Consider the following 42,976-nt stretch of genomic DNA (forward strand, 5'->3'; position numbering starts at 1 on the left):
ACGTAATCCGCTAAAAAAGCTTTTCATCAGTTCGCGACACTCCTCTTCCAACACGCCAGCCGTAACCGTGGCCTTAGCATGCAGCACGTTTGGGGCAAAGCGTTCGTAGCCCCGTTTCTCATCTCGCGTGCCATAAACAATGCGCCCCAGCTGTGCCCAACCACATGCGCCGGCGCACATGGGGCAAGGTTCAACCGTTACATAGAGCGTACATTCGGGCAAATACTTTCCGCCAAGCATGTTTGCCGCCGCCGTTATGGCCTGCATTTCGGCATGCGCCGTAACGTCGCAAAGCGTTTCGGTAAGGTTATGGGCACGCGCCACCACCCTACCTTTGCAAGCAATCACAGCCCCAATGGGCACTTCGCCCTGTGCCAAGGCCTGCCTTGCCTCGTCTAAGGCCTTGCGCATCATCTGTTCGTCTACCTGCATTTGTTCGTCTAATTGCTTTTGTTCGTCTTTCTGCGCCATTTTATCGAGTTTTAGTGTTTCGTATTATATAAAGCCGGCTTCGCTTTTAATATGCCTATATATTGAGCGGAGTATATTGTCTTTGTGCTGTAAAACCAAGATAAACTCTCCCCGCTCATGTACGAAGTACTGAACAAAGATACGATATAATCTGGATTTATGCCCCATTTGCCTTTGGCAAAACGTGGTTATGCCTTGAAAAAGGAATGAGTAGTAAGGGAGGAAGTAGTAAGTAGGAAGTAGTAAGTAGGAAGTAGTAAGTAGTAAGTAGTAAGTAGTAAGTAGTAAGTAGTAAGTAGTAAGTAGTAAGTAGTAAGTAGTAAGTAGTAGAGGTGTAAGGAGTAGAGGTGTAAGGAGTAAGGAGTAAAGTAGTAAGTAGTAAGGAGTAGAGTAGTAAGGAATAGAGTAGTAAGGAATAGAGTAGTAAGGAATAGAGTGGTAAGGAGTCAGGGAGCGGAGGAGTAAAGGGGTAATGGATTTTGCCAAATATCAGTCTGCACGATGACACCCGCTCTTGTTTACTCGTTAACTCGTCAACTTCCCAACTTATAAGTACACAACCCAACGCTCTCGTCAACTCGTCAACTTATCAACTCGTTAACTTGAATTCTTGTCACCTACCCAACACCGATAAACACACAACCCAACGCTCTCGTCAACTCGTTAACTTGTCAACTCGTTAACTTGAATTCTAGTCACCTACCCAACCGATAAACACACAACCCAACGCTCTCGTCAACGAGTTAACTTGTCAACCCGTTAACTAAGCCTCTCGCCAACCGGCAGCTTTGTCAGCTTTTCAGTACAGATTTTAACACTAGGAGTGCCCTTTTTGTCCACCAACCTCCCACTCATCCGCAAAAAATCGATTCTCGCGACGGTTAGTTTTGATGCCAAAAGGGGCCAACATGCGAATGCGAGAAAATGAATATTTATTATACGTAACCGCTATTTGCACCATATTTTGGGTCATTTGCAGCAAAATATAGTGCAATTTGCTGCTAATTGCACTGCGTTTTGGTGCTAATTGCACTACGTTTTGCCGCTAAACGCAAGGCGTTTTGGTGCTAAATGCAAGGTAAAATGCTGCTAAATGCAATGCAAAATGGTATTAAACGCGAGACGAAAGGCATAAAAATCCACCGCAAATGTATAAATAAAACCTTTTAGCGCCATGAAAAACATGGCCAAAAAGGGCAAAACAACCATTAAAAAGTGGGGTTTTAGGGGCTAAAAGCGAGTTGTTGGGCGTACAAAATAATGAGTTGGCAACCAAACTAGAAAGGCTAAATGGTGCAAAATGCAGGTTTTGCTCCTGAAAATAGACAACACCAAAGGCACGAAAGGTTATAAATAGTGCATATTTACCTACTTTATAGCCTAAATTTTCGCTAGAACAGAGTGAAAATCGGAACGATATTGTAAAAATAAAAATAGAAAATTAAGCTTTTGGGTTAGCGGGTTGATGAGTTTATAAGCTGATGAATAGATGCGTCGATGAGTTGGTAAGTTTGCGAGGTTGTTAGTTGGTTAGTTGGTAAGTTGCTGAGTTAGTAGGCTGCTAAGTTGTTAACCTTGTGAGTAGGTAAGCTTGCAAGTAGGTGAGTTGATGGGGCACGAGGTTGTTAGTTTCCGAGTTTTGAGTTGATGATCTGGCGGGTTGGTGAGGTTGCGAGTTGATGTATTTGGTAGAGGTTGGGCTTTCGTGAGTTTATAAGCTAGTGAGTTGATTTGTCCTGCACTTCGTATATCAGAAAGGAGTGTTTATCTAATGTCGGCATCACAAAGCCAACAAACTCCGCTCAATTCATAGGAATATTAAAAGTCAAGAGGCTCCAATATAAAAATATTCCCTTCCCTTTTAATTTTAAACTTCGCCTTATGGTAGCTAACTTTAAAAATATTATTTTTAGTAGAAATTATAATTCCCTTTGGTTCTTCGGGATCATACCACCATCCTGCTGTATATGCCCATTTCTTATGGTTTAAGAAGACCATCCTATCTGCCAAATCGGTATATTCTGCTAATTCAAATCCTAAGTCCTGATTTATTTCATCAAGACTACACCCCACAGAATAAAAGCACAAAGTGTCCCATTCAAAATCAAAGCATTTTGAAAAATCAATAACCACATTCTTTTCTGCTTTATGTGCATTCCAATAAGAAATAACAACATCGTCAACTTTATTATGATGACTGCATGAGGCACATAGGATTAAGAGGAATAAATAAAGATACTTTTTCATTTCATTGTTTCCCTAACTATTCGTAAGTTTTCTGATTTTTGCTTAGCTTTTCTATTGTAAATTCTAGCCGTCTTTGGAGTAGCCCCCCCCTGTGGTAGATCCCATAGAATATCTTATACATTGAAGTCTTTATTTCTAATATTTCTATAAACTGAGCGGTACTTATTATCTTTGTGTTTCGAGAAAATACAAGATAAGCACTCCTCTCGTGTACGGAGTATGGTACAAATTTACAATAAAATCTGAAATCCAGCCCCATTTGCTTGTGGCAAAACGCGGCTACGTCTTGAAAGTAACCTATCGGAATTACTTCTGTGCATCCTCTATAAGCTGCAAACCAATCCTTTTGAAGAAGATAAGAAAAGGGTGAAAAGTCAAGATGACTTCATGCCTGTATAGGCCTTGCCATATACAAAAGTAATACAACAATTTGACATGATAGCACATAGGCGCATTCTATAAAAGTGGAAATGCAACATTCCTCCCCTTTATAGAACGCGCCTATACTTTGAATGTAGTACGCATTAGCTGTGCGCACAGGGCTTAACACCTATTTCTTTGAATCTTCTTTCTGATAATACAAGTCGCCCGACAGTATCTGTTTTACTCGCGTAACCAACTCTTCGCCCTGCAAAGTCAACGAGATGGCCTTGCCTTCTGGGTCGATAAGCACATTGGTGGGCGTTTCTCCAACATTGAAAAGGCGAACGGAAGGCGATGCACCACCCTTGAAGTCGCAGGCCTGCAACCAGTCTGCGGCATCTATGCCAAGCGTTTTCATGGCTTTTTTCCAGTCTTTGGGGTTCTTGTCGAGCGAGAAACCAATCATCTCGAACTTGTCTTTCGAGCCACGAGTTTCGTCATACAGCTTTTTAAGCAGGGGCAAATCGCGTTGGCAAGTGGGGCAACCCGATGCCCAGAACGTAAGCAATACAAACTTGCCCAAGCTGTTGCTGAGCTGACGAACGGTGCCGTTGGCCAGCGGAAGGGCAATGTCGGGCACATCGCTACCTTGCATGAGGTTGCGCGAACGCACATTGTTTTCGAGCGAACGAGCGTATGGGTGCGTAAGCACCTGCGGAGCAACAGCAGCCGATAGCTGACGGCCGTATTCTTTATTAAAGATAGGCAGCATGTCGCGTTCTACAAGCAAGGGCATCAGGGGCGATGTGTTGTGGTCGAGCAAGAATTGGAAACGTTCGGCCGTCCATCCAATATCGGCGGCACGGCGAATGCCCTCAGCATCTATCTTACCATCAGCCGTGTTGAGATATGCCTCGCCCTTGGTGCTGCGAAGTTGCGCAAGGTCTTGCGCTATTTGCTGGTCGCGTTGGCGTTCCAGGGCTAGATACTCTTCGTAAAGCGGTTTGTCGGGTATCTCTTTCACCTCGCTAGCCACAGCTTTTGCAGCATCCGCCTTAGCTTTTTGGTTTTCAGCAGGTTTAGCACTGGTAGTCTTCATCTTCCTAACGGCCTCAATAAGCTGTTCGCCGCGTAAGTCGAAGGCCACGATGTTGCCTTCGGGACTGATGAGCACCGTGCGTGGAACGGCCTCAACATTATATAGTTTGGCCGCAGGCGAACCCCATCCCTTCAACGCAGAAATGTGTTGCCAGTTGGCATGCGTTAGGCTGTTGCGCTCTATGCAGTCGGTCCATTCCTTCTTCTTGCTGTCTATCGAATAGCTCAACACCATGAAAGGCACCTTGCCTTGTGTTTCTTGCAAAGCCTGTTTGATAACGGGAAACTCGCGGCGGCAGGGCGCACACCACGATGCCCAGAAGTCAATCAGCACGTATTTTCCCTTCAAGTCTGACAGGGCGAGTGGTTTTCCATCAGGCGTTAAACCGTCTATGTCGGGCGCAGGTTTGCCCACTTCCAAGCTGGCTGCCCGCACCAAGTTGGTTAGTTCGCGATACATGGGATGCTTACGCACGGCGGCGGGCACGGCGTTGAGGTAGGTTTCTTCCAACACCTGGGGTGTAAAGAACCTGAACAGGTCGTATTTAATGATGTAAAGCGTTACGGGCGAGTCGAGGTGACGGGCCACAAAACGCATAGCGGTTGTGCGGTGCGACAAGCTATTTACATAGTATGTGGCACGCTGATAGGGATAAAACGCCTTCTCATCGTTACGCTGTTCGGGGGGCAGACTGGCCAAAACCTTGTCCATACGCTGCTTAGCTATGTCTACGGCACCACTTCCCGATTGCTGGTAAGCAAAGAGAACGTCGTTGCCAGGCGTGCCCTTTACGCTCGCTCCTACTGGAAAACGACCATCGAAAGGCAACACCGTGATTTCTCCCGGTTCGAGAAACAGCTGCACGGTGCCATTGTCAAAGCCCGAAATGCGATAAGGAGCAAGTACGCCAGGAGCTTCACCTTTGAAGGTAAACCGCCCGTTTTCAACGGTGGCAGAGTCTACAACTACGTCTTGCCCTTGAACTTCGTGGGTTAGATACACCTTCTTTATACGTTCGGGCGTGTAGCGCAACGAGTCTACCGTCATCGTTCCTTTTATTACATAGCTGCTGTTTTGCTGTGCAACGGCAGTTCCTGCACAGGACAGCAACAAGCATATAAGTTCTTTTTTCATGTTGTATGGGATGTTGTTATTTCTATTTTAAAAGTTTTGCAATATGTTTCTTTCTATACATTCGAATTGAGCAAGCGGCTGTTTTGACAGCTTACGAGCCTGCAAATGCCAAACACTCTCCCTACTTTGCAGCCTTATTGGAAAACAAGTTGGTGACAAACTTGCGCAAGTCGTCGCCATGTAGCCCCGTTGCAAGGATGTTGTTGTTGGCATCTAGCACAAAGATAGCCGGAATGGCAGTTACGCTGTAGCTTTTGGCCACTTCGTCTTTCCAACCTTTAAGCGAAGAAACCTGCGTCCATGTAAGCTGGTCTTGTTTAACGGCAGCCAACCAACGGTCGCGCTTTTCGTCTAACGAAACATTCACAATTTCAAGTCCTGCGGCATGAAAGTCGGCGTATAGCTGGCGCAATACGGGGTTGTTAAGCCTGCACTGACCGCACCACGATGCCCAAAAGTCTACGATTTTCACCTTCCCGGGCATCTTGCTAAGGGTGAACTTACGGCCATCGGAGGTAGGCAAAGTAAAGTCGGGGGCTTTACTTCCCTTGCTCACTTGCTGCAAACGTTCTATGCGTTGTTTCAAGATAAGTCCGCTACGGCTCTGCTGTGCCTTGCTGCCAAGCTGCGCATAAAGCTGTTGGCAGGCCTCCAAGGGGGCGTCTTTGCTTTCTGCCTCTTGTAGAAGCAAACTGGCAGAAAGGATGTTATCGTTGGCAGAAATAAAGTTAAGGCGTTCGGTTTCCAAGGCTTTTTGCAACTGTGCGATGGTGTCGTTTACCCTACTGGCACTACCATAGCGCAAAGCTTTGCGAAGACTATCGGCCCGTTGTTGCAGCTTGGCCACGCTTTGCATCAGGCTTAGGCACTTCTGTTGGTATGCCCTATCGGTGTCTTGCAAGCCTTTTCCGCGCACAAACCAGCCCTCGTCGTTGCGCAAAAGGGCGCGATAATCTGTGCCAGGCTCGATAAAGAAGGAGAAACCGCCTTGATAACCAGCTACCAACAGGCGGGCTGGCAGCGGTTCGGTAAGTTCGATATTGGGCATGGAGAAACGTCCGTTGGCAAAGGCCACGGTGTGGATGAGATCCCAACGGCTCTCCGAACTGCGTACAACAAGTTGCAGTTGCCCCTCTGAAATGCCTTCTATCTCGCCTTCGATACTGCTTGATTGCTGTGCTAAGAGCGTGGTGGCAAAGAGCGAGAAGAGGAATGTGAAGAAGTATTTATACATGAATGGATGTTTTTTTAGTGTGAAATTGGAAGTTAGTTGACGAGATTGTTAGTCAACTTGTCAACTAACAATTTCATCAACTTAACACCTTATTTGTTACTTGGCAACGCATACGAATACTCGCGAACAAACTGAACATCGAGGATGTTGCCCAGTTTATGCCCCTCGCTATCCTTGTCGTAGAACAAGGGTGTGTAGGTTTCGTCCACGTCTGATGCCGTATTGAGCTTAATTTCGGCAATGGCACCGTTGGCTCCATTATTCAATCCGATGCTCAGATAACGTCCTAAGTCGGTAGAATAAATAAAGGTATCTTCCGAACGGAACTTCATACACGCAATGGTATAGCCCGCAGGAGCACTGTACAACACGGCCTTATCGCCGTTGTTCACGTTATATCGCACCACATCAGCACCATCTGCATAGAAGAGATAATTGGTGCTGAACCACGTATTATAAAGGATAGTGGCAACAGACGAGGGCGTAAAGCCTTCCAGTTTCTGTCCCTTGATGGTGTAAGCAGGTTCGTCGCCACTGCCGCCAGAGCCCTTGTCGCCATCAGTTGCCGTTGAGGTGAGTTGGTAGAGGTAATAGTTGGGGGCGGCTTTATCGCGGAAAATGAAGTAAGGCGTGGCCTTATCGTAGTTCTCGCGATACTGAATAAAGCCGTATATTGCCTTTTTACCAACGGGCGAGAGTCCTTCTTTCAGTCCCGAAAAGTCAACATGTGCGTCCAGAACAGGATTGTTCAGCTGTGCCTGATATGCCTGTTGCTCTGCCCAAATGCCGTAACCATCGTCTTTGCTTACATACAAGAAACGGTTGTTGCGTCCGTCCCACAACACGAAATGGCTTGCCGTGATGGCGGCAGCGGTAACGTTATAATTAGCCACAGAGCCTCCGGTGGCGGGCGTTTTAAATGAAGGAATGGTCCGAGCCGTTAAAAAACGACCGTCCTTACCCAACATATAGTAGAAGTCCGACTGGTTAGAGGGGTCGCCCGTCATGCCAATCTTTTCTGCCAAGAAAGCACCTTGGGCACTCACCGGCACAACAAAATCTTTGTATGCCGTGTATCGTGGTGTCAATCCGAAGGGGTCGTAGGCCTTCACCTCGCCCTTATTTAGGAACACGATAAAGTTCTGTTTCTTCAAGAAATCCCTGCCTTCGGCTACCAATCCATATTGGTACATCAGCTTATAGGCATCGGTAAAGGGGTTTTTCTCTTCTTTAAAGATAAGCTTATAGGCATCGCTGCGCACGTTGGTAACAGCACCAACCGTCTCTACATTGCCCAACTGAACGCTGCCCGCCTTGCCATGAAGGAAGAAAAGGCTGTTTTTATAGATGGGACGAGTGGCTACCGCAAAGTTCTGATAGCGCGAAAGGCCCGTGCTACGGTCGTGTACTTTAAGGTGTACAGTGAAACGAGTGGCCTTGCCCACAGGCAGTTCAACATCTAGATAGCCCTTAGTTGTAAATGTATCCGTTACGGTTTCCTTGCCCTTCTGATAAGAACGAATCCATTGGAAGTCTAGATGGTCGGTATTTTTTAACAGCGTTTGTCCCACCTGCACTTCAATACGCTTGTGCGTTTCGTCCGCAGTAAGCGGCTGGGTAAACTCTATGGTCTGCCCCGTAAGCGTTTCTACCGAGGCAGGTGAAAATATAAGCGTGTCGATGGCGTTCATTCCATCGAAGCTGTACGTATAGTTTCCCTTGTCTTCGTAGCAGGAAGAGAACATGCCGGCAACAAGCAGAGAAAGACAAGCGGCCTTGCTCCCAACGCTTTTCCAAGGCGAGCGGAGAGCCGTTCTCAGATGCTTACTCACCGCTAGTATGATTATATTATTCGTCATTTCCAGTTAATTTATACGTTATTTTATGGATTTGCGTTTGGCGCACCCATCGTTTTGTGCGCCAAACGCACCTTCTTAATGCCCATGCTTGCCTTACGGCACAGTGGGGAACGTAAAGGAGTAAGTGCCTTGTGCGGCCTTTTCGCGGAACAACTTGTTGCAAGCCTTGATGGCCGCTTCGCCTCCAAGCGAGGCATCCCAGTGCACATCGCCCCACTCGTTCATCACGGGGAAGAGCTGATTAAGCACGAAATCCGCGCCCTTATGCGCAAGCCATACGTTTATCATAAAGCGATATTTCGCCGCAGAATAGGGTCCGTAGTACTTTTCAATCATGGCTTTACCTCCTTGTTGGTCTTTCCAAGGCTGCGGTTCAACCAGTTCGTAGGCCACATTAGGCAACATGGGGATGTAGAAACTGCCCTTGTAGCTGTTGCCTGGCCGCCATCCGTCCAGATAAAAGGTGTTGTATCGTTGCATCATCAGGTTCACCGCACGCAGGTTCACCGCCTTCATCGCCGCCTCGTTGCCTCCAAGTTGGGCATATTCGTTGGCCGTAGTGATGTCCATGCTGTTGCAAAGCCCTACGAAAGAACCGCTTTGGTAACTGCCCAGATAGGTGTCTTGTAGCGACGTCCAATACCAAGGCTTGGCGTAAGTGTTGTCGTTAGTGAAGGGGATGTCTACCTCAATAGCTGTTTGTGGAGCCGCTTGCTGCTGACGGCGAAGGCTGTCTACGGCAGCGAGATTCCACTGAACGAACTTAGAATAGTCGTTCTCGGCGTAGAAATTGTTACGCTTCGTCACCTTAACCAGCAACTTTTGCTTGGCTGCCGACCATGTTCCGAAGTACGAACCACCCATGCCGTCCCATTGCGATGGCTTGGTATAGGCCTCCTTCACATGCAAGGTGAAAGATTGAAAGTCCTTTATCCCCTCGCCTATCTGCGAGGCTGGGTCGCTGGCATCGATGTAAACTTCCGCCTTAAAGGTGCTGTCTACCAATGAGGGACGTTGCGCCAACACCATCACCGACTTCTCGTTTTCGCCTGGTTTGAACACCACTTCGGGACAAACCACGGTGGCTTCGGCCACGCCCTGCACGGCTCTGGACTTGAGAACCACCTTTCTGGGTTGGTCGGAATTGCGCCCCATCAACTTAAGCTTTAAGGAAACGCCAATTTCTTTGGGAGCGGTGAGAATGGAGTCGGCAAAGTTTACTGTGGCGTTAAGTGCATCTTTGTTGCCGTAATTGAAGTAAACGCCGTCGCCATCATCGGCATAAAGTGGCACCATTTCTTCCTTGCAAGCGGAAGAGAGCATGCAGCCAAGGGCCACGGCAACGACATATCCAAACTTATTCTTCATCTTCATCGTGGTTTAAGGGTTGGTTTGTGGGGTTTGTTTGCCGGCTTGTGCATCGTGAGATGCGGTCCAGCCATATTCTTTCTCTGCATCGGGAAGTGGGAACACAAAGCGTTCTTTCGACAAAACGATGCTGTTATCGTAGGTCAGCTCCGTTATTCCGTGGCGTTTCAAGAAGTACCAATACTGCCCTTCGGCATAAAATTCCTTGCGGAACTCGCGGTCTAAGGCCTTCATGCGACTAGCCTCGTCGGTGAAGTTAACGTTAAGCGAGCGCGAATAGCCACGCTTGTTACGCACGGCATTGAGAAATCGGGCAGCCTGAGTTAGGTCTGGCGTCATTTCGCAGAGGATGTAATACATCTCTGGCAGGCGTATCAGTGGCACTGCCTCCTTGGGGTTGGTGTTGTACTTACGCGACAAAGCGGTCTTTGCTGCTGCGTGTTCGTAGAACGCTGAACTCTTCGAGCGCATGTCTTCGCGGCGGTCGCCCGACACTTCAAAGTAGCTGTTGAACCGTTCTGAACGGATAAAGTACTGGGTTGTGTACTTTTCTCCGTCGGCCCAATGCGACGAAAAGGTTTCGGTAAGGTGGTAGATGTTAAGCGCAGCGATGCACTCGGAGAAGAGGATTGGGTCGTCTTGGTTGCTCGAAACCAACGTCAGGCCGCAATTGTCCACCACATCTTGTGCGCAAGCCACGGCATTTGCGGCATCGCCGGCATAACAATAGATACGCGCCATAAGGGCGTTAACGGCATGGTAGTTAAAGCGGAACCGGCGTTCGCTGTTGTCCAAGCGCATTTTCTTCTCATGTGCCAGCAGTTCTTTGGCCTCTCCGAGGTCTTTCAAGGCCAATTTCACAATCTCTTTCGCAGGCAAAAGCGGCTGCTTAGAATTATCGGCCACCATGCGATAAGGAATACATGGCACATCTGCTGCGGCCGCATCCTTACCATATTTCCACGGTCCCCAAGCCCTAAGCAGGTCGAAATGGCAATACGCCCTTACGGCAAGAGCTTCGGCGCGGAAAGTGTTTCGGGTCTTCACGTTGCGTATAACCGACTCTCCATTGCGGTCGAGCCACTTAATATAGTTATTGCAATTGGCAATTACATTATAGAGTTTCAACCACGATTGGGCAATCTTCTGCTTGGTTCGGAAACCATCCGAGGTTGCCGTGGCGTAGTTATAGATGGCTGCACGGTCGTTGGCTCCGTCGGGGATGTAGTCGTATTGCTGGGCCAACTGGTCGAGCAGGCCGAACGACATGTTGCCGCCGTAAGCCCCTTGGTCGGTCATCAGCAGGTAGATACCCGTGAGCGAACTTTCAAAACCCGACTCGGTAGAGAACATCTCATCGGCTTTGAGGTCGGTCTTGGGGCTTACATCAAACCATCCCGAACAGGCCGTTACCAGCGAACAAGCCAGAAGGAGGGTGCCCATGCGGCACACCTTATATAATATGGAGGGGAAAATTAAATGCTTCATAGGGCTATTTACTTAAAGATGATGGAGCAAGTTAATGTATAAGAACGTGAGAAGGGATAGCCAAGACCGCGCTCCATCTTCACCGTTGACAGGCGCAAGAGGTCGTTGGTGGTGAAGTTGAGCGACAGCACGTCGATGTTTAGTCGGCTCAAAAGCTTATAGTCGGTTTGCTTAAAGCGGTAGCCAACGTTCACGCTTGCCAACCTCAGTTCGTTATCTTTCATGATAAATCGGTCGGAAGCAGGCGTTTGCGAACCATTAAGGTCTATGCGCTTGTACTTTGTTACATCGCCGGGTTTGCGCCAACGGTCTTGCGCGGCACGGCGGTCTAGATTATAAGCGATGTTGCTATTCTCTATCTTGTCTACCAAAGTCTGGTTGTAAACAATGCCGCCCCATTTGTAGATGAAACCAAGCGTACACGAGAGGTCGCGCCAATTAACCGACGAACTGATGGTGCCGTTCATCTTCGGTGTGGTGTCGCCAACGGGAACCTTGTCTGCGGAGTTCCACTTAAAGGTCTTTTCCCCATTACGCGTAAGGAACACTTCGTTACCGGTCATTGGGTCGATACCCAACGAACGCACCGCGTAATAAGTGGTGGTAGACTTGCCTTCTTGGTAAACTGGCAGCGGAGCCGACTTGGATTTAAGTTGCTCTTCGTTCATTTTACGAAGGTAGTCGGATATCTTACGTATCTTGTTTCGGTTGTGGTTCATACCCAAAGCCACCGTCCAATAAAATTGCTTACGGATATTCTGCAAAGCGATAACGTTGAGCGTAGCATCGAAACCGCGGTTTTGAAGTTCGCCAGCGTTGATGTATTGCGACTCGAAACCTGTTGAGGGGGCAAGGTCGTAGTTGGTTAACAACTGCCTACTGATGTTGTTGTAATAGTTGAACGAGAGGTTGGCACGGTTCTTCCACACGCCCACATCAAGCCCAAAGCTCATGTTATCTGTCTTAGTCCACTTGATGTTGGGGTTGTTCAGGCGCGACAACACAGCTCCCAACGTGGAGAACGAGGCATAAGGGCGCATCGTTTGGCTGAACGTGTAATACTCGATGGCATCGGCAGGACTAGAATTTTGCGCACCCGTTACACCATAGGTGGCTCTAAACACGAGGTTAGACACGCGACCAGCCAACCACTTTTCGCGATAAGCGTTCCACCTTAAACCAACGCTCCAAAAAGGAGTGAGGTTGTGGTCGGCATATCTTGATGTTATTTCGCTGCTCACGTTAACATCCACCGAGTAACGGTTGTCGTAGCTATAAGAAAGTTGCGTGATAAGTCCCATCGACCTTGCGATAGACTCTGAGCCGCTGGGATGGGTTCTCATCTTGTTTCCGAAGATGAAATCGTCCATGTGCGAATCGGGATAACCCACGGCCGAAAGGTTTACATAGTTGCTGCGGTCTTCGCTAAGTGTCCAGTTGCCAAACACGCTGAGCAGGTGCTTTTTAAAGGCCATGTTCCAGTTCAAGCCCAGGTTACTCGACCACGAGGTCATCTCGCCCGTGTTCTTGGTGTAGCTACCACGCAAGGTCTTGTCCAATTCGGTAATGAAAACCGTGTGCGTAGCAGGCAAGAAATTCTCCGTTCGCGCCATTCCGCGCATGTAAGAAACGTTCTCGGTGAGCCTCAAATTCTTCAACAAGCGATACTCCAAGTTAAGGCTAGCCGTGATGTTGGTGTTGCTTGTCAGGTCTTTTATGCCCACATTGGCATTATAAAGGGGGTTGGCAATGGGCACACTACCCGAACCCGTGTGGTTGTCTAGCTGTTGCAAATACTCTCCAAAGTCGTTTGTCGGACGATAATAGGGGTTTACTCGCGTATATTCGGAGAACGAGCCGTAGGGCGAATTGTGTCCGTCTGTTTCCGAGAGGTTAAGACTTGCACCTACCGAAACGTTTTCTTTGCGATAGGTCATGCTGAAATTAAGGCTCTTATTGTTTTGTTCCGAACCCTTCATCACGCCAGGGTTAAACGCGGCGTTAAGGTCTAGGCTATAACGGAAAACCTCTGTACCGCCGGCTGCCGATATCGAATGGCGGTGCGTAATGGCTGTACGCAGCGGCTTGCTCAGCCAATAAGTGTCTACACCAGCCAGCACGTTGCGCAACAATTGGTTGTAGCGGTTCATGCTCTTGTCGTTAGAGGGTTCGTAAACGCCAGCATCCCATTCCATCTGCAACTTCTCGCGCGCGTTCATTAGCTTATAGTCGGTAAGGTCGGGTGCCTGTATGGTCAGACCTCCATTGTAGCTAACCGACAGCACACCGTCGGGCGCAACCTTGGTCTCGATAACCACTACGCCGTTAGATGCGCGCGAACCATAGATGGCTGTTGCGGCTGCATCTTTTAATATAGTGACGTTTTCGATACGTTCGGGGTCGAGTTGCAATATGCGACTCATCGACACGATGAACCCGTCAAGCACAAAGAGCGGTGTGTTTGGGCGGCTCGAAACGTTGTCGAGCAACAAGTCCATGCTGTTAAGCGATGCCGTTGTGCCCAGGTTTTGGTCGCCGCGGATAAGGAATTCGGGCTGTGCATTGGGGTCCGAACCACGCGTGTTGCTTTCCAACACTTTGAAACTGGGGTCGTAAAACTGCAAGCTTTTAAGGATGTTGTTGGGATTTAGCTTGCGCAACTCTTCGCCTTTCACCGACACATAGTTGCCTGTAAAGCTAGATTTGCTTCTCTTGCTAAGACCCGTAACCACCACTTCTTCCACCATGTGGCCATCGGCTTTCAGCGCAATCTTCATGTTTGGGTTTGGTTTGGTAATCTGCAACGAAACGCTTTCGTAGCCCATATACGACACTTTGATGGAGCTCTTGCGCGGAACTTGCAGCGAAAATTTGCCGTTCACATCGGTGATGCTACCCTTTACGCCGCCCGTCTTAGTGCCATCGGTAAGCATAACGGTGGCACCAACCAGCGTTTCGTTGGTCTTGGCATCCGTAACCACACCCTCGATGCGTAGCATTTCTTTGTCTTCTACATCCCTGTTGTAAGACGAAATGATGATATGGCGGCCTGTTTCGTAGCGCACCAACACGTTTTGGTCGCCAATTAAGCGTCCCAAAACCTTGTCTAACGGTACGTCTTTTACGTTTAATGTAGTTGGACGGGCAATGCCCACAAGTGCCACTTCTTGAAATTCGATGGTGGCATTGGCTTGTTTCGCCACTTTTTCGAGCACCGTTCCCAATGGTTCGTTGCTCACGCGCAGCGTCACAGGCGTATTCTTCCAGTCGTCGAGTGCCCCACTTTGGGCTTTCGCACTGGTAACACACAGCAACATGGCACATAGCATACATAGCCACCCAAGTGCTGTTTGGTGGTTGTTTTCAGTTGTTCTCATCGATAAGCAGGATTAGTTTATGATGCGTTTCGAAATTGGTTGGCGTGTAGATTGTTGTTTTGATGGGGCCATAAAAGGCAAAGGGCCAGGCGCTATCCACATTCAGCCCTTTGCATAGTTCTCCCCGTTTAGAGGTGCAGATGTGCGGCATTACAGCCTATTCCATCAGCTTTTCAAGAATGGCTAGATAACCCTTGTCCACGTTATGCTTAGCCTTATATTCGGCAAACAGCGGTTTGGCACGTTCCAATTCTTTCCCATTGCGTATAAAGCTAACGAGCAGTTGGTAAAGCACGGCGTCGCGTTGTGCGCCCTGATAGAAGGCAGCCAGCTCCTTATACATGGTTTCTAGCTGTCGGGGCATGGTGTATGTTGCTTTTTTGGCAACAGCCTTTTTCTCGTTTTCGTAGAAACAATAGCGCATAAGGAAACTCACGTAGTCGGGGTTACGCAATGCTCCTTCGCCCGAACGTGTCTTAACACCGTCCATCAGTTTCCAATAATCACCAATGCCTTGTTCGGCGATGGGTGTCTTTCGGGTGTCGGCATACATCTGCGGATATTCCATAAACGAGATGTAGGCGGCCGCCTCGGTATTGGCTAGGATGTATTCGGCTGCCACATCGCTTAACTGCGACTTTTGCTTAGCCACCATCTCTTGTACCTTCGATAGCAGTGTTCGCGAGTCTTCAATTCGCTGCTGCGGCTTAATGTCTACCACGACACAAGCCAGCAGCTGACTTTTATAACGCATCTGCCGCCGCATGTCGTCGATGTTACTTATCAGGCGGTTGGCCGATACGGCCTTTTCACTTCCACTGAACACCACCTCCGAAGGGCGTTTTCCATCGTAGCGCACCACGGCATGTATGCTGTCGCCTGGCATCAGCAACACATTCACCTGTCCGTTAATAAGCATGCACACGGGGTTCTTTGTTTCGAACGAGTACAAATGTTCATCGCCGGGGTTGGTATGAAACTCGGCATTGAAGAAAGGCGACTGCAAACAATCGAAATATACCATTTCTTGTTTGTAGCCATAAACCTCAGCACTTAGTGTTGTCTTCTTCTGAGCATAACCATTAAAGGCCAATACGCATAGTGCTCCCAAAAGAAATTTTCTTGTCTTTGCTGTCATTGGGTATGTTTAAAAGCGGTTAGAAATATAAATTGTCAAAGGCATCGGGTGCGGATGATATATTCCTTCACTCATATCTATCCGCAAATAAAATTCATCATCTATCTTTACTTGGCTGTAAAATTAGTAAGTGTAAACCATCCAATATCTTAATTTTTGGTTAAAAAACATAAATAGCACATGCGTTCATGCTACATAACATAAAAAACGAGCATTTTAGGTCTGCATATTAACTGCAATTATATCGAATATTAAGTTTCTAGATACCGACGTCGTTTCGACTTTTGATGTTTGTATAACATGGGGAGGGGGTTTACCATCTGTGTGATGCCAAACCAAGATAAACGTTCTGCGCATGTACGAAGTGCAGGACTTATCAACTCAACAACTCCCAACTCACAACCTCACGGCCTACCCCTCTCGTAACTCGCCAATTTGTAAACTCGTCAACTAAATCACTCGTCAACCAAATTACCCGTTAACTTGTCAACTCGTTAAGCTGATGATTTGTCAACTTTTCAGTTCGACTTTTAACATTATGAGTGCCCTTTTTGCCAACCAACTGCCAACCTTGTCGCAAAAAATCGATTCTCGCGGAGGTTTGTTTCGGTGTAAAAAGTGGTCAGTTGTACATGCAGTCAAAATGAATTTTTATTTAAACAGACCGCCACTAACACCCGTTTTTGGGCGATTTGCAGCTAAATGCAGTGCGTTTTGGTGCTAAATGCGGTGCGTTTTGGTGCTAAATGCAGTGCGTTTTGGTGCTAAATGCAGTGTGTTTTGGTGCTAAATGCAGTGTGTTTTGGTGCTAAACACAAGGCAAAATGCGGCAAAATGCAAGTCGAAAAGCATAAATATACACCACAAATGTATAAACAAAACCTTTTAGAGACATCAAAAACATGACTAAAAAGGGCAAAATAGTCGTTAAAAAGTGGAATTTTAGGGGCTAAAAGCGGAAAATTGGAGTTGAAAAAATACGAGTTGGCAACCAAACTAGAAAGGCAAAATGGTGCAAAATGTAGGTTCTAGGCTTAAAAATAGACAAACACCAAGGCATGAAAGGGTAGAAATAGCGGTAATTTACCTACTTTTTAACCGATATTTTCGCTAGAACGGAGTAAAAAATAGAACGAAATTGTAAAAATAAAAATAACAATTTAAGCTTTTGAGCTAGCGGGTTGAAGAGTTGGTGAATTGATGTTTTTGAGTTGGTGAGCTTGTGAGTTGGTGAGTTGATGAGTTGGTAAGTTAATACGTTGATGTTTTTGAGTTAGTGAGGTTCTATGTTGATGGGCTGGTAAGTTGCAGAGTTGATATATTCGGTAGTAGTTGAACTCTCGTGAATTTATAAGCCAGTGAGTTGGTTAGTGCCGCACTTCGTATATGCCGAGGAGTGTTTGTCCTATGTTGGCATCACAAAGACAACACGCTGTTATCACTTGATAGAAACACCAAAAGTTAAGGCGGTTTCATCATAAAAGCCACCTGCTGCAACAACCATAGCCATTTACAGACCGCACATTTAGCACGTTGTAGCCAAAAAACACGTGCCCACACTTTGCAAACTGCCATAAAAAGGCTACTTTTGCAAGAAAGAAAAGATATATAGGCATGGCAAAGCACAACGACTTGGGCAAATGGGGCGAAGATTTAGCTGCCCAATACCTGCAAAAACAGGGATTTGTTATTCGCGAACGCGATTGGCATTGCGGCAAACGAGACATCGACCTGGTGGCGATTACAGCCGACTTGACCACCGTTGTGTTTGTTGAGGTGAAGACACGAACGACAGACGAGGTGTCGGAACCTGCCGATGCGGTGAACAGGCAGAAGATAAGAAACCTTGGAATTGCCGCCAACAACTACATCAAACAGTTTAATGTGGTGGAACAGGTGCGTTTCGACGTGGTGACAATCGTTGGCAACAGCAACGAAAACGCCAAGCTGGAACACATCGAAGACGCCTTTAACCCACTGCTGGCTTAGGCATGAAGATTAGGCAGATACACTTGGAAGAAACCACTTCGACCAACACTTATATAAAAGGACTGGCGTTGGAGGCAGACGAAATGGTGGTGGTGAGCACCCTTTGGCAAACGGCGGGGCGCGGACAAGGCGTTAACCGCTGGGAAAGCGAACGGGGAAAGAACCTGCTTTTCAGCCTAATGGCGCGCCCTTCGTTCGTTGCCGTGCAACAACAGTTTGCCTTGTCGATGGCAGGAGCATTGGCCATCAAGGATGTTTTGGACCGCTTTACGCCCGACATCCGCATAAAATGGCCGAACGACATCTATTGGCGCGACCGCAAAATCAGCGGAACGCTTATCGAAACGAGCCTTGCGCATGGCGAAATCAGTCGTTTTGTGTACGGCATCGGGCTGAACGTTAATCAGGTTCGGTTTGTTAGCGATGCGCCAAACCCTGTTTCGCTTGCGCAGATTACGGGCAAGCAGGTGGCACTGATGCCGCTGCTCGACAGCATTGTTGAGGCTTTTCTCGCACAATGGGACTTGTTGAAAGCAGGCCAAACCCACCTCATCGCCGCTCGTTACAACGCCTCACTTTATCGCGCAACGGGCTTTCACCGTTACAACGACAAACAAGGGGCATTTGATGCAGAACTTGTTGGGGTGGAAACCGATGGCCTAATAACCCTACGAGATAGGCAAGGACAACTGCGAACTTACTCGCAACCCTACGCCACCAACGGCGAAATGGCCGACAAGCTGCGGTTCGAGATTTAGCGACAGCGCGCTAGCCGTATAAGTTAGAACAAACCAATAACATTATATACAATGTACAAAAGAATATTATTAAAGTTGAGCGGCGAGAGCTTGATGGGCACTCAAAGCCACGGAATAGACCCACAACGTCTGCAAGAATATGCCCAACAGATTAAGGCTGTGCATGAGATGGGCGTGCAAATAGGTATCGTTATCGGTGGCGGAAACTTCTTTCGCGGACTTAGTGGGGCGCAAAAAGGTTTCGACCGCGTTAAGGGCGACCAGATGGGCATGTGCGCAACGGTGATGAATTCGTTGGCATTAAGTTCGGCCTTAGAGGCCATCGGCGTGAAAACGAAGGTGCTTACGGCCATTCGCATGGAGCCTATCGGCGAGTTTTACAGTAAGTGGAAGGCCATCGAGAGCATGGAGTCGGGCTACGTCTGCATTTTCTCTGCCGGTACGGGTTCGCCATATTTCACCACAGACACGGGCAGTTCGTTGCGCGGAATAGAAATAGAGGCGGACGTAATGCTAAAAGGTACGCGCGTGGACGGCATCTATACGGCCGACCCAGAGAAAGACCCAACGGCCACAAAGTTTGCAGAAATAACCTACGACGAAATTTATACGCGGGGCTTGAAGGTGATGGACCTCACCGCAACCACGATGTGTAAGGAGAATAACTTACCCATCTACGTGTTTAACATGGATGTTATGGGTAATCTCGAACGCGTTATGCGCGGTGAGAATATCGGGACGTTGGTGCATAATTAAAAGGATAAGCATTCTAGCTTTCAGACCGGTCGGACCTGGTCTGACTGGTCCGACTGGTCCGACTGGTCCGACTGGTCCAACTAGCCCAACTAACCTGCCCCACACCAAGCCCAAGTGGCAAAGCATTTGGCTTAACTCCATAACTCCTTAACTCCTCAAAAATAACTCCTCAAAAATAACTCCTCAAAAAAACATGGAAATAGTTTTTGCCCTTATCGTCATTGTGGCTGTAGTCTTCGTTTTCGTACTCTTTAAGAATACGAAGGCGGGGTACGAACGGCAGATTGATGAACTGAAAAAGCAACTGGAAACAGAACGCGAGTATGCTAAACGCATGCTCGACCAAGCCGACGACAACCTGCAACGGGCTAACCAAAACCTTGATAGGGAACGCCAACACGCCGAAGACTTACGTAGGGAAAGCGACCAACGATGGGAACAAAAGCTGGAAAGTCTGAAAAAAGACATGCAAAACACTGCCGCTAAAGAACTGGCGGCTAAACAAGAGGAATTGCAAAGGGCGAACCGCACACAGATGGACGACCTTTTGAGGCCTATTAAGGAGCAGTTTACAGACTTTAAACGGGCTGTGGACGAGAGCAAAACGCAAAATGAGGTGAACAAAACCGAACTGCAAAAGGCTTTTGAAAACACAATGAAACTGTTTCAGCAGCAACAACAGCAAACGGTTGACAGCCTGAAACAACAAACAGAACGCATTGGCGAAAATGCGGCTAACCTTTCGCGAGCCTTGAAAGGCGAGAGTAAAACGCAAGGCGACTGGGGTGAGATGGTTCTTGAAACGCTTTTGGAGAATAGCGGCCTGCAACGCGATGAGGAGTTCTTTGTGCAAGAAACGGTGAAGAGCGAAGATGGCGCAACGTTTCGCCCCGATGTGGTTGTGAGGTTTCCCGAAGGGCGGTCGGTAGTGATTGACTCTAAGGTGTCGTTAACGGCATACGCCGACGCCGTAGCTACTGATGACGAACACGAACGCGACCGCTTGCTGGCCGAACACGCCAAAAGTGTGCGCAGACATGTGGACGAGCTGTCGGCTAAAAGCTATGATAAGCTAGTGGAAGATGCTATCGGGTTTGTGCTGATGTTTGTTCCCAATGAGAACAGCTACATCGCAGCCATGAAACAACAGCCAGATTTGAGCCGCTATGCATACCAAAAACGCATCATCATCATTTCGCCCAGCAACTTGCTCATGGCCTTACAACTGGCTTATAACCTGTGGCAATACGACAGACAGAGCAAAAACGTGGAGAAGATAGTGAAAACTGCCGCCGACTTATACGACAAGGTGGCGGGCTTTACGGAGACCTTCACCGACCTTGAAGGCCAATTGCAACGTCTTGCCCGTAACTTCGAGCAGGCTCGCGGTCAGCTTTTCGATGGCAAGGGTAATGTGCTTCGGCGTATCGATGGCCTCCGCGCATTGGGCGTAACACCTAAAAAGAGGATTAAAGGATTGGAAGAGGAGGGATTATGAGGAGTTATTTTTGAGGAGTTAAGGAGTTATGGAGTTAAGGAGTTAAGCCAATAGCTTTGCCGCTTGTGTTTGTAGGTGGTGTCAGGCTAATAGGACAAGTCAGAGTTGTCCGACCTATCAGACTTGTCAGACCAGTCCGACCAGTCCGACCATTCCAAAAGCTAGAACGAACTATAAATCTAGAAACTGCTCAGCTGCTTTAAAGGGCGTTAGCCATCTTTTCACCCTTTCACCTTTTCACCTTTATTCTTCCCCTCCAACTTCTTTTTCCGCACCAGCATACTAATAAACGATTGTTCCGCCATATACGAAGAACGCGCAAAGGGAGAGCTTTCGGCGTTCTCGTAACCTATGCGCACAGCAGTTCGCTTATACGACAAGAACTTGTCGGGATGAACATATTCCACCACATCCAATTGCTTTTCGCTCGGTTGCAGATACTGCCCAATGGTTATCATTCGGCACCCAACGTCGTAAGCCTCTTGCAGCAAAGCGTTCACCTCTTCCTGCGTTTCGCCCAAACCCAACATGATTCCTGTCTTAGTGATAAAGCCCTGCTCGGCAATCTCACGCAAAGTACCCATGCTGTTGCGGTAGGTAGCGCGGTGGCGAACGCTTGGCGTGAGTCTTTCCACCGTTTCCAAGTTATGCCCAACGATGTCGGGCGCAGCCGCTAACACCGTTTGCAGCTCCTGCCCGCGATAGTCGGGGATAAGCACTTCGATAATAATCTCCGGACAAAGTTCGCGTATCCGGCGGATGGTTTCAGCCCAATGAGCCGCCCCCTTGTCGGGTAAGTCGTCGCGATCTACCGATGTTATCACACAATGCCTTAGCTCCATCGCCCGCACACTACGCGCAATTTTCAACGGTTCGTGAGGGTCGGGCGGCAAAGGATTCCCTGTTTGCGTGGCGCAAAATCGGCACGCACGTGTACAACGGTCACCCAATATCATGAAGGTAGCCGTTCCGCTTTTCCAGCAATGTCCCTTATTCGGGCATTTTCCACTACTGCATATCGTGTGCAAACCATTCTCTTCGAGCGTTTTCTCTACAAATCCGTATTTCTCTCCACCCTCAATCTTGGTGTAAAGCCATTTAGGTTTTCTCAGATAAGGTTTGCGTATAGATTGTTCTTCCATTGTATAGCACATTTAGGCTGTTGTTAATGATGTTGCACGCTGTACTCCGCATAGCGTGGACGTAACAATTTGCACGACAAAGATAAGGTTTTTAACCTAAATAGAAGAAGATACAAGGCACTTTTTTGCGCCCCATCCTTGGGACAGGCCCATACATTTTTTGTACGTGCACGAAAGAGCAGACCGAGAAGTAAGCAAAAATAACATTCATACGCATTGCGAATGAACATTTATTTTTATCTTTGCAATACATTAATCACAAACAGATAAACGATGAAAAAAACAATTGTTATATTCGGTTCGTCAATGGGCACCTGCCAAGGCATAGCCGAAAAAATAGCCGAGAAATTGGACGTGGAAGCCATTAACGTGGGCGACCTGACTGCCGACGTGCTTAACGAAAACGAGAACCTGCTGCTGGGAACATCCACGTGGGGCTCGGGTGAGATGCAAGACGACTGGTACGAGGGAGTGAAACTGCTCGACGAAGTAGGCCTAAAAGGCAAAACGGTGGCCATATTCGGCTGCGGCGACTCCAATTCCAACGCCGACACGTTCTGCGGAGGAATGGCCGAGCTGTGTGAAGCCGCCACCAATGCGGGGGCTAACGTGCTCGAAGGCGTGCCTACCGAAGGCTACACATTCGAAGACAGCCCTGCGGTTAAAGACGGAAAGTTTGTTGGACTTGCGCTCGACAATGAGAACGAGGCCGACAAGACCGACGAACGCATCGATGCTTGGCTGGCACAGATTAAGCCCGCGTTGTAATGTGGGCAAGCCAACGTGGCGCAAGCCGTAGGTAAAACCGTAAACGGAACTAGCGGAAGACCATCTTACGCTAGGTTTCCGTTTACACACTTGGTGCAAAAGAACAACGCATCTGCCCCTACAATCTGCGTACGTCTCACTATCGCAACAGAAGGCCTCTCACAAAAAGGGCAGCGAAGTAAAGACAGGAAATGGCCGCCCCTAAAAAGAAAAGAACAAATGCAACGCGGCTTATTCGCCGTCGGCAAACAACGTACCACCACATCAAACCATTATCTCAACAATGAAGGTAAAGCTAGACACAAAGAAGTTCTATCCTGGGTACCCCGTCTTCATCGTCTCGTATTATGGCAAAGACGGGCAGCCCAAGCTCTCCACACTGTCTTCATCGTTCAGCATCGGCAATGTTTTCGCGATGGGGATGCATGCCAACTCGTACCTTTCCTCTTGCATCAAGCATAAGAAAGGGCTGTGCATCAACTTCTTAACCCGCAACTACCTACGAGCCATTGAACGCGCAGGACTGGTGTCTAATTTCGATTGCGAAACGAAAACAGCCGACACAGAGCTGACATTCTCTAACAACGAAACCACCAACTCACCCTACATCAACGAGGCATCCGTAGTCCTGGCCTGCGAGACGAAAGACGAAATAACCCTTCGCGACGAAGGACTTAAAGTGGTTTTGGCAGACATCCAGGAGCGATTGTGCGAGGAAAAGCTGATTGTGGACGGCCATTTTAAGTATGAAGAGCTAGACCTGCCGTTGTTGGAGGCCGATTCAAGCGGCATTTTCTACCGTTTCATGAATAAGGAATTGCAAAAAGGGGGTAGTTTCTTCAAATAGTTCCTGGTACAAAAGGGGCCAACCCAAGCCTGCTGCTCGGATATTTGGCAGGCATCGCAACATGACGTTCCGCAAGCCAAAAACGAGAAATTAAGCAGCCGAACCCCTACTTGTTTGCCCCTCGTGGCAACTTTGTATTGGCATTTACTACCACGACACCATTAGAAACGGCATTTGTCTCCCTCCAAAAAGGTTCTACACGTTTGCAACGTATCCAGTAAACTATTCGCATTTCATCAGATTACAGGAGGTATTCCGTACCCTCGTCGCCTTCAAGCATCCCTGATGGAACGCATGGAAAAGACCACTGCTGCCATAAGAAACAAAAGGAAACTATATGGGAAAGAATAAGCTTTTAACCATTGCCCAATCAATAACACTTGCATTGGCGATGGCTAGCTGCACCAATAAGCATCCTTATCAGGTAAGGCAAGACTGTTATGCTGCCATCGAAACCTATGTTGGAAGCCATAAAGAATACAACAGCTTCTTATTGCTGTCTACCCGAAAGCTTTTCAACGAGGATGGAACTCATCCCGGGTTTCTTATCGGACCACTATATAAAGGACTTGATAAAGAGCTGAAAAACTTTGCACCTATCGAGTTTTTAGAGGTTGATGGGAAAAAAGTTTATCTCTTTTCTGAGGTCTCGTACCTTACTAACAACGACAATAACCCCATAAACAACTATTGTAAACCCGATAGCACATTGCTGTTAAGCTACGACAACCATCAGATATACTGCCACTATCGCTTGGTGAACTATCTGAAAAGGGCAAAACTTTTGTTCTTTGAACAAGATAAGTTATGCATATCCAACTCGCCCGACACCCTGTATTTACCCACGATAAAGATAGATTCCTTACGCAAGTTCTAGCGAACTAACAGCATAATTCTTGTTGGCTGCATGGGGTTAATGCATTATTTTAAGCCACACCGCTTTTAAGCGATAACAACAAAACAACTAGCATACAAAGGTTTCATAGCCTTGCAACTTTTTCAATTTACCGTTATGGCACATTTCAACATCATTGATAGAATATACTTTGCGGGCGAACGCAGCCAAGATAGAGGCGACAGAAAGGTTAGCGGACCAGGTGGAATAATGGCTGGTTTACTATTCCCTTTACTCATATTGTTAGACAAATTGAATAAACTACACCTGCTGCCTTTTGGTAAGCAACTCTCAGTACTTTATGTATGTGGCTCCTTTTGTGCCCTTTTCTTCGGCATTTGGAGGTATTATGTAAAGTCGGGTCGGCACGAACGCGTGATGAATTATTATCGCGGAAGGGCAACAGACACCCCTGCATATAACTATGCGTACATCATCGGGTGGATAATAGTGTGTGTTGTTGTTACAATGATAATAGCTCAATGCAATATTTCTCTTCCTCCAAGACGGGTTTTATAGCGCATCTTCAATTGTTGCCGATGTCTTTTAGAGTAACACAGCAAACTGCATGATGAAGCTTGAATTGGAAAAAACACTTAAACAAAACCCATGATGAAAGAACAAATAATAGAACTGTTAAAGCAAGGACGTAAGTTAGAGGCCGTAGCCACAGCACATCGCTTGGGCGGAGGCACGTTGCTGCAGGCCAAACGATATGTAGATGCCGTGGAAAGGGAAACACTGAACGGCAATTCGCCAGACGATAACGACCGGGTGGTGCGCAGCTGGTCGGTGAAATACAATGGTGGCAAGCCCGTTACCATTACCCTACGCGACCAGTATGGCGAACGACAGCTTGTCGAGGGCACACTAGAATGGAACGCGATACTAGCTGAAATTACACAGACGAGGAATGAACGCGATACAACGACAGAAGGAAAGGATAAGCGATGGAGCTTCTCGTGGTGGTCAAAACGCAATCAAGAGCGTTTTGCCGACACCAATACGCACTCTCCTTCCAAATGGAAGTTCTATTTGCCCTTTGGTTTGGCTCTCGTGTTGTTTTTTGGTTTTATCACCTTTTTGACGGATTGTACCTATGGCTACGTGGGGTTGTTGCGCCAAGCGGTTATGACTTTTATCATGTTTCTTATTACTTATGCAGGCTATTTGTTGGCCATCGAGAAAAAGGAAAAATGGTATTCGCGTCTTTGGGGTGTAGTGATATGCTGTGCTAGCTGCGTGTTTGGGGTGGCTATTGGCATTGCCTTGGTGAAAGACCTTTGCACCGACAGCCTGAAAGTATATCAAGGAGAGGTGGAAGTGAATCGCCATTCAGGACGTAGAGGCACTCATTATACCGTGGAATGGGCGGGCGACGATTCTCCTTGGTGGGCAGATCATAGTATAAACCGCAGCATTTACCAAGACATGCAGGGGTATAAAAAGGCTCGTGTGGAGTATTGGCAAAATTCGGGCGTGGTAAAGAGTATACAACCGCTGTAAGTTATAGTCAAACAAAATAGGAGTTGGAACGTACGTTCCACCTGTCGACAAAGCAAACGGCTGATAACTCCCCAACTCATCAACTCGCCAACTAACTCTCAACTCGCAAACTTATCAACTCCCAAATTCACCAGCTCATCAATTCACTAACTCACCAACTCTCAATTCCTAGACTCACCAGCTCATCTACTCGCCCTCTCAACTCCTAACTGCCAAACTCCCCAACTCGACCCACCAACTCTCCAACTCATCAACTCCCCAACCAACTCATCAACTCTCCAACCAGCTCTCAACTCACAAACTCCCAAATTCACCAACTCATCAATTCACTAACTCACCAACTCTCAATTCCCAAACTCACCAGCTCACCCTCTCAACTCTCAACTCCCAAACTCCCAAACTTCCCAACTCATCAACCCACCAACTTGTCAACTCGCTAATTCATCAGCTCCCCAACTCTCCAACTCATAATCTTAAAAACTTACGATATGTTTTACAAAATGCGATTTGTTTTCCACTCATTCTAGCGAAGTTGAAACGCTAAAAGCGTGCAATTAGCTGCTTTTTTCAGTCTTTTATATCTCTCTTTTTGTCTTCTTTTGAGAAAGCCGACTGCGTTTTGCACCATTTTACCTTTCTAGTTTAGTTGCCAGCTCATTATTTTTTACGCCCAATTGCACGCTTTTAACCCCTAAAATCCTACTTTTTAACCACTATTTTGCTCTTTTCGGCCATGTTTTTAATGTCTCCAAAAGGTTTTATTTATACCATTGCAGCGGATATTTATGCTTTTCGTATCGCATTTTGCGGCATTTTGAACTGCATTTAGCACCATTTTGCCTTGCGTTTTGCACCAAAATGCACTGCATTTAGCACCAAAACGCAGTGCGTTTAGCGGCATATTGCACTGCGTTTAGCATCAAAACGCACTACATTTTGCTGCAAATTGCCAAAAACCAGTGCAAATGGCGGTGTTTTTAAATAAAAATTCATTTTGCCGCATTTGCATACTACCCCTTTTTTGCATCAAAACCAACCCGCGCGAGAATCGTTTTTTTGCGGCAAGGTGAGCTGTTGGTGGATTATAAGCCACTCATAATGTTAAAAATTATGCTTAAAAGTGGACAAAAACGGGGTGGATCGTTTATAAGTTGAGGGGTTGCCGAGTTCGTAAGTTGATGAATTCGCAAGTTTATGCCTTTACAAGGTGGTAGATTTCACGAGCTGGTGCGTTTACACGTTGACGAGTTAATATGCTGGAAAGTCTTATGGTTTTACGGGTTTATTAGCAGGCAAGGTAATCGGTTTACACGTTAACAAGGTGGTAGATTCTACTAGTTGGCGAGTTCGCAAGCAGACAAGTTATAGTCAAACAGAATTGGATTTGCAAAGCCATAGGTGCATCGTAAACAAACAAAAGTCCTCCTTATCCTCTGTGCAAGGGTTTATTGATGCCGTGCTACGCAACGTCTTGCATCCTTCTAACAACAATTTTCCAAAAGCAATTCTGTTTGACTATAACAAGTTTATGTGTTAACATGCTGGTTAGTGTTGTTGCACTAAGCCTATATCCTGCACATTACATCTTATTGTTTTTGGGGAGAGGTAAAATCTCTTAGTTCGATTGTTTAGTCGTTATAAGGTCTTTCTATGGCCTTGTTGTGCGAGTTCTAGGCGTGGCAAATGCGCATCAGTGCGGCTCCACGTTGTTTCTCTTTTTGGTATGGACACAAAAAATCCACCTCATTTGCCACTAAGCGGTAAGTTGATAGCGGCAGTGAGGTGGATTAAACGTATGTAATTACTTCAAGAGTAGTTCCACAGGGCAGTGGTCGCTGCCCAATATGTCGGTGTGGATTTTGGCGTCTAGCACTTCGGCTTGTAGGCGATTAGACACAAGGAAATAGTCGATGCGCCACCCCGTGTTGCGTTCGCGTGCCTTAAACCTGTACGACCACCAACTATATGTAACCTCTTCGGGGTATTTCCAACGGAAAGTATCTGTGAAACCTGCATCTAGAAGTTGGGTCATCTTTTGGCGTTCCTCGTCGGTAAAACCAGCGTTGCGCCTGTTGGTCTTGGGATTTTTCAAGTCTATTTCTTGGTGTGCCACATTCATATCGCCGCAAACAATCACTGGTTTACACTTATCCAAGTTGTGCAAATAGGCCTGAAAATCGTCTTCCCACTGCATGCGGTAGTCTAGTCGGCGCAGCTCCTCTTGCGAATTGGGCGTGTAAACCGTTACCAAAAAGAATGTGGGCATCTCTAAGGTGATAACCCTTCCCTCGTGGTCGTGTTGGTCTATGCCAATGCCGTAGCTAACGTTCAAGGGCTTATGGCGTGTGTAAATGGCCGTGCCCGAATAGCCTTTCTTGTCGGCATAGTTCCAAAACGAGTCGTAACCATCGAACTGTAAGTCTAGCTGACCTGCCTGCATCTTTGTTTCTTGCAGGCAAAAGAAATCGGCATCAAGCGCTTTAAAGGTGTTCTCAAAGTCTTTGCCAACCACGGCGCGCAGCCCATTGACGTTCCAAGAAATAAACTTCATGTGCCTAATTAATCTTTTTCCCTTGCAGAACGACAGGATTCTTAATTTCGTAAGGGGTGTTCTCGTACGTTATTTGCTTTACAAGCAAACGTATAACTTGCTTTTCTTTGTAGTATTCCAGCAATTGTTGCACTTGCTGATGCTGCATAGAACCAAATTGGATGACATTGGTAAATGCCAGTTTGCCAGGCTTTCCGGCAATCGTTATGTCGAAATCTTTGGCTGCAATGGGGCTTGCCAAGTAATAACCCTTGTTGTAATAGTCTTCCAGCGTGTAATTGGGCAGCTTTAATTTCATCTTTACCTCAACGGGGTCTGCCGCGCCTAGCTGTTTTACGAAGGTTTCAGAGGCACTGACCGTGCCTGTCAAAACTCTAACGGGGAATTTGTCAATAACAAGTATCGTGTCGTTTGTGACGGCCCAAGCGATTTTCACCGAGTCGATGTCAGTGGGCTTTGGACCCTTGACAAACTTCAACTGGCCAGAGTAATTACCAACAATGGAACTCATGATAACCGTTTGCTCTGCCTTTGTTATTTTCTTAAACCTAGGTTCTTCACCTCCGTTTCCGCCGCTAAGACATGAACTGAGCGACAGCATGGCCACGCCGAATAAGGCGACGGCAACCAAATTCAATGTTTTTTTCATCGTGTTCTGTATTATTGTATTTATAAGTTAAAGCAGGATTAATGTAGAACTTGCATCTAAAAGATATAAAAAATGTTATTTTGGGCGTATGAGGTTCATAAACTCTTCGCGCGTTTTGGCTTGGTTGAAGGCACCGCTGAAATCGCTGGTGGTGGTGATGGAGTTTTGTTTTTCCACGCCGCGCATCTGCATGCACAGGTGTTTGGCCTCTACAACCACCATTACGCCTAGAGGTTTAAGCGTGTCTTGTATGCAGTCTTTTATTTGTTGGGTCATTCGTTCCTGCACTTGCAGGCGATGGCTAAATATATCTACCACTCGTGCTATCTTGCTTAGGCCCGTGATGTAGCCGTTGGGAATGTAGGCCACGTGTACCTTTCCGAAGAAGGGCAGCATGTGATGTTCGCACATCGAGAAGAAGTCGATGTCTTTAACGATAACCATTTGGTTGTATTTCTCTTCGAAGAGTGCATCTGTAAGCACTTTGCGAGCATCTTGCGTGTAGCCGCGCGTCAGTACCTGCATGGCCTTTGCCACGCGCATGGGCGTTTTTTCTAATCCTTCGCGGCTAGGGTCTTCACCCAAAAGGGCTAGCACTTCTTTGTAATGTACGGCTAGCTGGTCTAGCCCTTCTCGGTATTCTGGTTCCAAGTTCATGTTTCAGATAAGTGGCTTCTTTATATATGTCGTTGCATGTTGGGCAGTCTTAGTTCTGCACCGTTATCTTTCCTTTTACGATGACAGCCTGCTTGTAGCCCATGGCTTGTATGGCATTGAGCATGCGTGTGGCCTCTTCTATGCTGCGATAGTTGCCCACGCGGCAAATCCATCGTGGCGAATAGAAGTGCACGTAGATGGGTTGGTCGGGGAAGGCGGCCTTTATCCGGTTGCCTATTTGCTGCGCGCGGTTCTTGTCGTCGCGCGAGTTTCCGCCGGCGTATGCCTGCACCCGATAGCCGTCTACCTTGTATCCGCCCACCATCACCTTTTTGCGCGTGTCTATTACGGGGATGTTCAGGCCGTCGCCATCGTCGCCGAGGGCGTTATTCTTTTGTGTGGTCTCTTTTTTATTGGGTTCGTTCTTGCGCGTTTGTTCCGTTTCGCGTTTCTCGTTAGGCTGTCGCGCAGGGCTCTCCACCTCGGTTACTGAGGTACTTTTCCCACTGTTGGCCGTGCTGCCGTTGGCGGTTTGGGGTGTGCGTTCGTTGGGATTGGGGTTTGCCCACTTCCCCGCGCCGCCCTTTCCGTTAACCAATTGTTCTATGGCGGCACTCTGAGAGATGGTTACAACGCCTTGCGTCTTTGGGTCGCGTCGGCGCAAATGGTCGGTAAAGGTTTGCGCCTCCATTGCAATGACGGTGCAAATCCAAGTGAAAATAACGGTTACCAGACGTTTCATTGTTGTGGGGTGTTGAGGGTTACGCTAGGGCGAAGTGGCCTGTTGCCGACCAATCCGCACGTTTGCCGCATTTGGAAAGTGGATGAATAAATTGGCGAGGCGACACGCCCGGCACACTTTCGTAAGCCGAAAGTGCCGCTCCGCTGCATTAGCTATTGCTTGTTGTTATTTCTTCCAGGCATCGATGATGCCCTTGAAGTCGGCGCATTTCAATGCTGCACCGCCGATAAGGCCGCCATCAATGTTGGGTTTGGCAAACAGTTCGGGTGCATTGCTGGGCTTTGCGCTGCCGCCATAGAGGATGGAAGTGTTCTCGGCAATCTCGTTGCCATACTTTTCGGCGATTGCCGAACGAATGAAAGCGTGTATCTCTTCGGCTTGTTCGGCCGTTGCAGTCTTGCCTGTACCGATTGCCCAGATGGGTTCGTAGGCAACGATAACGTTGGCAAACTCTTCGGCAGAGAGGTTAAACACCGAACCTTCAAGTTCTGCTTTCACCACGTCGTTTTGCTTATTGGCCTCGCGTTCGGCCAAAGTCTCGCCGATGCAGAATATCACTTTCAACCCGTTTTTAAGTGCCAAGAGCACTTTTTCTTTCAATATTTCGGGTGTTTCGTTGTAGTATTCGCGACGTTCAGAGTGTCCCAGGATAACATATTGTGCGCCCGTGCTCTTCACCATCTCGGCCGAAACCTCGCCAGTGTATGCTCCCTTCTCCTTATCAGCGCAGTTTTCGGCGCCCAAGCCAACGAGTTGGCTGTTTAAAACGCCAGCTACGCTAGCCAAATGAATGAAAGGTGTGCAGATGATAACGTCGCAGTTGGGTTTGTCGGCGGCCAAAGCATCGTTCACTTCCTTTGCCAAGGCCAGTCCTTCTTGCAGGTTCAGGTTCATTTTCCAGTTACCTGCTACGATCTTTTTTCTCATTTTCCTTTTTTTCTTTAAGAGTGTATATAGTTTATTGCGTTTTCTTTGTTTCTTTATCCATTTGGTCCATGCCCACAATCGGTCGGCCAAGGTGAGCAAGAACAGCGGAAACACGAACCAAAGCACTATTTTGGTGATGCGTGTCGTTACGCTGGTGGGGTCTATTTTGCCGATGCTAAGCTTGTTTAGTGGGGCATTCAGCGTTTCTTGTTTGGGCAAGGCGTTGTGGCTCCATTTGTTAATCACCACACCATCTTTAATGAGTATCAGCCCAGGGTTGCTCCTTATCATCGTTTTCAGCGTAGTGCCGTCGGTGATGTAGAAAGGATATTCGGCCCCTGTGAGGTCTTGCCAACGGCTGATGGCGGCTTTTCCGCTGGCGGTTAGGCACATCATGGGCACGTTATGCCGTTTGGCGTACTCGTATATTCGGTCTATCGCACCGAAGTTGGTGTCGTCGGCTTGCTCTAAGTAAGGCGAAATCAGCAAGAAAGTGTAGCCCTTACGGTTTAAAACGTCTTCTGTGATGTCGTTGCCAGTGGCCTCGTCGGTGATGGAGAAGTCGTGAATGGGCGGTACGTAGCCTTCTTCGGTTTGCACGGTCTTGCTGTCTACGAAGGTCCAGGTGGAGTCTGGGTAGTTGTCTAGCGTAAATTCGCGCGTCTCTCCGTTCTTGCTTAGCACGAAGGTTGTTTCAAATTTGGGTTGTTTTGCATCCGCAGGAATTTCCATTCCCTTACGGATGTCGGCTCCGATGTGGTATGGACGGAAGTCGAATGGGGGGAGCGTGTACAGGCTCCACGCGCTCGACACGATGATAAAGAACAGCGTATAGTTGGTAACAATCCATTGATTGGTCTTTGAAATGAACCTCACCATGCGCAGCGGCCATCTTGCCACCACTGTGGCGGCCAGCAACAGCACGATGTTTTTTGCCAAAGTCTGCCCATTGCTCAGATGAAGGGCATCGCCGAAACAACCACAGTCCTTTACAGGACTAGCAAAGTATATCCACACCGTGATGAGGGTCATCATGCCAATGAAACCCAACAACAGCTTTGAAACCAAACGCCGCTGTATGGCGAAGAGCAGATACACGCCCAAAGCGAACTCTGTGGCGGACAAGGCAACGGACGTGAAGAGCGTGAACCAATTGGAAACGAAGCCTGAAAGACCGGCGGCCGCCAGGTAATCGTTTATCTTATATTGAGTGCCAAGCGGGTCGATGGCCTTTACATAGCCCGACAACACGAAGGTTGTGGCTATCAAAAGCCTGCACACGTTGGTGAGTATGTATATAAGTCGTTTCACATTCAAAATGCTCTATTGGCCAGTTGGTGCGGCATGTACGATTGTTTATCGCTTTTAGCAAAGCCGCAAGCATGGTCTTTATCGTACTTCCTTCTCTTTTAGTTTTATGGCTCCAAACACTGCATAGTTGATGATGTCCATATAGTTGGCATCGATGCCTTCGCTAACAAGGGTGTCGCCCTCTAAGTCTTCCATTTCCTTTATGCGTTGCAGTTTAGTTAATATCAAGTCGGTATAGCTGCTAACGCGCATCGTTCGCCACGCCTCGTCGTAGTCGTGGTTCTTTTTCAGCATCAGTTGCAAGGCGTCGTTGGCGTATTGGTGATACAGGGCAAGCGCCTCTTCGGGCGTGAGGTCAACCTCGTCGGCAAAGCCTTTTTCTAGTTGAATTAGGCCGATAATACCATAATTCACCAATGCGATAAACTCAGGTCTGATGCCTTCGTTCACCATTGCCGTTCGTTTTATTTCGAGCGAGCGTATGCGTTTGGCCTTGATAAAGAGCTGGTCGGTAAGCGATGTGGCCCTAAGAATGCGCCACGATGCGCCATAGTCGTGCAGTTTTCTTTCAAAAAGGTCTGCACACTCTTTCAGCGTTTCCTCAAACTGTTTCTCTGTCGTTGCTTGTTCTGCCATCGTTCTTGTTCTTTTGAGCCTCGGTGAGGTGGGGTAGGGCGCATCGGTAGTGCAATGAAAGCTTGCTTTTACATTGCCGAGTGCAGCCTAATTTCTGCAAAATTACACATTATTCAGCAAACGGCAAAAGAAAAGGCACGAGTTGTCGTGCCGTGCGCGCCAATCATTGCGCCTGCTTTTTCTGAATGGCCTTCACCATTTGACAAAGGGCCTCGTATCGAATTTTCAGCGAATCGCGCCTAACCAAAAGCTCCGCCTTACGCTGTGAGGTAAGCTTTCCTTGTTTCAGAGCCTGCTCTTTGGCTTGTAAAGCCGAGTCGGTGCGTGCAATGTCGGCTTGTGCCAACTTCAACGATGCCGTTTGCCAAAGCCCCAAAGCCGTTTTTCGCGCATTGATGGCACGCGGAAAGCGGTCGCGCAACACGCTAATTGAGTCGAGTACGTCTTGATAACGCTCTGCCTTATACAAGCTGTCTATCTTGGCGAGCAGCGGTGCTGCCTTCTCGTCTTCGCTCTTTTCGCAGCTAACGGTTAAGGCAAACAGAGCCAAAAGCAAAAGTATCTTATTCATATTTCTTAATTATATGTACTGTATGGGGTACCATCTGCAACACCCGATGTGGCACAGAGGCGATAACCGCCCAGTTTTGTGCATCATTAAAAGCGCACTGCCAGCCATGTACCTACGTCTCATCTGGTGTTTGCACGCACCATCATGGACAAAAGTAACAATAAAAAACGAAACCGCCGAACTATCTGCATGTATTTTAAGGCTTATTCGATAAAATGCACTTCATTTTGTGTTCAGGCGCATCCGTTGTCGCTTTTCAATAGGCGCTTATGCCCAACATCTGCCTGCCTGCACGTCTAAAAACGCATTTGCAACGGGCTACTATCAACTTTTATGCGTAACTTTGTACCCACAAAAAGACTTGTATTTAGCATGAAGATATTATCCGATGCCCAACTGGCTGAACTCCTAGACCAAGACATTTTCCATAAAATAGGCGATGCGGCAGATGCCCTCGGCGTGCCTTGTTATGTGGTAGGAGGGTATGTCCGCGACCTTTTCTTGGAACGAGCGTCTAACGACATCGACGTAGTTGTGGTGGGAAGTGGCATACAAGTGGCCGACGCACTGCGTAAAAGCCTTGGAAAGAAGGCGCACATATCGGTATTTCGCAATTTCGGAACGGCCCAAGTGAAGTTCCGCGGTTACGAAATTGAGTTCGTTGGAGCGCGAAAAGAAAGTTACAGCCACGACTCGCGCAAGCCTATCGTGGAGAACGGAACGCTGGAAGACGACCAAAACCGCCGCGACTTTACCATCAACGCTATGGCCGTTTGCCTTAACGCCGAGAACTTCGGGCAGCTTATAGACCCTTTCGACGGCCTTTACGACCTCGAAGACGGCATCATTCGTACGCCGCTCGACCCCGACATCACTTTCTCTGACGACCCCCTGCGCATGTTGCGGTGCGTGCGGTTTGCCACCCAACTGCGCTTTTTCATCGAAGACGAAACATTCGATGCGCTTACACGTAATGCCGAACGCATTAAGATTGTTAGCGGAGAGCGCATTGCCGACGAACTGAATAAGATAATGATGACACAGCAGCCTAGTCGCGGATTTGTGGAATTGCACCGCTGTGGCCTGCTGCAACTCATTCTTCCCGAACTAACTAGGCTCGATAATGTGGAAACGCGCAATGGCCGTGCGCACAAAAACAACTTCTATCATACGTTGGAGGTGCTTGACAACATTTGCCAACACACCGACAACTTGTGGCTGAGATGGGCTGCCTTGTTGCACGATGTGGGCAAAGCGAAGACGAAACGTTGGGACCCGGCGGCTGGATGGACTTTCCATAACCACAATTTTGTTGGCGCAAAGATGGTGCCCGACTTGTTCAGGCGCATGAAACTGCCCCTCGACTCGAAGATGAAGTACGTGCAAAAGCTTGTAGACTTGCACATGCGCCCCATCGTTATTGCCGAAGACTGCGTTACCGACAGTGCCGTTAGGCGACTGATGAACGATGCGGGCGACGACACAGAAGACTTGATGACGCTTTGTGAGGCCGACATAACAAGCAAAAATCACATTAAGAAACAACGTTTCCTAGATAATTTCCGCATTGTGCGCGAAAAGTTGGCCGACTTGAAGGAACGTGATTACAAACGTTTGTTACAGCCAGTGATTGATGGAAACGAGATAATGGAGTTGTTTCATCTTGGTCCTAGCCGTGAGGTGGGCACGCTGAAACAAACGCTTAAAGATGCAGTGCTAGACAATCGTGTGCCTAACGAGCGCGAACCGCTGATGCAATTGCTGATGCAGAAAGCTAAGCAAATGGGATTGGACACGGCACGGTAAGGGCTGATGTTGCGCCAACGGCCTGCTTAACCGATAAAATTAAGGATGAATTGTGCGGTGTTTAGATAGCTTTATGCAACCGCCAATTCATCTTTTTCTGTATTATATCTGGCTCTTGTGTGTAAATGCTGATGGCGGCATTTGTTGTTGAACCCAATAGGTTGTTATACCGTTTATCAATTATTTTTGATTGTTTCCACCACTCGCTGTTCATTTTTCGTTTGCTTGCCGACAGCTTGCCTGTCTTGTTCTCTCTACGTAGCCCGCTGCGCCTTCAAGAATAAGGCAGACAATATGCTCAACATTCAAACGAAAATTGCATTCCTCTAACAATCGATTTGGGTTGAATTAAAGTGAAATTTATGCTGAAAAGTGTGCTATTCGCATCAAAACGGCCTCTATTTGCTGCAAACGGTACTGCTGTTCACATCAAAACACGCTGCAATTAGTTGCTACATGCAGTGCTGTAAACTGCAAAGCGCAATGCGATATGCCGAAACCGTCTTGACTTTTAACCCCAATCGGCCGTTAAGCCGCTTGCCAATTATTTTAGGTTGTTTCCTTTGTCTGCTGTTCATCTTTCGTTTGTTTGTCGACATATTGCCAGTTTCATTCTCTTTATGTAGCTCGCTACGCCTTCAAGAACAAAACAGGCAATAGGCTCAACAATCAAACAAAAATTGCACAAGCCCTAGCAACCGATTTGGGCTTAATGTTTCTAAAAATCAAGAGGAGCTTGTTATCTTTGTTGGGCCAACATAAATACACTCTCCTCTCCGTCTGCGAAATGGGGGACAAACCAACTCTTTGGTTTACAAACTCGCGAAAAAGCGACAATACCCGAACACGGAAACTCATCAATTTGCAAACTCATCAACTCACGAACTTGCAAATTCAAAGACCCATCAGCTCAAAAACTCACACTCTTAAATTGTTGCTTTTATTTTACAATACTGTTCTGGTTCTCGCTTCGTTCTAGCGAAAAAATGGGGTGAAAAGTGGTTAAATGGCCACTATTTCTAGTCTTCCACGTCTATTGTTTTGCCTATTTTCGAGAATACAGCCTGCTTTTTGCACCATTTTGCCTTTCTAGTTTGGTTGTCGGCTCATTATTTTTTGCGCTCAATAACCCACTTTTAGCCCCTAAAACCCTACTTTTTAATGGCCATTTTACCCATTTTAGCCCTGTTTTTAATGGTGGAAATGGGTTTTGCCTATACAACTGCAATGTATATTTATGCTTTTCGCCTCGTATTTAGCACCATTTTACCCTGCATTTAGCACCATTTTGCCCTGCATTTAGCACCATTTTACCTTGCGTTTAGCACCAAAACGCAAGGTGTTTTGCATCAAAACGCACTGCGTTTTGCGGCAAATTGCACTGTATTGTGCTGCAAATAGCCCGAAAATGGGTGCGAATTGCAGTTTTATGCAATGCGTATTCACTTTGCTTGCATTTGCAACAAGCCCCCTTTTGCATCGAAACAAACCTTCGCGAGAATCGATTTTTTGCGGCAAGGTGGATGCTCGGTGGGCAGAAAGGGCACTTATAATGTTAAATTTCTTGCTGAAAACTATACAAAAAAAGAATGTGTCGAATACACGTGTATGGGCTACGGAACGGCAAGCAGGTACGTTTGCGGACGGCCAGCGCATGTTGTTGCAGTGTATGCAGCCCACAGCCGACGGCGAGAGCAGCATGGAAATACAGAGAACATCTGCCATTTGCAGCTTGTCTTCAGCCTGTGGGAGATACATGGAATAACTTCTGTCTGGTCGCCTTTTAGCACATAACAGCGTTCTGCCTCAGGCGGATGAGGCTGTATCTCTGGCGTTGTCGTATCTTTGTATGCCGTTTCGTACCTGTGAGGCGTGCTTATCCGAAATAGGTTCATTAGTGCCTGTGCAGATTATTTTGATTGTTGAGCATATTGCCTATCTTATTCTTGGAGGTGTGTAGTGGGCTGCGTTGAGAGAAATAAGACAGGGATGATGCCCACAGGCAAACGAAAGCTGGGCCGTAAGCGATGGAAACAACCTAAAAAATGATAAGCGGTATAATGACCGATTTGGAGGGTAAGCAAAGGCATGGAGCTTTACGCCGCACTGAGGTTGTATTGGAACTTGAATAGACAAAAAACCGTTGGCAGCGTTATGCTGCCAACGGCTTGTAATGTGGTTTGGTTTTTTTTGCGTGTGAGCACTTATACTCTGTTTCCTAGCCCAGGTTGTAGGTGTGCACACTCGACCCCATAGCGGCTGGCAGGTAGTTTATTCCCCACCAACACATTTGTAGGAGCAAGAATGAAACGATGAGCATGTAGAGCGCGGGGCGTAAATGGTGGGGGCGCGAACGGCGGAAATGCACGTAGACTAGATAGGAGAACCAGGTTACGGCAGCCCATGTTTCCTTCGGGTCCCATGCCCAGTAGTGGCCCCAGGCCTCCTTTGCCCAAAGCGCGCCCATGAGCATGCCAAGCGTCATAAACGACAGGCCGACGTAAACCAGGTTGTCGGTGATGTCCATTTCATCGTCGGTGGCCGGTTTCTTCTTAATGAAAAGCAGGTAGATGGCCATCACCGTGGCTGCGCCAAGCAGGGCATAGGCGAACATGTAAACGATGACGTGGGGTGCAAACCAAGGACTTTGAAGGGCGGGCATCAACGTCTTGTTGTGTATTTCGGGTTTCATCACGTTGATGATGATGAACACCGTGGCCAAGATGGTGCTGAAAGAGAGTATCCACTTGTAACGCCAACGCAGGTAGACAACCATTCCGGCGAAGGGAAGGAAGAACGAATACCACAGACGTGTCTCGCCCATCGTGCGCAAGGGTGGGCGTTCGAGCGACACCCACATGGCTACGATGTAGCCGAAAAACACCAACAGGCCCGCAATGGTGGCGCCGAGGGTGAGTGTTTTCTTATCTTTCCAGGCGGCGTATGCGCCAACAGCCCACAGCAAAACGGCTACAAGGGCGAAATATGGGAAGTTATTCCAGGTCATTCTTTGGTCTCCTTTCTGCGTTGTAACGACAAAAACATAAATACGGCACCGAGCATCATCATGCCCAAGCCTACGTACACGAAGGGTAGCCAGGGGTCCCTAACCAGTTCTAACACGCTGGTTTCGCTCCATCTGCCCATCGAGGTGTCGTAGGACAGCTGATAGATTTTCCATCCTTCCACGCTTAACGGGCGGTTTACTTCGATGTCTGCGAATGCGTGCAGTCCTGCTTGGGTCATCAGTTCTACGCTCGAGAGGTAGCGTTGCGGTTCGCGTTCGGGCATGGCGATGGATATTTTGCCGTCTAAGCTAAGCACTTGGTAGGGAAAATGGTAGCTTCCGCAGGTTACCCAGCCCGTTCTCCTCACCTTTCCGTCGGGCGAAGTGGCGGTTATGTTTATCGCGGTCATCGCTCCCGACGAGTACCAGGGCAGGTAATTGGTGGTGTCTCGGGTCATCAAAGGGGCAGCCTCGTCGAGGTATTTGTTTAGTTTGATGGTCCAACCTTGTAGGTCTGCTGTTTTAAAGGTGCTGTCTACAATAAGGGTTGTGGGGTTTTCCTTGGGTATGGGGTCGCCCGTTTTTCCGTTTACAAGCATCAGCTTGGGGGGATACTCGTAGATTTTGAATGCCTTAAGCTGTATGGCGAGAGGCAATTCTACGATTTTTCCTTGGTCGTTGGTGGCTCGCCACTCGGGAGACGACTTGTGTATGGTCATCTTGAGGCGTTGCATGTCGGCGTTGCCCAGTGTTGCGCAAAGCATAACGATGAGTAAGCCTGCGTGGTTGAGCATGAAAGGCACGTCGTGCCACTTGAAATGTAAGGCCTTTTTGATGGTGGCCTGCGCCACAATGGCCGAGACCCAGATGTAGATGAGTACGAAGGGCCAGAACGAAAGCATGCGAGAAAGCCCCAGCGGGTCGGATGCCGGGCGTCCGTCGGGCACCTGTTTGGTCAGTCCCATGATGGCCGTAAGGGCCACGGCGTAGGCTAGGGCAGGGATGGCCGAGGCATACGAGGAGAGGAACTTGAAGGAATACACCTTGTTGCGGAAAGCATATACAAGGCTCATGGCGAGGATATAGCCTGCCAGGATGATGAAGTTGACGGGAAATGAAAGGTTGTTCCAGGCTATCGGCCCTGTGCTGAATTGCAACAGTAGGCCAACTAGCACAAGTCCGGCTCCAACTGCGAAGCCTTCAACCATCTTCCATGGTCGTGTCCACATAATTGTTTGTTGTTTTTTGTTTGTTTGTTATCGTTTTATCAATCGTTACGAATGGGCGTGTAGGCAGGTGCTTGCTGCCGCTGGTGTATGCGCGAATTGTGAGGTGTTGGAAAGAGCGGGATTGCCACTGGCTTTTTAGGATGCGCTTTGGGGGAGCCTACTCGCGCGCGCATACCTATTATATATAGGAGTGGCTAGAATGGAAAGTCCCTTGAAGTGCTTGTTTCTCCACAAATGGATTTGCCGCAAGCGGCGCAGCCCTGTTATAGACACCATAAAGGAGTTGAGGCCTTTTTATGGGCCTTAACCCCTTTATGATGGATGCTATAACATGTTTGTTGTTTGCAAATCCTTAGTCGGCAGTGCTGTTACAAGTCGAGCGCACGCCCTGCGGCCTTGGCTTTCTTAATCCATTGCGGCACAACGGTGTTTAAGAATTTCTCCTTGTCGGCCTCTTTCTGTTTCATGTCCAGTCCGATGTAAGCTTGTGCTTTGGCCTTCGTAGAGATGTCGGGCATGGGCACATCGGCCGTATATCCATGACGGGCAAGCACCTTTGCCACTTTCAGGCGTGCTTGGTTAGCGAAGTCGAGACTGTGCGAGAGGATGCGCATGATTTCTTGTGGAGCGTGGAAAGCGGCTCCGTGCGAGGCAACAGCAAAGTCCCAGCGCCATTGGCTCTTGCGCAGGAGGTCGAGAACGGGTTTCATTTCGGCCTCGGTTGCACCCTTGTCCCATGCGAACTTGGCTTCTATGTGTGCCGTGGCCAATTCGTTTTCTACGCGGTTACGTATTTCGTTGCACTTGCGTTGGCGTTCGTACACGTTCTGCCTAAGCGTTTCTGCACTCTGGCGGTGACAGGTTTGGCATGTGCGTTCGATGTTGGCCAGGGGGCTCATGATGTGGTGGTCGGTGTATTTCACGCCGCCTTTGCTCATGTATGGCATGTGGCAATCTGCACACGACACACCACGTTGGCCGTGAATGCCCATCTGATGGATTTCGTATCCGGGGTGTTGCGCTTTGAGTATGGGTGCGCGGCTCAGTGCGTGCGTGTAGTCTTTATAGTTCATTGCGTCGTAATACTTCTCCATCGCCTCTACCGTCATGCCGCTATCTTGTGGGAAGGTGAGGTATTTCCCGTCGCCCTTGAAATAGTATTCTGTGTGGCATTGGGCACAAACCAGCGAGCGCATTTCTTGATGGGTGGCCTTGTTAACGTCTTTGCCAACGCGTTGCCAGGCCTCGTACAGTGCGGGCCGTGCGGGTTTGAGGTCCATCGTTTTGGAGTCGTGGCAATCAGAACAACCCACGTTGTTCATTACCTGGTCTCCCCATTTCGACCACGGGGCCTTGTAGAAGTTGGCAACGCCATGTTCTTTCATGAGCCTAGGCACATCAGGACCTTTGCAAGTCCAGCATGTTCCTGGTTGTGGCTCTTTGCCTTCGGTTACTCCAGGTGCACCAGTGCGCAGTGTTCTGCGCACATCTTCAACAGCATGTTGGTGTCCGCGCGGCGTGGCGTAGTCCCACGAGAAGGCATAACCAGCCCAAAGTATCACCATGTTGGGACGTTGGGCAAGCACGTCTACGGCTTGTGAACTGTTAAATTCGCTTTTGAAAGTTGTGTCGGCCGTTTGTTTCCACGTTTCGTATTCGCGTGGGAAGTCGCTTGCGAACTTCGAGTTTTCAGATACGATACCCTCCATTGGGGTTTTTCTGTTGTTGAAGATGCTAACCACTTCGGCCCTGCGCTCTAAGAGCGACGATACGAGAAGGCCTAGGATGAAAACGACAACCATTGAACCTCCGAACAACAGCCATCCTTGCCAACGTTTTAATTGCTTTGCCATATCTATATCTTATTTGTTTTTAGTTTCGGTTTTCATAATGTTTTTGCTCACGCGTTTAGGCGTGGTGCACGAACGTTGTTTGGTTTACTTGCCTTTTCTTCCGAGCATGCCTTGCAACCAGTCTGGCACAGGCGACTTGGGTAATGGCACTTCTGCATTGGGCGTAGAGGATAGGGAGTTCATTCCGCCGTGTGGTACGTCGCGGTGACAGTCCCAACAAGCCATGCCTTCTCCGCGCTTGGCCATCATGTAATTGATACGCCCCGTGCGTACGAACTCTTGGTTGAGCTGGGCGTGGCAACGTATGCAGTTGTCCATTATCACTCCTGCGCTGGCATCTTCGGCGGTTATTGCCTGCCGCTCTTGAAAGGTTACGAACTTGCGAACATGGTTCATGCCGTCTTTCGCCTTGAAGTAGTACTTGGCGAAGACGTTGTTGTGAGGCACGTGGCAGTCGTTGCATGTGGCGTCGCGGCCATGCGAGGAGTGCATCCACGTGGCGTAATAGGGTGTCATGATGTGACAGTTTACGCATGCCGAGGGGTCGTCAGTGAGGTATGTGTGCATTCTAAGGAGGTACATGAAAAGCCCTCCCAGACCTACAATCAATCCTCCCGTCACCAAAAGGAATACCTTTTGGCGGTAGCTGAATGCCGATAAGATAGATTTTAGCTTGTCTTTTATCATGTTCGCTATATTTTCTTTGTGCAAATATAGCAAATAAAGCGCAATGCGGTTTGTGCAAGCGGCGTGATTTTTGAGGTGGAACGCTAACATTAACAGGTGTTAAGAACGTTGATTTAAACGTATTTTAACGTGCAAATCCTTATTAATAAGGATGTTTAAAAGGTGTGTTCGCGCACAAAGAAAAGGCTCTCTTTTACATATTTAAACACTTACAAGTGCCTGTTTCATTGTGAAATAGGGCGAAAGGATGGGGTGTGGCGGTGTTCTTCTTGCGGATTTTTGTTGTTCGTTTTACAAACAAGAGCTCTCTACATAAAGGCATTTCTTGGCGTCTTTGTTTTCTGTTTGAGAGCATGTTGTTGGAATGTTCTTGACTTTTAAGATTGAAGGGGGCTTGACTTTCAATTCTCCTA

At 47.9% G+C, this 42,976-nt stretch carries 32 protein-coding genes; 10 read left to right on the top strand and 22 right to left on the bottom strand.

The window, feature by feature from the left end; translation table 11 throughout:
* The 9 genes from HMPREF0670_RS12275 to HMPREF0670_RS12320 all read right to left on the bottom strand — a co-directional run.
* A partial coding sequence (locus HMPREF0670_RS12275) for a nucleoside deaminase (RefSeq protein ID WP_083786859.1) occupies nt 1–471 on the bottom strand: 471 nt, incomplete at its 3' end.
* Between the two features lie 1,818 nt (nt 472–2,289).
* Complete coding sequence (locus HMPREF0670_RS12280) at nt 2,290–2,718, bottom strand: hypothetical protein (protein ID WP_044078264.1); 429 nt, start codon at nt 2,716–2,718, stop codon at nt 2,290–2,292.
* A gap of 550 nt (nt 2,719–3,268) precedes the next feature.
* The gene (locus tag HMPREF0670_RS12290) at nt 3,269–5,314 is read right to left on the bottom strand and encodes a TlpA disulfide reductase family protein (RefSeq protein WP_044078266.1); all 2,046 of its coding nucleotides are present in this window, start codon (nt 5,312–5,314) and stop codon (nt 3,269–3,271) included.
* A gap of 121 nt (nt 5,315–5,435) precedes the next feature.
* On the bottom strand, nt 5,436–6,548 hold the full coding sequence (locus tag HMPREF0670_RS12295) for a TlpA disulfide reductase family protein (RefSeq protein WP_009231475.1): 1,113 nt from the start codon (nt 6,546–6,548) through the stop codon (nt 5,436–5,438).
* Between the two features lie 89 nt (nt 6,549–6,637).
* Nucleotides 6,638–8,407 carry a PKD-like family lipoprotein gene (locus HMPREF0670_RS12300; RefSeq protein WP_009231476.1) on the bottom strand — a complete coding sequence of 590 codons (1,770 nt, stop codon included), beginning with the start codon at nt 8,405–8,407 and terminating at the stop codon, nt 6,638–6,640.
* Nucleotides 8,408–8,500: 93 nt separating this feature from the next.
* Nucleotides 8,501–9,775 (bottom strand): DUF4843 domain-containing protein, encoded by a 1,275-nt coding sequence (locus HMPREF0670_RS12305; protein WP_232213921.1) that lies wholly within the window; start codon nt 9,773–9,775, stop codon nt 8,501–8,503.
* 12 nt (nt 9,776–9,787) lie between these two features.
* Nucleotides 9,788–11,263: a RagB/SusD family nutrient uptake outer membrane protein gene (locus HMPREF0670_RS12310; protein WP_009231478.1), complete on the bottom strand. Its 1,476-nt coding sequence runs from the start codon at nt 11,261–11,263 to the stop codon at nt 9,788–9,790.
* 8 nt (nt 11,264–11,271) lie between these two features.
* Nucleotides 11,272–14,640: a SusC/RagA family TonB-linked outer membrane protein gene (locus HMPREF0670_RS12315; RefSeq protein ID WP_009231479.1), complete on the bottom strand. Its 3,369-nt coding sequence runs from the start codon at nt 14,638–14,640 to the stop codon at nt 11,272–11,274.
* 157 nt (nt 14,641–14,797) lie between these two features.
* Nucleotides 14,798–15,778 carry a hypothetical protein gene (locus HMPREF0670_RS12320; RefSeq protein WP_009231481.1) on the bottom strand — a complete coding sequence of 327 codons (981 nt, stop codon included), beginning with the start codon at nt 15,776–15,778 and terminating at the stop codon, nt 14,798–14,800.
* Nucleotides 15,779–17,392: 1,614 nt separating this feature from the next.
* Here HMPREF0670_RS12320 and HMPREF0670_RS12325 point away from each other — a divergent pair.
* The 4 genes from HMPREF0670_RS12325 to rmuC all read left to right on the top strand — a co-directional run bounded on the left by HMPREF0670_RS12325 (nt 17,393) and on the right by rmuC (nt 20,779).
* On the top strand, nt 17,393–17,767 hold the full coding sequence (locus HMPREF0670_RS12325; protein WP_009231482.1) for a YraN family protein: 375 nt from the start codon (nt 17,393–17,395) through the stop codon (nt 17,765–17,767).
* A 2-nt stretch (nt 17,768–17,769) separates the two neighbouring features.
* On the top strand, nt 17,770–18,525 hold the full coding sequence (locus HMPREF0670_RS12330) for a biotin--[acetyl-CoA-carboxylase] ligase (protein ID WP_009231483.1): 756 nt from the start codon (nt 17,770–17,772) through the stop codon (nt 18,523–18,525).
* A gap of 51 nt (nt 18,526–18,576) precedes the next feature.
* Nucleotides 18,577–19,281 (top strand): UMP kinase, encoded by a 705-nt coding sequence (gene pyrH / locus HMPREF0670_RS12335; protein WP_009231484.1) that lies wholly within the window; start codon nt 18,577–18,579, stop codon nt 19,279–19,281.
* 193 nt (nt 19,282–19,474) lie between these two features.
* Entirely contained in the window at nt 19,475–20,779 is a 1,305-nt protein-coding gene (gene rmuC, locus HMPREF0670_RS12340) for a DNA recombination protein RmuC (protein WP_009231485.1), read from the top strand.
* A gap of 221 nt (nt 20,780–21,000) precedes the next feature.
* On the opposite strand, the gene lipA is transcribed toward rmuC, so the two are convergent.
* The gene (gene lipA, locus HMPREF0670_RS12345; protein WP_009231486.1) at nt 21,001–21,921 is read right to left on the bottom strand and encodes a lipoyl synthase; all 921 of its coding nucleotides are present in this window, start codon (nt 21,919–21,921) and stop codon (nt 21,001–21,003) included.
* Nucleotides 21,922–22,194: 273 nt separating this feature from the next.
* Here lipA and fldA point away from each other — a divergent pair, with 273 nt between their 5' ends.
* From fldA to HMPREF0670_RS12370, 4 genes are all read left to right on the top strand, one after another.
* The gene (fldA, locus tag HMPREF0670_RS12350; protein ID WP_009231487.1) at nt 22,195–22,689 is read left to right on the top strand and encodes a flavodoxin FldA; all 495 of its coding nucleotides are present in this window, start codon (nt 22,195–22,197) and stop codon (nt 22,687–22,689) included.
* 283 nt (nt 22,690–22,972) lie between these two features.
* Nucleotides 22,973–23,536, top strand: coding sequence for a flavin reductase (locus HMPREF0670_RS12355; RefSeq protein WP_009231488.1), 564 nt, complete (start codon nt 22,973–22,975; stop codon nt 23,534–23,536).
* Between the two features lie 337 nt (nt 23,537–23,873).
* Nucleotides 23,874–24,413 (top strand): hypothetical protein, encoded by a 540-nt coding sequence (locus HMPREF0670_RS12360; protein ID WP_009231489.1) that lies wholly within the window; start codon nt 23,874–23,876, stop codon nt 24,411–24,413.
* A 627-nt stretch (nt 24,414–25,040) separates the two neighbouring features.
* Nucleotides 25,041–25,937, top strand: coding sequence for a hypothetical protein (locus HMPREF0670_RS12370; protein WP_009231491.1), 897 nt, complete (start codon nt 25,041–25,043; stop codon nt 25,935–25,937).
* 1,801 nt (nt 25,938–27,738) lie between these two features.
* Here HMPREF0670_RS12370 and HMPREF0670_RS12375 read toward each other — a convergent pair.
* The 7 genes from HMPREF0670_RS12375 to HMPREF0670_RS12405 form a co-directional block, all read right to left on the bottom strand.
* Nucleotides 27,739–28,488, bottom strand: a complete 750-nt coding sequence (locus HMPREF0670_RS12375) for an exodeoxyribonuclease III (RefSeq protein ID WP_009231492.1) — start codon at nt 28,486–28,488, stop codon at nt 27,739–27,741.
* Between the two features lie 4 nt (nt 28,489–28,492).
* Complete coding sequence (locus HMPREF0670_RS12380; protein ID WP_009231493.1) at nt 28,493–29,137, bottom strand: DUF4840 domain-containing protein; 645 nt, start codon at nt 29,135–29,137, stop codon at nt 28,493–28,495.
* 75 nt (nt 29,138–29,212) lie between these two features.
* Complete coding sequence (folE, locus tag HMPREF0670_RS12385) at nt 29,213–29,794, bottom strand: GTP cyclohydrolase I FolE (protein ID WP_009231494.1); 582 nt, start codon at nt 29,792–29,794, stop codon at nt 29,213–29,215.
* Between the two features lie 49 nt (nt 29,795–29,843).
* Nucleotides 29,844–30,536, bottom strand: coding sequence for an SPOR domain-containing protein (locus tag HMPREF0670_RS12390; protein WP_044078268.1), 693 nt, complete (start codon nt 30,534–30,536; stop codon nt 29,844–29,846).
* 165 nt (nt 30,537–30,701) lie between these two features.
* Complete coding sequence (locus tag HMPREF0670_RS12395; protein ID WP_083786873.1) at nt 30,702–32,774, bottom strand: BT_3928 family protein; 2,073 nt, start codon at nt 32,772–32,774, stop codon at nt 30,702–30,704.
* A gap of 78 nt (nt 32,775–32,852) precedes the next feature.
* Nucleotides 32,853–33,410: a DUF1599 domain-containing protein gene (locus tag HMPREF0670_RS12400; RefSeq protein ID WP_009231497.1), complete on the bottom strand. Its 558-nt coding sequence runs from the start codon at nt 33,408–33,410 to the stop codon at nt 32,853–32,855.
* Between the two features lie 163 nt (nt 33,411–33,573).
* Entirely contained in the window at nt 33,574–33,981 is a 408-nt protein-coding gene (locus HMPREF0670_RS12405; protein WP_009231498.1) for a hypothetical protein, read from the bottom strand.
* Between the two features lie 372 nt (nt 33,982–34,353).
* Here HMPREF0670_RS12405 and HMPREF0670_RS12410 point away from each other — a divergent pair, with 372 nt between their 5' ends.
* Both HMPREF0670_RS12410 and HMPREF0670_RS16450 read left to right on the top strand, forming a co-directional pair.
* Nucleotides 34,354–35,787 (top strand): CCA tRNA nucleotidyltransferase, encoded by a 1,434-nt coding sequence (locus HMPREF0670_RS12410; protein WP_044078269.1) that lies wholly within the window; start codon nt 34,354–34,356, stop codon nt 35,785–35,787.
* A gap of 1,591 nt (nt 35,788–37,378) precedes the next feature.
* Nucleotides 37,379–37,552, top strand: a complete 174-nt coding sequence (locus HMPREF0670_RS16450) for a hypothetical protein (protein ID WP_157579639.1) — start codon at nt 37,379–37,381, stop codon at nt 37,550–37,552.
* A gap of 453 nt (nt 37,553–38,005) precedes the next feature.
* Here the strand turns inward: HMPREF0670_RS16450 and ccsA are convergent, their stop codons facing one another.
* From ccsA to HMPREF0670_RS17195, 5 genes are all read right to left on the bottom strand, one after another.
* On the bottom strand, nt 38,006–38,794 hold the full coding sequence (ccsA, locus tag HMPREF0670_RS12420; protein WP_009231502.1) for a cytochrome c biogenesis protein CcsA: 789 nt from the start codon (nt 38,792–38,794) through the stop codon (nt 38,006–38,008).
* Nucleotides 38,791–40,023: a cytochrome c biogenesis protein ResB gene (locus tag HMPREF0670_RS12425; RefSeq protein ID WP_009231503.1), complete on the bottom strand. Its 1,233-nt coding sequence runs from the start codon at nt 40,021–40,023 to the stop codon at nt 38,791–38,793. The genes ccsA and HMPREF0670_RS12425 overlap by 4 nt, the downstream gene beginning before the upstream one ends.
* Nucleotides 40,024–40,391: 368 nt before the next feature.
* Nucleotides 40,392–41,876, bottom strand: coding sequence for an ammonia-forming cytochrome c nitrite reductase (nrfA, locus tag HMPREF0670_RS12430; RefSeq protein ID WP_009231505.1), 1,485 nt, complete (start codon nt 41,874–41,876; stop codon nt 40,392–40,394).
* Nucleotides 41,877–41,960: 84 nt separating this feature from the next.
* Nucleotides 41,961–42,563: a cytochrome c nitrite reductase small subunit gene (gene nrfH, locus HMPREF0670_RS12435; RefSeq protein ID WP_009231506.1), complete on the bottom strand. Its 603-nt coding sequence runs from the start codon at nt 42,561–42,563 to the stop codon at nt 41,961–41,963.
* A 193-nt stretch (nt 42,564–42,756) separates the two neighbouring features.
* A partial coding sequence (locus HMPREF0670_RS17195; protein ID WP_232213922.1) for a hypothetical protein occupies nt 42,757–42,976 on the bottom strand: 220 nt, incomplete at its 5' end.

The organism is Prevotella sp. oral taxon 317 str. F0108 (genome assembly GCF_000162415.1).
GTDB lineage: Bacteria > Bacteroidota > Bacteroidia > Bacteroidales > Bacteroidaceae > Prevotella > Prevotella conceptionensis.

What these genes read in the sequence shown, in the direction of transcription:
- HMPREF0670_RS12280 (WP_044078264.1), bottom strand. Translation starts at nt 2,718, where the DNA reads ATGAAAAAGTATCTTTATTTATTCCTCTTAATCCTATGTGCCTCATGC.
- HMPREF0670_RS12290 (WP_044078266.1), bottom strand. Translation starts at nt 5,314, where the DNA reads ATGAAAAAAGAACTTATATGCTTGTTGCTGTCCTGTGCAGGAACTGCC.
- HMPREF0670_RS12295 (WP_009231475.1), bottom strand. Translation starts at nt 6,548, where the DNA reads ATGTATAAATACTTCTTCACATTCCTCTTCTCGCTCTTTGCCACCACG.
- HMPREF0670_RS12300 (WP_009231476.1), bottom strand. Translation starts at nt 8,407, where the DNA reads ATGACGAATAATATAATCATACTAGCGGTGAGTAAGCATCTGAGAACG.
- HMPREF0670_RS12305 (WP_232213921.1), bottom strand. Translation starts at nt 9,775, where the DNA reads ATGAAGAATAAGTTTGGATATGTCGTTGCCGTGGCCCTTGGCTGCATG.
- HMPREF0670_RS12310 (WP_009231478.1), bottom strand. Translation starts at nt 11,263, where the DNA reads ATGAAGCATTTAATTTTCCCCTCCATATTATATAAGGTGTGCCGCATG.
- HMPREF0670_RS12315 (WP_009231479.1), bottom strand. Translation starts at nt 14,640, where the DNA reads ATGAGAACAACTGAAAACAACCACCAAACAGCACTTGGGTGGCTATGT.
- HMPREF0670_RS12320 (WP_009231481.1), bottom strand. Translation starts at nt 15,778, where the DNA reads ATGACAGCAAAGACAAGAAAATTTCTTTTGGGAGCACTATGCGTATTG.
- HMPREF0670_RS12325 (WP_009231482.1), top strand. Translation starts at nt 17,393, where the DNA reads ATGGCAAAGCACAACGACTTGGGCAAATGGGGCGAAGATTTAGCTGCC.
- HMPREF0670_RS12330 (WP_009231483.1), top strand. Translation starts at nt 17,770, where the DNA reads ATGAAGATTAGGCAGATACACTTGGAAGAAACCACTTCGACCAACACT.
- pyrH (WP_009231484.1), top strand. Translation starts at nt 18,577, where the DNA reads ATGTACAAAAGAATATTATTAAAGTTGAGCGGCGAGAGCTTGATGGGC.
- rmuC (WP_009231485.1), top strand. Translation starts at nt 19,475, where the DNA reads ATGGAAATAGTTTTTGCCCTTATCGTCATTGTGGCTGTAGTCTTCGTT.
- lipA (WP_009231486.1), bottom strand. Translation starts at nt 21,921, where the DNA reads ATGGAAGAACAATCTATACGCAAACCTTATCTGAGAAAACCTAAATGG.
- fldA (WP_009231487.1), top strand. Translation starts at nt 22,195, where the DNA reads ATGAAAAAAACAATTGTTATATTCGGTTCGTCAATGGGCACCTGCCAA.
- HMPREF0670_RS12355 (WP_009231488.1), top strand. Translation starts at nt 22,973, where the DNA reads ATGAAGGTAAAGCTAGACACAAAGAAGTTCTATCCTGGGTACCCCGTC.
- HMPREF0670_RS12360 (WP_009231489.1), top strand. Translation starts at nt 23,874, where the DNA reads ATGGGAAAGAATAAGCTTTTAACCATTGCCCAATCAATAACACTTGCA.
- HMPREF0670_RS12370 (WP_009231491.1), top strand. Translation starts at nt 25,041, where the DNA reads ATGATGAAAGAACAAATAATAGAACTGTTAAAGCAAGGACGTAAGTTA.
- HMPREF0670_RS12375 (WP_009231492.1), bottom strand. Translation starts at nt 28,488, where the DNA reads ATGAAGTTTATTTCTTGGAACGTCAATGGGCTGCGCGCCGTGGTTGGC.
- HMPREF0670_RS12380 (WP_009231493.1), bottom strand. Translation starts at nt 29,137, where the DNA reads ATGAAAAAAACATTGAATTTGGTTGCCGTCGCCTTATTCGGCGTGGCC.
- folE (WP_009231494.1), bottom strand. Translation starts at nt 29,794, where the DNA reads ATGAACTTGGAACCAGAATACCGAGAAGGGCTAGACCAGCTAGCCGTA.
- HMPREF0670_RS12390 (WP_044078268.1), bottom strand. Translation starts at nt 30,536, where the DNA reads ATGAAACGTCTGGTAACCGTTATTTTCACTTGGATTTGCACCGTCATT.
- HMPREF0670_RS12400 (WP_009231497.1), bottom strand. Translation starts at nt 33,410, where the DNA reads ATGGCAGAACAAGCAACGACAGAGAAACAGTTTGAGGAAACGCTGAAA.
- HMPREF0670_RS12405 (WP_009231498.1), bottom strand. Translation starts at nt 33,981, where the DNA reads ATGAATAAGATACTTTTGCTTTTGGCTCTGTTTGCCTTAACCGTTAGC.
- HMPREF0670_RS12410 (WP_044078269.1), top strand. Translation starts at nt 34,354, where the DNA reads ATGAAGATATTATCCGATGCCCAACTGGCTGAACTCCTAGACCAAGAC.
- ccsA (WP_009231502.1), bottom strand. Translation starts at nt 38,794, where the DNA reads ATGACCTGGAATAACTTCCCATATTTCGCCCTTGTAGCCGTTTTGCTG.
- HMPREF0670_RS12425 (WP_009231503.1), bottom strand. Translation starts at nt 40,023, where the DNA reads ATGTGGACACGACCATGGAAGATGGTTGAAGGCTTCGCAGTTGGAGCC.
- nrfA (WP_009231505.1), bottom strand. Translation starts at nt 41,876, where the DNA reads ATGGCAAAGCAATTAAAACGTTGGCAAGGATGGCTGTTGTTCGGAGGT.
- nrfH (WP_009231506.1), bottom strand. Translation starts at nt 42,563, where the DNA reads ATGATAAAAGACAAGCTAAAATCTATCTTATCGGCATTCAGCTACCGC.